General features: G+C 69.0%; 49 protein-coding genes and 1 pseudogene (2 of these 50 only partly in view). 18 read left to right on the top strand and 32 right to left on the bottom strand.

The annotated features are described in order from the left end of the window. Both AVMA1855_RS13510 and AVMA1855_RS13505 read right to left on the bottom strand, forming a co-directional pair. Positions 1-772 carry the 5' portion of a Bug family tripartite tricarboxylate transporter substrate binding protein gene (locus AVMA1855_RS13510; protein WP_284426095.1) on the bottom strand. The gene continues 254 nt to the left of window position 1, outside the view, so 772 of the gene's 1,026 nt are visible here — the first part of the coding sequence; it begins with the start codon at positions 770-772; its stop codon lies beyond the left edge, outside the window. Positions 773-832: 60 nt separating this feature from the next. Then, positions 833-2,029, bottom strand: coding sequence for a M20 family metallopeptidase (locus tag AVMA1855_RS13505; RefSeq protein WP_284426094.1), 1,197 nt, complete (start codon positions 2,027-2,029; stop codon positions 833-835). A 137-nt stretch (positions 2,030-2,166) separates the two neighbouring features. Between AVMA1855_RS13505 and AVMA1855_RS13500 the strand changes: the two genes are divergently transcribed. Further along, positions 2,167-3,072: a MurR/RpiR family transcriptional regulator gene (locus tag AVMA1855_RS13500; protein ID WP_284426093.1), complete on the top strand. Its 906-nt coding sequence runs from the start codon at positions 2,167-2,169 to the stop codon at positions 3,070-3,072. A 54-nt stretch (positions 3,073-3,126) separates the two neighbouring features. Further along, positions 3,127-5,589, top strand: a complete 2,463-nt coding sequence (locus AVMA1855_RS13495) for a UvrD-helicase domain-containing protein (RefSeq protein WP_284426092.1) — start codon at positions 3,127-3,129, stop codon at positions 5,587-5,589. Positions 5,590-5,635: 46 nt separating this feature from the next. On the opposite strand, the gene AVMA1855_RS13490 is transcribed toward AVMA1855_RS13495, so the two are convergent. From AVMA1855_RS13490 to AVMA1855_RS13430, 13 genes are all read right to left on the bottom strand, one after another. Further along, complete coding sequence (locus tag AVMA1855_RS13490) at positions 5,636-6,166, bottom strand: phage tail protein (protein WP_284426091.1); 531 nt, start codon at positions 6,164-6,166, stop codon at positions 5,636-5,638. 12 nt (positions 6,167-6,178) lie between these two features. Next, positions 6,179-7,432, bottom strand: coding sequence for an ABC transporter substrate-binding protein (locus AVMA1855_RS13485; RefSeq protein ID WP_284426090.1), 1,254 nt, complete (start codon positions 7,430-7,432; stop codon positions 6,179-6,181). A gap of 7 nt (positions 7,433-7,439) precedes the next feature. Beyond that, positions 7,440-8,489: a sulfotransferase family protein gene (locus AVMA1855_RS13480; protein WP_284426089.1), complete on the bottom strand. Its 1,050-nt coding sequence runs from the start codon at positions 8,487-8,489 to the stop codon at positions 7,440-7,442. Then, positions 8,477-9,322 carry an aspartyl/asparaginyl beta-hydroxylase domain-containing protein gene (locus tag AVMA1855_RS13475; RefSeq protein ID WP_284426088.1) on the bottom strand — a complete coding sequence of 282 codons (846 nt, stop codon included), beginning with the start codon at positions 9,320-9,322 and terminating at the stop codon, positions 8,477-8,479. The genes AVMA1855_RS13480 and AVMA1855_RS13475 overlap by 13 nt, the downstream gene beginning before the upstream one ends. Positions 9,323-9,356: 34 nt before the next feature. After that, entirely contained in the window at positions 9,357-10,262 is a 906-nt protein-coding gene (locus tag AVMA1855_RS13470) for a hypothetical protein (RefSeq protein WP_284426087.1), read from the bottom strand. A 128-nt stretch (positions 10,263-10,390) separates the two neighbouring features. Further along, complete coding sequence (locus AVMA1855_RS13465) at positions 10,391-11,593, bottom strand: DUF1513 domain-containing protein (protein ID WP_284426086.1); 1,203 nt, start codon at positions 11,591-11,593, stop codon at positions 10,391-10,393. Between the two features lie 4 nt (positions 11,594-11,597). After that, positions 11,598-12,704 carry an imelysin family protein gene (locus tag AVMA1855_RS13460; protein WP_284426085.1) on the bottom strand — a complete coding sequence of 369 codons (1,107 nt, stop codon included), beginning with the start codon at positions 12,702-12,704 and terminating at the stop codon, positions 11,598-11,600. Next, complete coding sequence (locus AVMA1855_RS13455; RefSeq protein WP_284426084.1) at positions 12,701-14,170, bottom strand: di-heme oxidoreductase family protein; 1,470 nt, start codon at positions 14,168-14,170, stop codon at positions 12,701-12,703. The genes AVMA1855_RS13460 and AVMA1855_RS13455 overlap by 4 nt, the downstream gene beginning before the upstream one ends. Before the next feature lie 7 nt (positions 14,171-14,177). After that, a complete protein-coding gene (locus AVMA1855_RS13450) occupies positions 14,178-15,377 on the bottom strand; it encodes an imelysin family protein (RefSeq protein ID WP_284426083.1) in 1,200 nt (399 codons plus the stop codon). 496 nt (positions 15,378-15,873) lie between these two features. Next, positions 15,874-17,817 (bottom strand): PhoX family protein, encoded by a 1,944-nt coding sequence (locus AVMA1855_RS13445; RefSeq protein ID WP_272564549.1) that lies wholly within the window; start codon positions 17,815-17,817, stop codon positions 15,874-15,876. Between the two features lie 324 nt (positions 17,818-18,141). Continuing rightward, the gene (locus AVMA1855_RS13440; protein WP_284426082.1) at positions 18,142-18,975 is read right to left on the bottom strand and encodes a BPSS1780 family membrane protein; all 834 of its coding nucleotides are present in this window, start codon (positions 18,973-18,975) and stop codon (positions 18,142-18,144) included. A gap of 78 nt (positions 18,976-19,053) precedes the next feature. Beyond that, positions 19,054-20,004: a homoserine kinase gene (locus AVMA1855_RS13435; protein WP_284426081.1), complete on the bottom strand. Its 951-nt coding sequence runs from the start codon at positions 20,002-20,004 to the stop codon at positions 19,054-19,056. Positions 20,005-20,138: 134 nt separating this feature from the next. Next, a complete protein-coding gene (locus tag AVMA1855_RS13430) occupies positions 20,139-20,492 on the bottom strand; it encodes a hypothetical protein (protein ID WP_284426080.1) in 354 nt (117 codons plus the stop codon). Positions 20,493-20,551: 59 nt separating this feature from the next. Between AVMA1855_RS13430 and polA the strand changes: the two genes are divergently transcribed. After that, a complete protein-coding gene (gene polA / locus AVMA1855_RS13425; protein ID WP_284426079.1) occupies positions 20,552-23,362 on the top strand; it encodes a DNA polymerase I in 2,811 nt (936 codons plus the stop codon). 43 nt (positions 23,363-23,405) lie between these two features. Here polA and AVMA1855_RS13420 read toward each other — a convergent pair whose 3' ends face one another. The 4 genes from AVMA1855_RS13420 to AVMA1855_RS13405 all read right to left on the bottom strand — a co-directional run bounded on the left by AVMA1855_RS13420 (position 23,406) and on the right by AVMA1855_RS13405 (position 25,721). Then, positions 23,406-23,765: a hypothetical protein gene (locus tag AVMA1855_RS13420; RefSeq protein ID WP_284426078.1), complete on the bottom strand. Its 360-nt coding sequence runs from the start codon at positions 23,763-23,765 to the stop codon at positions 23,406-23,408. Between the two features lie 64 nt (positions 23,766-23,829). Then, positions 23,830-24,462 (bottom strand): peptidoglycan recognition protein family protein, encoded by a 633-nt coding sequence (locus AVMA1855_RS13415; protein ID WP_284426077.1) that lies wholly within the window; start codon positions 24,460-24,462, stop codon positions 23,830-23,832. Positions 24,463-24,535: 73 nt separating this feature from the next. Further along, on the bottom strand, positions 24,536-25,192 hold the full coding sequence (locus tag AVMA1855_RS13410; RefSeq protein WP_284426076.1) for a hypothetical protein: 657 nt from the start codon (positions 25,190-25,192) through the stop codon (positions 24,536-24,538). Continuing rightward, positions 25,179-25,721, bottom strand: coding sequence for a hypothetical protein (locus tag AVMA1855_RS13405; protein WP_284426075.1), 543 nt, complete (start codon positions 25,719-25,721; stop codon positions 25,179-25,181). The genes AVMA1855_RS13410 and AVMA1855_RS13405 overlap by 14 nt, the downstream gene beginning before the upstream one ends. Before the next feature lie 264 nt (positions 25,722-25,985). Between AVMA1855_RS13405 and AVMA1855_RS13400 the strand changes: the two genes are divergently transcribed. Next, positions 25,986-26,888: a LysR substrate-binding domain-containing protein gene (locus tag AVMA1855_RS13400; RefSeq protein WP_284426074.1), complete on the top strand. Its 903-nt coding sequence runs from the start codon at positions 25,986-25,988 to the stop codon at positions 26,886-26,888. 72 nt (positions 26,889-26,960) lie between these two features. Here AVMA1855_RS13400 and AVMA1855_RS13395 read toward each other — a convergent pair whose 3' ends face one another. Further along, positions 26,961-28,184 carry a D-amino acid dehydrogenase gene (locus AVMA1855_RS13395; RefSeq protein ID WP_284426073.1) on the bottom strand — a complete coding sequence of 408 codons (1,224 nt, stop codon included), beginning with the start codon at positions 28,182-28,184 and terminating at the stop codon, positions 26,961-26,963. Positions 28,185-28,459: 275 nt separating this feature from the next. On the opposite strand from AVMA1855_RS13395, the gene AVMA1855_RS13390 reads away from it, so the two are divergent. Next, positions 28,460-29,347, top strand: coding sequence for an amino acid ABC transporter substrate-binding protein (locus tag AVMA1855_RS13390; protein WP_284426072.1), 888 nt, complete (start codon positions 28,460-28,462; stop codon positions 29,345-29,347). A gap of 34 nt (positions 29,348-29,381) precedes the next feature. After that, positions 29,382-30,182: an aspartate/glutamate racemase family protein gene (locus AVMA1855_RS13385; protein ID WP_284426071.1), complete on the top strand. Its 801-nt coding sequence runs from the start codon at positions 29,382-29,384 to the stop codon at positions 30,180-30,182. A gap of 7 nt (positions 30,183-30,189) precedes the next feature. Here AVMA1855_RS13385 and AVMA1855_RS13380 read toward each other — a convergent pair whose 3' ends face one another. Genes AVMA1855_RS13380 through AVMA1855_RS13360 form a run of 5 tightly spaced genes read right to left on the bottom strand, consistent with a single transcriptional unit; the run spans position 30,190 to position 33,037 of the window. Beyond that, entirely contained in the window at positions 30,190-30,666 is a 477-nt protein-coding gene (locus AVMA1855_RS13380) for a DUF2269 family protein (RefSeq protein ID WP_284426070.1), read from the bottom strand. Continuing rightward, positions 30,663-31,031: a DoxX-like family protein gene (locus tag AVMA1855_RS13375; protein WP_284426069.1), complete on the bottom strand. Its 369-nt coding sequence runs from the start codon at positions 31,029-31,031 to the stop codon at positions 30,663-30,665. Before AVMA1855_RS13375 ends, AVMA1855_RS13380 begins: the two co-directional genes overlap by 4 nt. After that, positions 31,028-31,930: an NAD-dependent epimerase/dehydratase family protein gene (locus tag AVMA1855_RS13370; protein WP_284426068.1), complete on the bottom strand. Its 903-nt coding sequence runs from the start codon at positions 31,928-31,930 to the stop codon at positions 31,028-31,030. The genes AVMA1855_RS13375 and AVMA1855_RS13370 overlap by 4 nt, the downstream gene beginning before the upstream one ends. 33 nt (positions 31,931-31,963) lie before the next feature. Next, positions 31,964-32,434 carry a thiol-disulfide oxidoreductase DCC family protein gene (locus AVMA1855_RS13365; RefSeq protein ID WP_284426067.1) on the bottom strand — a complete coding sequence of 157 codons (471 nt, stop codon included), beginning with the start codon at positions 32,432-32,434 and terminating at the stop codon, positions 31,964-31,966. A 54-nt stretch (positions 32,435-32,488) separates the two neighbouring features. Next, positions 32,489-33,037 (bottom strand): GbsR/MarR family transcriptional regulator, encoded by a 549-nt coding sequence (locus AVMA1855_RS13360; RefSeq protein WP_284426066.1) that lies wholly within the window; start codon positions 33,035-33,037, stop codon positions 32,489-32,491. 188 nt (positions 33,038-33,225) lie between these two features. Between AVMA1855_RS13360 and AVMA1855_RS13355 the strand changes: the two genes are divergently transcribed. Both AVMA1855_RS13355 and AVMA1855_RS13350 read left to right on the top strand, forming a co-directional pair. Next, the gene (locus AVMA1855_RS13355) at positions 33,226-34,134 is read left to right on the top strand and encodes a dienelactone hydrolase family protein (RefSeq protein WP_272564527.1); all 909 of its coding nucleotides are present in this window, start codon (positions 33,226-33,228) and stop codon (positions 34,132-34,134) included. Between the two features lie 133 nt (positions 34,135-34,267). Continuing rightward, positions 34,268-35,188 (top strand): ZIP family metal transporter, encoded by a 921-nt coding sequence (locus AVMA1855_RS13350; RefSeq protein ID WP_284426065.1) that lies wholly within the window; start codon positions 34,268-34,270, stop codon positions 35,186-35,188. Positions 35,189-35,299: 111 nt separating this feature from the next. Here AVMA1855_RS13350 and AVMA1855_RS13345 read toward each other — a convergent pair whose 3' ends face one another. Both AVMA1855_RS13345 and AVMA1855_RS13340 read right to left on the bottom strand, forming a co-directional pair. Continuing rightward, complete coding sequence (locus AVMA1855_RS13345; protein WP_272564525.1) at positions 35,300-36,046, bottom strand: LytR/AlgR family response regulator transcription factor; 747 nt, start codon at positions 36,044-36,046, stop codon at positions 35,300-35,302. Positions 36,047-36,068: 22 nt separating this feature from the next. After that, entirely contained in the window at positions 36,069-37,130 is a 1,062-nt protein-coding gene (locus tag AVMA1855_RS13340) for a sensor histidine kinase (RefSeq protein ID WP_284426064.1), read from the bottom strand. Between the two features lie 50 nt (positions 37,131-37,180). On the opposite strand from AVMA1855_RS13340, the gene argH reads away from it, so the two are divergent. From argH to AVMA1855_RS13325, 3 genes are all read left to right on the top strand, one after another. Further along, complete coding sequence (gene argH / locus AVMA1855_RS13335) at positions 37,181-38,650, top strand: argininosuccinate lyase (protein WP_284426063.1); 1,470 nt, start codon at positions 37,181-37,183, stop codon at positions 38,648-38,650. A gap of 84 nt (positions 38,651-38,734) precedes the next feature. Next, on the top strand, positions 38,735-39,700 hold the full coding sequence (locus AVMA1855_RS13330) for a Bug family tripartite tricarboxylate transporter substrate binding protein (protein ID WP_502870334.1): 966 nt from the start codon (positions 38,735-38,737) through the stop codon (positions 39,698-39,700). An 83-nt stretch (positions 39,701-39,783) separates the two neighbouring features. Further along, positions 39,784-41,259: a rhomboid family protein gene (locus AVMA1855_RS13325; RefSeq protein WP_284426061.1), complete on the top strand. Its 1,476-nt coding sequence runs from the start codon at positions 39,784-39,786 to the stop codon at positions 41,257-41,259. 118 nt (positions 41,260-41,377) lie between these two features. Here AVMA1855_RS13325 and AVMA1855_RS13320 read toward each other — a convergent pair whose 3' ends face one another. Further along, positions 41,378-42,718, bottom strand: a complete 1,341-nt coding sequence (locus AVMA1855_RS13320) for a tetratricopeptide repeat protein (RefSeq protein ID WP_284426060.1) — start codon at positions 42,716-42,718, stop codon at positions 41,378-41,380. Positions 42,719-42,831: 113 nt separating this feature from the next. On the opposite strand from AVMA1855_RS13320, the gene AVMA1855_RS13315 reads away from it, so the two are divergent. Beyond that, entirely contained in the window at positions 42,832-43,662 is an 831-nt protein-coding gene (locus tag AVMA1855_RS13315; RefSeq protein ID WP_284426059.1) for an SGNH/GDSL hydrolase family protein, read from the top strand. Positions 43,663-43,856: 194 nt separating this feature from the next. On the opposite strand, the pseudogene opgC reads toward AVMA1855_RS13315, so the two are convergent. Next, positions 43,857-44,831 (bottom strand): annotated as a pseudogene (gene opgC / locus AVMA1855_RS13310) (OpgC domain-containing protein); the annotation flags it as partial. Positions 44,832-45,074: 243 nt separating this feature from the next. Here opgC and AVMA1855_RS13305 point away from each other — a divergent pair. The 3 genes from AVMA1855_RS13305 (at position 45,075) to AVMA1855_RS13295 (ending at position 52,674) form a co-directional block, all read left to right on the top strand. Continuing rightward, positions 45,075-51,056 carry an alpha-2-macroglobulin family protein gene (locus tag AVMA1855_RS13305; RefSeq protein WP_284426058.1) on the top strand — a complete coding sequence of 1,994 codons (5,982 nt, stop codon included), beginning with the start codon at positions 45,075-45,077 and terminating at the stop codon, positions 51,054-51,056. A 30-nt stretch (positions 51,057-51,086) separates the two neighbouring features. Continuing rightward, positions 51,087-51,434, top strand: coding sequence for an STY0301 family protein (locus tag AVMA1855_RS13300; protein ID WP_487089372.1), 348 nt, complete (start codon positions 51,087-51,089; stop codon positions 51,432-51,434). Between the two features lie 256 nt (positions 51,435-51,690). Continuing rightward, the gene (locus tag AVMA1855_RS13295) at positions 51,691-52,674 is read left to right on the top strand and encodes a TRAP transporter substrate-binding protein (RefSeq protein ID WP_284426057.1); all 984 of its coding nucleotides are present in this window, start codon (positions 51,691-51,693) and stop codon (positions 52,672-52,674) included. Here the strand turns inward: AVMA1855_RS13295 and AVMA1855_RS13290 are convergent. After that, positions 52,658-53,137, bottom strand: coding sequence for a hypothetical protein (locus AVMA1855_RS13290; RefSeq protein ID WP_284426056.1), 480 nt, complete (start codon positions 53,135-53,137; stop codon positions 52,658-52,660). The two genes, AVMA1855_RS13295 and AVMA1855_RS13290, sit on opposite strands and share 17 nt — an antisense overlap. Before the next feature lie 108 nt (positions 53,138-53,245). Between AVMA1855_RS13290 and AVMA1855_RS13285 the strand changes: the two genes are divergently transcribed. After that, the gene (locus AVMA1855_RS13285; protein ID WP_284426055.1) at positions 53,246-54,139 is read left to right on the top strand and encodes a LysR substrate-binding domain-containing protein; all 894 of its coding nucleotides are present in this window, start codon (positions 53,246-53,248) and stop codon (positions 54,137-54,139) included. Between the two features lie 28 nt (positions 54,140-54,167). Here the strand turns inward: AVMA1855_RS13285 and AVMA1855_RS13280 are convergent, their stop codons facing one another. Both AVMA1855_RS13280 and AVMA1855_RS13275 read right to left on the bottom strand, forming a co-directional pair. Further along, positions 54,168-54,599: a TerB family tellurite resistance protein gene (locus AVMA1855_RS13280; protein WP_284426054.1), complete on the bottom strand. Its 432-nt coding sequence runs from the start codon at positions 54,597-54,599 to the stop codon at positions 54,168-54,170. A 57-nt stretch (positions 54,600-54,656) separates the two neighbouring features. Continuing rightward, positions 54,657-54,833, bottom strand: coding sequence for an arylamine N-acetyltransferase family protein (locus AVMA1855_RS13275; RefSeq protein ID WP_284426053.1), 177 nt, complete (start codon positions 54,831-54,833; stop codon positions 54,657-54,659). A gap of 218 nt (positions 54,834-55,051) precedes the next feature. On the opposite strand from AVMA1855_RS13275, the gene AVMA1855_RS13270 reads away from it, so the two are divergent. Next, entirely contained in the window at positions 55,052-55,393 is a 342-nt protein-coding gene (locus AVMA1855_RS13270) for an HPF/RaiA family ribosome-associated protein (protein ID WP_284426052.1), read from the top strand. Positions 55,394-55,565: 172 nt separating this feature from the next. Next, positions 55,566-55,691 carry the 5' portion of a nuclear transport factor 2 family protein gene (locus AVMA1855_RS13265; RefSeq protein WP_272564504.1) on the top strand. It continues 363 nt past the right edge of the window, so only the first 126 of its 489 coding nucleotides appear in the window; the start codon lies at positions 55,566-55,568; its stop codon lies off the right edge, out of view.

Genomic DNA, 55,691 nt, shown 5'->3' with positions numbered 1-55,691 from the left:
GTTCGGCGAAGGTGGGCACGTCGGGCAGCTGCGGCAGGCGCTGGGGCGACGCCACGGCCAGCGCGCGCAGCTTGCCGGCCTGGATGTGCGGCAGGAAGATGACCAGGTTGTCGAGCGTGAACTGAACCTCGTTGGCCAGCACGGCAGTGATGAGCGGAGAGCCGCCACGGTAGGGTACGTGCACGGCCTGCGTGCCGATGGCCAGCTGCATCATTTCGACATTGAGCTGTCCCATGCTGCCGGCGCCGGCGCTGCAGAAGTTGAGCTGGCCCGGGCGCTGCTTGGCGTAGGCCACGAACTCGGCGAAGGTCTTCATCGGCAGGCTGGGGTGCACGACGAGCACGTTGGGCTGGCGGCCCAGGATGGCGATGTTGTCGAAGTCCTTGATGGGGTCGTAGCCCAGGTTGGGTTGCACGAGCGGATTGGCCAGATGGCTGCTTTGCGACGAGACCACGAGCGTGTAGCCGTCGGCCTTGGAGCGGGCCACGAACTGCGCGCCGATCGATCCGCCCGCGCCGGGCTTGTTGTCGATGACCATGGGCACGCCCAGGATGCGGCCGAGCGGCTCGGCGTATTGCCGCGCCATCACGTCCACCGAGCCGCCGGGCGGGAAGGGCACGACGAGCGTGATCGGGCGCGCGGGGTAGGTCTCTGCCGCGCGGCTGGTCACGGCGGGCAGGCCGGCCAGGCCCAGCCCGAGGCTGGAGGCCAGGATCTGGCGGCGGGTCAGGTGGCAGGCGTCAGGCGAGGAAGGGGCGGTGCGAACAGGCATGGCAGGGGCAATGGCAAATGAAAAGACAAAGGTGAAAACAGGGCGCGGCCTGGCCCGCCGTCAGCCCAGCGCGAGCAGGGTGAGGGCCAGCGCCTGGGCCCGTGGCACGAAGGTGGTCAGGTCGCAGAACTCGCGCTCGCTGTGGGCGTATCCGCCCACCGGGCCCAGCGCGCACAGCGAGGGAATGCCCATCGACGAGGTGATGCCGCTGTCGGCGGCCCCGCCGGTGAATTCGCCCTCGACCGCAAAGCCGACCTGCGCCGCGCTGCGCTGGTAGGCGGCCAGCAGGTCGGCCGGGGTTTTGGCCATGGGCAGCGTGCCCGTCTGCTCCACGATGCGGCCACTGGTGCGGGGCAGCGATTTTTCTTCGATCACCGCGCGGATGCGGGCCAGCACGGCTTCGAGGTCGTTCTCGGCCGTGTAGCGCAGGTCCAGATGGGCCCGCGCCAGCGGCGCGACGACGTTGGAGGCCATGCCGCCCTGGATGAAGCCGACGTTGAGCGTCACGCCCGGCTCGCAGCCGTTGAGCGCGTGCAGCGCCACCGTCTTGCGCGCCAGGGCCTCGATGGCGCTGGCCCCTTGCGCGGGGTTGATGCCCGCATGCGCGGCCACGCCTTGCACCTCGAAATCGATGCGGTACGAGCCCTTGCGCTCGACCACCACGTTGCCCGTGATGCGGCCGGGCTCGGCGTTGAGCACGGCGCGCGCGCCCTGGGAGATTTCGCGGATCACCGTGCGGCAGGCGGGCGAGCCCACTTCTTCGTCGCACGAGAAGAACAGGTGCACGGGCGAGGCGTTGCCGCCGAACCGGGCCAGCGCCTCGGCCACGAAGACGTTCATGACCAGGCCGGATTTCATGTCCGCCACGCCGGGCCCGAAGGCCTTGCCGGCTTCCACCCGCCAGGGGCGCTCGGCGGCCGTGCCCAGGGGGAACACCGTGTCCATGTGGCCCATGAGCTGCAGGTGGCCTGCGGCCGCTGGATCGCTGCCCGGAATGCGGGCCAGCAGGCATTCGCCCCAGCCCGGCTGCGGCAGGGTCTGCACGGCGATGCCAGCCGCTTCCAGCCGCCCGCGCAGCAGGGCCGCGACCTGCTGCACGCCTGCCACATGGCCGCTGCCGCTGTCGGTGTCCACCACCTGCCGCAGCAGATCGAACATGGCACTTTCCTGCGAGGCCAGCCAGGCCAGCAGGGGTTGCGCAGCCGGCGGCAGGGCCTGGCCGGTGGCAGGGGAGTCGGCTTCGATGGTGGTGGTCATGGGCATCGCGAGTGAAATGAATATTTCAATAATCATATATTCATGAAACAGTCATTGCAATGTGCTCGCGGTGCTTCGCCAGGCGGGGCTGCGCTGGATTACGCTCACCCATCCCCGTCGATTTCTCCACCCCTGCCATGCTCCTGACCGAACGGCTCGTCCTCCACGCCCCCACCCTGACGGCCAGCGAACGTGCGCTGGCGGACGACCTGCAGCGCCACTATCCCGACGGATTGCTCGACTCGGCCAGCGCCATGGCCGCGCGCGCGGGCACCAGCGCCTCCACCGTGGTGCGGCTGTTCGCCAAGCTGGGCTATGCCAGCCTGGCCGAGGTGCGCCGCGAAGCCCGCAGCGAGGTGACCGTGCTGCTGCAGACGCCCGCCCAGCGCACGCGCGCCACCATCGGCAGCGACCGCACCCTGGCCGAGTGCGTGGACGATGCGCTGCTGCACGACCAGCACAACCTCACGGCCACCCGGCAGGGGCTGGATATGGGCGTGTTCGGGGCGGTGGTGCAGGCCATCAGCGGCTGCCAGGGGCGCGTCTTCGTGATGGCCGAGAAAAACAGCGTGCCGGTGTCCTCCTACCTCACCACCCACCTGAACATGTGCCGGCCGCAGGTGCTGGAACTGGGCGCTGGCGCGCCCTTCGCGGTGGACCGGCTGCTGTGGACCGAGCCGCAGGACGTGCTGCTGGTGTTCACCATCCGCCGCTATTCCAACGGCGCGCTGCTGGCCGCGCAGCATTTCCGGCAGCAGGGGTGCACCGTGGTGGCGATCACCGACAGCGCGGCGGCGCCCATCGTGGCCTGCGCTAACCACAGCCTGCTGGTGGGCACGGCCAACGCGTCCCCGTTCGACTCCTACACCGCCGCGTTCTTCCTGTGCAACGCGCTGGTGTCCGCCGTGGCGCAGCAGCGGCATGGCGAGGTGGCGCAGACCCTGCAGCGCCGCGACGCGCTGTGGAAGGACTTCGAGGCCGACGCGGTGGACGGCCTGCGCCGCATGCCCCCGCTGCCGGCCCGCCCGCGCAGTGGGGGGTAGCGCCGAGCAGCCCCACGGCGGAGGGCGGCCGGTGGAGGTTCCTACAATGGCGCCATGCTCCCACACGACCTGTTTTCCGGCGCGCCAGCGCCTTTCGGTGCTGGCGACGCCGGCCCCGCGCCCCAGTCCGATGCCGCCTCGCCCTTGCTGCAGAACCTGAACGACGAGCAACTGGCCGCGGTCACGCTGCCGGCCGGGCATGCCCTGATCCTTGCGGGCGCGGGCTCGGGCAAGACCCGGGTGCTCACCACCCGCATCGCCTGGCTGCTGCAGAACGGCTACGCCACGCCCGGCGGCATCCTGGCCGTCACCTTCACCAACAAGGCCGCCAAGGAGATGGTCCTGCGCCTGTCGGCCATGCTGCCGGTGAACGTGCGCGGCATGTGGATCGGCACCTTCCACGGGCTGTGCAACCGCTTGCTGCGGGCGCACTACAAGCTGGCCGGCCTGCCGCAGGCCTTCCAGATCCTGGACACGCAGGACCAGCTTTCGGCCGTCAAGCGGCTGTGCAAGCAGTTCAACATCGACGAGGAGCGCTTTCCCCCGAAGCAGGTGCAGTACTTCATCAGCGGCTGCAAGGAAGAGGGCCTGCGCCCGGGCGACGTGGACGCACGCGATGCCGATGCCCGCAAGAAGGTCGAGCTGTACCAGCTGTACGAAGAGCAGTGCCAGCGCGAGGGCGTGGTCGATTTCGGCGAACTGATGCTGCGCAGCTATGAACTGTTGCGCGACAACGATCCGGTGCGCGAGCATTACCAGCGGCGCTTCCAGCACATCCTGGTGGACGAATTCCAGGACACCAACAAGCTGCAGTACGCCTGGCTCAAGCAGCTTGCGGGCGACGTGGCGGACGGCCAGTTCCAGCCGCGCGGCAGCGTGATCGCCGTGGGCGACGACGACCAGAGCATCTATGCCTTTCGCGGCGCGCGCGTGGGCAACATGGCCGACTTCGTGCGCGAGTTCGATGTGCAGCGCCAGATCAAGCTGGAGCAGAACTATCGCAGCTTCAGCAACATCCTCGATTCGGCCAACGCGCTCATCAGCCACAACAGCAAGCGCCTGGGCAAGAACCTGCGCACCACGCAGGGCCCCGGCGAGCCGGTGCGCGTGTTCGAGGCCACCACCGATCTGGCCGAGGCGCAGTGGATGGTGGAGGAGATCCGCCAGCTCGTGCGCAGCGACGGCTTCGAGCGCAAGGAAGTCGCCGTGCTCTACCGCAGCAATGCGCAGAGCCGGGTGATCGAGTCGGCCCTGTTCAATGCCGCCGTGCCCTACCGGGTGTACGGCGGACTGCGGTTCTTCGAGCGGGCCGAAATCAAGCACGCGCTGGCCTACCTGCGCGTGCTGGAGAACCCGCACGACGACACCAGCTTTCTGCGCGTCGTCAATTTCCCGCCGCGCGGCATCGGCGCGCGCACGGTCGAGGTATTGCAGGACGCGGCGCGCAGCGCGGGCTGCTCGCTGCACGATGCCGTCACCGCGGTGCCGGGCAAGGCCGGCGCCAACCTGGGCAGCTTCGTCGCCCTGGTCGACGTGCTGCGCGAGCAGACGCAGGGCATGACCCTGCGCGGCATCATCGAGCAGATGCTGGAGTCCAGCGGCCTGCTGGAGCACTTTCGCACTGAAAAGGAAGGCGCCGACCGCATCGAAAACCTGCAGGAACTGGTGAACGCGGCCGAGAGCTTCGTCACCCAGGAAGGCTTCGGGCGCGATGCCATCGCGCTGCCGGTGGACGAGCACGGCACGCCGCTCACGCAAAGCCCGGCGAGCCAGGGCCTGGACCCGGCGCTGCCCACCACCGACGAGCCGCTGGCCGGCGGCGTGGCGGGCATCGTGGACACCGATACCGGCGAGACGCTCTCGCCCCTGGCCGCCTTCCTGACCCATGCGGCGCTGGAGGCGGGCGACAACCAGGCGCAAGCCGGCCAGGACGCTGTGCAGTTGATGACCGTGCACGCCTCCAAGGGCCTGGAGTTCGACGCCGTGTTCATCGGCGGCATGGAAGAGGGCCTCTTCCCCCACGAGAACGCCATGAGCGACCGCGAGGGGCTGGAGGAAGAGCGGCGCCTGATGTACGTCGCCATCACCCGCGCGCGAAAGCGCCTGTACCTGAGCCATTCGCAGACCCGGCTGCTGCATGGCCAGACGCGCTACAACATCAAGAGCCGGTTCTTCGACGAACTGCCCGAAGCCGCGTTGAAATGGATCACGCCCAAGCAGCAGGGGTTTGGCACGTTTGCTCCTAATTCAGGAGCCGGCGGTGCATATGGATCTAACGCGAGAGGCGGATTTGGATCCAGGTCGGAATCGTTCGCCAGCCCGCCGGTCCCGGTGCAGAAGGCCGCTCCGTCGCACGGGCTGCGCGTGGGGCTGGGCGTGTTCCACACCAAGTTCGGCGAGGGCAAGGTGCTGGCGCTGGAGGGCACCGGCGACGATGCGCGCGCGCAGGTGAACTTTCCCCGGCATGGCACCAAATGGCTGGCGCTGTCGGTGGCCAAGCTGACCGTGGTGGATTGATTGCGCACCATGGGGCGGGCCAGCATGCGCCGCCCCGTGGCGTGCCTCAATTTCGCGCCGGAAAGGTCCCTACGAGCGCGATGATGAAGTTGAGGGAGAGATAAGGCTGCATGTTGTCGTGCGGGACGCTGTTTCCGGCCAGCCCCGTCGCGACGCCGGCCAGGTTGCCTTCGGGGGCCTGGTTGGTGTATTGGTTGTCGCGCCGGTCGGAAGCGGCCAGGTAGCGGCCGTTGGGCGCTGCCGAGTTGCCCGCGCCGCTGTTCACCGACACGGACGTGGTGTGGTTGTGCATCGGCATGTTGTTGATGTTGAGCGTGACGATCTCCTGTCCAGCCATCTGCCCCAGCGCGTAACTGCCTCCGCCGGGCAACATTCCCATGCCCAGTGGTACGCGGCCGCGCAGATCGGGCAGCGCGAAGGTGGTCTGGCCATTGCCTCCGTAGGTGGTGCCCAGCAACGAGAACAGGGCGGCATTACCGGAAATCGCCATCAATTGGCCCCAGCAAAAAGCCCAGTTTCGGGGCGCGTAGTTGCCTGCGAACACAGAGATTTCACCGATGAATGGGTCTGCAGCCATGATGTTCTTCCATTAAGTCACGAGATAAGGGTTGGTCCAGCCGCTGCAGCCCGGGGCTCCGAGCGGCGCGCAGGGGCCGCGCGTGGCCCATGCCATTTCGGTGGCTCCCCCCGTTGCGGTTGTGCCGCCGCGAAGCCAGTGGGTGCCGTTGCGATCGCCGCTCGCCAAGCCATGGGGAGGGTCTCCGCGGGGGCCGTTTTCCGAGGGCGTTCGCAGGATGGCCAGTTGCTCAACCCCCGCGCCGTTGCTTTGCCACTGCACGAAGCGCTGCCCGGCCTCGAAGCCTAGCAGGGCCGGGCCGCTCAGCTCCGCCAACGGATCGGAGCCCGGAAGCGCGCAACGGGCGGCGATCGACCGGCAGGTGTCGGACCCGGCATTCCAGGAGGCCACGCTGGTCCAGCCTCTCGGCCGCGACCCGACGGCTTCCGCCGGCCCCCGCGAAAAGAGGGTGCCCACCACGGGGGGCTGGCTGTGCGGCTGCAATTGGCTCCACTGCCGCTGAAAGCGCAAGGCCTGCGCGCCGGAATACAGGGCCACCACGAAGTCTGCGCGGGCGGCATGCCAGGCCGAACGCAAGCCGGCGAACTCGTCGGAGCCGTCGGGCAGGCCGGAGACGTGCATTGCCGACACCGTTCCGCCTGCGGCCTCGAACGCGCGGCGAAATTCATGCGGAAAGTCGTAGCCGCTTTCCAGAAAGCCCATGCACAGCAATGCGCGTGTGCCCCAGCGCCGTGGCGCTTCCCGCCCCAGGACCGCGCAGGACTGCCACAGATCCAGCGTGTGGGCAATCAGCCAGGGCGAACGGTCGGCCAGGCGCGTGGGCAGCCGGTCGGCCCCCGTGTCGCTGGCCAGAAAAGGGATCTGGTTCGCTTCCAGGAGCGGCACCAGGTCCCGGGCCGACTGCATCGGCAGCCATCCTGCCAGCGCGTCGACCGCACCGGATCCGACGGCGGCACGCGCCTGCCGCAGCGCGGCCTGGGGACTGCGTCCGTAGGGCAGCGGCAGCCAACGCGGGTGGTGTTCCGAGGCTTCGGCGCCCACTTGCAGGCCGGCCAGGAATTCGGTGGAGAGGGTGGGGTAGCGCGACGATTCCGGCAGCAGGACGCCGACCGTCCGCCGGATGCCGTGTCGCGCCGGGGGCTGCCGGTCCGTCGGCGCTGCCAGGGCCGGCGTAGCGGCGCAGGCCACGGTCGCTGCCGTGGACACGGAGGCGCCCAGGAAGCCACGTCGGCCGAGTCGCGCAGGGGAGGGGGGCGAAAAAGTCATTGCGTGGTCAACCGGCTTCAAGGGCTTCGGAAGGGGTCCCGCCGGCGTGCATGGAGGCCTTGCCTGCCGCCGCGCGCATGGCTTCCAAAGCGCGGTAGTGGGGATCGATCCATTGCATGGCCAGTTCGTGCAGGCGAGGCGAAGCCTGGCTGTGCTTGCGCTGCGCGTCGGGTGCGAACGGGTGGTTGGGGTGCTTCGCATGGACAGCGAAGGTGAGTTCGGCCTGCTCGGTGGCCGCAGCGTCGAGCGCCATGCCGAAATGCGGCGCGACCTCGGTAAGGATGGCCGATGGAAGCTGCCGGTAGTCGAGCAGCAGCGTGCGCTCCGGCCGGAACTGCTGCACCATGGTTTCGTAGAGGGCGCCCAGGCTGCGGGCGCAATAGGCTTCGAGGCCCATCTGCAGCGCATCGTCGAACGCGATGCCGGCCAAGTTGACCCCCAGAGGCCCGCCGGGGATCAGGTAGGCCGCGCGCTGCTGCCACTGGGACACCAGCACTTCCAGCGGGTCCCGGTACAGGAAAAGCCATGGGGTGTCGGGCCAGGCTTGCGCGATCTGGTCCGCATAGCCTGTGGCCCAGCAATCGCATTTGATGACGAGGTGGCTGCGCCTTGCCCCGTGGCCCGGCCGCAGCGGCTGCGACCAGGCGCTGGCCACCGCCCTGGCCGCGGGAACCGCCAGTGCCCGATCCATGCCGGGCAGCAGGGCGTTCGCGCGCATCAGATCGTCCAGCAGCGGAGGCTCCGAGAGGGTGACGTGGCTGTCGAGCGCCGCGAAGGCCTGCGTCACGAGCGTCGAGCCGCAGCGCGACACGTGAAAGACGATGCCCGAAGGCGCCAGGCCCGGCGAAGCCTGCGCCCATTCGAGCAGATCGGACAGCGGTGTCTGCCGGCGAAACCCCTGGTGGAAGGGGTGATGCATCGCATCCTGCACCCCGTCCGAGAAGAAGGGCGCGCGCGTGACCTCGGTCGGCGCGAGCATCCAGTCCACCAGCGTCTCGCCGCCGGCCCCCGGGTAGATGCGGATGGGCGACCAGCCCTCGAAATTCAGACGACCCATTGCTGCATCCATGCCTGCCGCCCGGAGGCCATGGCGGACAGGACTTCCGCCTCGGTGAAGGCCCATCCACGGGCCTGGCCCATTTCCATGCAGGCCTGCGCGAATGCCTCCCGCGAGTGGATGCCCAGCAGGCGGTCCTGCAGCGCCGACTCGTCGAAGACCTGTTCCCGAAACCGCGCGAACCGCCACTGCGGGTCCTGTTCGGGCGGGTAGGGCCGCCCGGTGTCGCCCGCGGCGATGGCCTGGCGCAGGCGGGGCGTCGCCTCGCAATCCACCACCAGGTGCAGCCGCTCGACCGTGCCCCGGTTGCAAACCCGGTGCGGCAGGGAGAAATCGGCATACCACCACTCGCCCGTGCGCATGGGCACCCGCTGGCCACCCACATGGAAAAAGACTTCGTCATGCGTCTGCAGCGGCAGGTGCAGGCGCACCTCGCCATCCCGCAGCCCCACGCCGGCATCGGCGTGTTCCAGGATGGTGCCACCGGGCGCCAGGCGCAGCACGCGCACCGATTTGAGCGGCGCGCCTTCCGTGATGCCGGCCACCAGGGTCCGAATGGCGGGGCATTGCGCCATCGTGGCCTCATCCTGGAAGAAGTCCGCAGCGAACTCGCCCGGTGCGGCAGGCAGCGGCGAGCGGGACGTGCTGCGCAGGGCCGCCACGTGCCAGCCGCCGTTGTGCTTCGCCAGATTGAAATGCGGGCCCCAGAGGCTGTCCGGCAACGCATGGACCTCTTGCAGCGCCGCAGCCACTTCGGCCATGCCGTGCGCCAGCCGCCGCATGGGCGGGAAGTCGTTGGGCGCAAGGGGTGCCACGCTGGGCTGGGCGGTCATGGGGCGATGCGGGCCGTGGGTGAAGCCAGCGCCTTTACTGGGCGCAGATCGCGTAGACCGTGCAGCTTTGCAGGTCCGAGCGATAGGAGTTGAGGGCGCGGATCGTCCAACCGAAGGTGCCCGAGTTGCCGCCGCAATTGGCCACCGGGCGGCTCTCGCCCAGGTAGACGCCGATGTCTTCGGGCGATGTCTGGCCGGTGCTTGCGGAATGGCCGCCGCCCAGCACCTTCTCGCCCGCATTGCAGCAGGAGGTGACGGCGCAGGCCTGTGCATTCACCGGTTGCAGCGTGATCTCGCGGACGGTGACGCCCGTGCTCACCGAGCCTGCCGCGCCGGTCGGGCCCGCAGGGCCGGTGCCACCTGTGGAGCCTGTGGCGCCCGTGGCGCCTGCCGATCCCGTGGGGCCCGTGGGCCCGGCAACTCCCGCGCTGCCCGTGGGGCCGAGGGCGCCCGTCGCTCCGGTGGTGCCCGTGGGGCCTGTCACGCCGGTCGCCCCGGTGGGCCCGGCACTGCCCGTGGCCCCGGTGGCGCCGGTGGCGCCGGACGAGCCGGTGGTCCCCGTCGGGCCGGCGATGCCCGTGGGGCCGGTCGGACCCGCGATGCCGGTCGCCCCGGTGGCGCCGGCCGGGCCCGTAGCGCCCGTGGCACCTGTCGCGCCGGTGGCCCCCACCACGCCCGCACAGTTGCCGAGGGCGCCTCCGGGGCCATGGCATACCGGCGTCGCCTGCGACGGCGCCGACGCCAGTCCGGGCACCGTGACGGAGCCTGACGCCTCGTCCACGCGCAGGCGGATCTGGGTTTTGTCGGTGTTGGTCACCGTGAAGCCGCCATTGGGCGGCGGTGCAAGCACGATGTCCGCCGCCATCACTGCATGGCAGTGCAGGGCCCCAGCCACCAGGGCCGCGATCAGGTGTTTGCGTTGCGGAGGAAGAAAGGACATGGGCACCCCGTGATAACCGGCGGAGTGTAAGGAAAAGCCCTAAATTTTTGCCATTTTGTAATGACTTCGATAGTTTTTATTTTTGGTGTTCCGCGATGCAACATCTATCAAGAGGGCGTGTGCAGGGTTTACCCGGTGATGTACCAGTGGTTGTCCACACGCGCCTTGGCCAGGCCGCTGCGGTGGAGATGGGGCTGCGGTTCGGCGCCGCGGGCGTCTTCAAGGGTGTGGTCCAGCCCTGCAGCCCACAGTGCGGTGCCGTTCACGGCGAGTGCGCAGACCTCGGGCAGCGCCACCAGGCGCTGCCAGTCCCCCTGTGGGCTGAAGGTGGCGATGCCCTGGGCGCGCGGGCAACTCACGGCCCATCCCTCGGGGGTGGCGGCGATGCTGCCGCCATACCCCCGCAAACCGCCTTGCAAACCGCCCTGTGGGCCGCCGGCCCCCTGCGCGGGAACAGGCGCGGCGGCCCGCAACGCCTTGCCATCGAAAAGCGCCAGCACGGGCGCCGCCTCCCGGTCCGGCTGGCCGTCGTGCTCGGCTTGCAGGGCGATGCCCAGCACGCGGCCATCGGCGCTCCAGGCCAGGTGCCGAAGGCTCAGCCGCCGGTCGTCCAGCCGCCATTGGCCCAGCACGTCGCCGGTGCGGCCATGCAGCCGTACGACGGACGAGTCCATGGTCTCCAGCGCGCGTTTCACGCGGCCGGTCTCCGGTGCGGTGGGCACGCCGCCGTTGGCGACGATCAAGGTGGGCGCGCCATCGGCGAGCGTGTGGCGGTCCCAGATGAGTTCGTGCGCGTCGATGCCCTGCGTGGGCCATTCGCTCACCGCCTCCAGCTGCTCGGCGCTGCGCTGCACGACGAGGCTCTGGCCGGTGTCGGCATCGGTCTCTGTCGTGTAGAGCAGGCGTCCGTCCGGCGATGCGATCACGTGGCCGTTGAACGAGCGGGTGCCGTCCGTCCACTGCCAGACGGGTTCGCGCGGGGTGCCTGGCCACCAGCGCACCAGCCAGTCGCCGGGCCGGCGCGACGCCGCCACGATGCTGCCGTCCGGCAAGGGGCACAGGCCGTGGGCACGGGTGGGAATGTCCAGGGTGTGCGTTGCGCGCAGCGGTGCGTCCTGGCCGGCCCGGGCCTGCAGCACACCGATGCGGTAGCTGCCGTCTTCCTGCTGCCATGCCGCTGCCAGGCGCAGCGAGCCCGCAGCGGCGGCCGGTCCGGCCCAGGCGGCGGCCAGCGGCACGGCCAGCCCCAGGCCTGCGCCGAGCCGCAGCGCCTGCCGGCGCGACAGCGGTGCCGAGGCGGCAGGGATGCGTTCCGGTCGCTTGGTTGGCATGGCGTCAGTCCCCGTCGGCGTCCGAAAACCCGATGCTCACCTGCAGCGCCGGCGCGATCTCGGCCTCGGCCAGGCGCTTGAGCGCGGTCAGTTCCTTGGCCGCCTGCAGCACCTGCGGCCCGGTGTTCTTGCCGGGCTGCGCCAGGGCGGCAAAGGCGGTGTCGATGCGCTGCGTGGCCTGCAGCAACTGGTCGGCCAGAGGGTTCAGGCCGCGGCCGCGCAGGTAGGTTTCCAGCGGCACGAGGGCCTCGCCCGGCTTGGGCAGCGCGGCGCCCTGCGGCAGCACGGCCAGCGTGCGCAAGGCCTTCCATTCGGCGGCCCAGGCTTCGTGCGTGAGGCCGCTGGCGGCGCGGGGGTAGTCCGGCGTGCGGCTGCCCTGGGCGGCGCGCAGCGGCTTTTCCATGTGGGCCCAGCGCAGGCGTTCGATGCCGCCCACCCACTGGTTGATGAACTCGCCCATGGCCTGGGTGGAGCGCTCCTGCTCGTCCTCGGCGGCCCAGTCGGTGGTGGCGGCGCTGTCGAACGCGGCCTTGAGCGCCACCGCCTCGCGCTCCACGTCCAGCGCCGCCTCCACCGCATACCGGCAGGCCGGCGTGGCGGGCGCGGCCGGCTGCGTCCACAGCAGCCATTCGAGGGCGGGCATGCCCTTGGCGGGCGTGCCCACGCGCTCGAACGCCTTGGCACCCTGCGGCTGCGTCTTGATGGCGCGCTCGATGAGCGGGGGCCGGGTGGGTGCGAAGTCGATCTGGCGCTGCGTGCGCCGGGCGATTACCGGGCCCACGGCCACGGCGCCCAGGCTCTCCCACGCGAGCATGGTGCTGCGCCAGGCGCCGCGGGCGGCGTCCAGCGCCGCGCCGGCCTGTGCCGGGGGCGCATCGCACAGGGCCCGCAGCGCGGGCGGCAGGGCCTGCGCCGCGGTGGCGAAGTCGCCCGCGCGGGGCAGGGCCCAATGGCCGTAGAGGCTTTGCAGGGAGTGCGTGGTGTCGTAGAACGGCACGGCGTCGTGCCGCCAGTTGGTCTGCGCGGTGGCGGTGGCCGCGGCGCCGGCCAGGGCGCACAGCGCCAACGCGGCCAGGCGGGGCAGGGGGCGCTGGGCAGGGAATTTCGTCATAGCGACTCCACGAATTGCACGAGCGCATCGCGCTCGGCCTTGTTCATCTTGAGCACGTTCTGCTTGGCTTCCTCGGCCTCGCCGCCGTGCCACAGGATGGCTTCGAGCACGCCGCGCGCGCGGCCGTCGTGCAGCAGGCGGGTGTGGCCGTTCACGTCCTGGATCAGGCCCGTGCCCCACAGCGGGGGCGTCTTCCACTGCCGGCCGTTGGCCGCGAAGTCGGGCCGGTGGTCGGCCAGGGCTTCGCCCATGTCGTGCAGCAGCATGTCGGTGTAGGGCCAGATGCGCTGGCCCGAGACGGCCTTGCTGGTCAGGCGCGGGAACGGCCCTTCCTTGGTGACGTAGCTGGGGCGGTGGCAGGCGGCGCACTGGGCCTGGGCGAAGAGCGCCTGGCCGCGCTGCACCTGCACGTCGTTCACCTTTCGGCGGGCGGGCGGGGCGAGCGTGGCCTGGTAGAACACCACGTCGTCGAAGGTCTTGTCGTCGATCTCCACGCCCGGCTGGCCCTGGCGGCCCGCGCTCTTGCCGCTGGGCGCGGCCAGGCAGTCCTTTTGCGCGGGCGTGCAGGCCTCGTGCGGGAAGTGGCGCGAGGTGATGCCCATGTCGCCCACGAAAGCGCCGCCGGTCTGGTGCGCGATGGTGGCCACGTTGCCCTTCCAGCCGAAGCGGCCGATCATCATCCGGGCCGATGGCGCATCCCACACGCGGTTGGGCACGCCCTTGATGGGGCCGGGCGCCTTGGCTTGGTCGGCGGCATTGGCCAGGATGTCGGCCTCGTCGATGGCCTCCAGCAGGCCCACGCCGATGATCTGCGGCGCGATGCGCGGGCTGACCATCACGTCCGGGTGCATCGGCCCGTACCCTAAGTCGGCAAAGCCGTATTTCGGGTCGAGCAGGGTGTAGGGCGTGCCATCGGCGAACTGGCCCTGGATGGTCTGGTAGCGCAGGGTGACGCGGCCCTCGGGCTTCACGCCGGTGATGCCCGCGTTGTTGAACTGGTCGCCGTACACGGGCTCGTGCAGCGGCCCGCCGTGGCGGTCGGCACCGGGGATGGACAGGCGGATCAGCAGCGCCACCGTGGGGTCCTTGGTCTCGCCCAGGCGGTTGAAGATCTCGGGCGGCGCGCCCCGGCCGTCCTGCACGTGGCAGCCGCCGCACGAGCGCGCGATGAAGTGCGGCCCCAGGCCGTCGCGCGCCTTGGTCGAGGCGGGCGCCTCCACCCAGTTGCGGCGAAAGAACGAGTTGCCGATGACGAAGCGCGTGCGCTCGTCGTCCGGCAGGTTGGCCGCGGGGAACGAGAAGGCGTTGCGCCCGGTGGCGAACACGGTGGTGTCGCCGCCGGGCTTCTCGCCCAGCGGGTCCGGGTGGCCGCTGGCCACGAGGCCCGTGGCGGCCGCCGCCAGGCCTGCGCTGGCGGTCGCGAGGCGCCAGGTGCGGCGGCGGTGGAAGGCTTTCAGGAAACGCATCGCGGGATCAGGGTTGCACAAGGGTCAGCCGGGTGATGCCGATGGCGTTGGCGGCGGCGACCAGGTCCTTGGACTGGGCGCTCAGGCTGTCGATGGTTTTCTGGATGCGCTGGCGGCCCGGCGCGTCCTTCTCGCCGATGATCTCGCGGTCGAACGGCGCCTGGATCGCCTCGGCCGCCTTCACCGACGCGGCGATCTGCTGCGTGGTCTTTTCGGCCAGGGCCGCGTCCTTGGCGGCCACCAGGTCGCGCAGCGAGGGGCCCTGCACCTGGCTGCCGTCGGCGCGCCGGTACTGGCCCAGCCACACGTTCTGGATGCCTTGGGCATTGGTCACCGCGTCGCGGTGCGTGTTGTCGGAAAAGCAGGAGTGCTCGTCTTCCTGGTCCTGGCTGTTGAGCGCGACCTCCAGCCGCTCGCCGGCCAGTTCGCCGCGCGAGAGCGAGCCCAGGCCCACCAGCATCTTGCGCACCGATTCCTGCCCGCCCTTGGCGAACTTGGCGCGGTAGTTGTTCTTGGCCTTGGGGTCCCAGGCCTTGACGAGGAAGGTGAGGTCGTCGATCAGCAGGTCGGTGACCACGGTCAGGTACTGGCGGCGGCGGTCGGCGTTCTTGCCCTTGCCATCGACGAAGTCCTCGAAGTTGCGGTCGCCCGGGCCGGTTTCCGACAGGTCCTGGCCCCACAGGAAGAATTCGATGGCGTGCCAGCCGGTGGCGATGTTCTCCTCGCCGCCGCGCTCGTTCTGCGCGGCGAGGTTCTTCTTGGTGATGGCGAACTTGCGGTTGTTCACCAGGCCGGCGTCGGGCTTGCCTTCGACGCTGTCCACGTACGACTCGTCCATGGGCCAGGCGTTGATCTGGCCTTCGGGGCCCTTGTCGTCGTCGATCGGGCCGCCGTAGAAGCGGAACGCCTCGGTCTGGCCATAGAACTCTCGCGCGGCCAGCCAGGTCTTGCGGGCCTCGGCCAGCGTCTCCACCGAGGGTTTGGCCGTGAAGGCCTTGATGGCAGCCTGCATGGCCTTGGCTGCGTTCAGCGTGTCTTCGTAATTGGCGTGCACCAGCGTGGCGTAGTGGGCAGCCACGGCATTGGCGGTGGCGGGCTGGGAGGCCTGGACGGCGGTGCCTTGTGCCTGGGCCACGCCCACGGCGCCGAGCGGACTGGCGGCCAGCAGGGCGGCGAGGGCGGCGGTTCTGAACAAGGGGGTCGTCATGGGCATCTCCAGGTTGGGTAAAAACGGACCGGGCGGACGCTTTCCGGCCTGCCGGAGGCAGGGCGCCGGGCCGCGTGCCGCCGGGCTCGGACCCGGGGCTGCGGCCGGTGGAAGCGGCAGCGGGAACAGGCGGCAAGGTGGGGGCATCCGGCCGCCGGTCGGCAGCACGGCGCCCGGGGTGCGCCTGAGTGAGCGGGTATTATAAGAATGCGATTTATTATCATTTGAAGACAACCCTTCGCCCCGTACCGCCATGCGCGGAGCGGCCGGGAAGGGCGGGTCTCCATGGGAGGGGCTATTTGCTATTGTTTTTGTAGCTGTATGCCCTAGAAGAATATGTGCTGGAGCTGGTTTTTTCTCAAATACTCTGTGGCGGTGCGCCATGGGTGCTGCCGTGTGCCAACCCCATGAAAAAAGCGAGGCCAAGGCCTCGCTTTTGGGTGGGCACCGGCCGTGCCGCGCTGGCACGGGTCCGGGGGCGGGAGAGCGGCTGCGTTCAGCTCAGCTTCATCTGCGACGGCGTGCCCGTCAGGTAGCCCACGGCCGAGCCGAACTTGTCCTTGTAGTTGGCGCGCACCAGCGGGTCCAGCGTGTCCTTGACCTTGCTGTGGATGCTGCCCCAGTCGCCGGCGTGCTGGAAGTTGCTCATGATGTAGGTGAAGCCGTTGATCTCGTCCACCGCATGCAGGCCGGTGGATTCGCCGCCCGCGGGCACCGACATCAGGCGCGACAGCTGCTTGGTGTCCACGTTGTACGCCCACAGGAAGTTGTTGACGTGCTGGCTGCTGTCCTCGCCGATGAACAGCGTGCGCAGTTTTTCGGAGAACTTGAGGTTGTCCGGGTTGGCGATGTTGTTCGGGTTGGCGGTGTTGCCCAGGGCGTCGGCCGTGATGTCTTCGCCGGCCAGCAGGGCCTTGGTGTCCACGGGCATCCAGTCGCTGTTGATCGCGGCGCCGGTGGTGTCCTTCTGGCCGCCGCGCAGGTTCAGCGCCATCACGGCACCGGCCACGAGTTGCTTGGGCACCGAGATGCCGTTGCCCGGCACGTTGGCCGCGTTGCCCGCCACCATCGAGGTCTGGATGTTCTGCAGTGCCGAGTAGGCGATCTTGTCCTTGGCGTTGACCGTGGTGCCTTCCATCTTGGTGAAGCCCAGGCTGGCGCCCAGCAGTGCGGCGTAGCGGTGGGTTTCCAGGAAGGCGGCGGCCTTTTCCATGCCGGCGTTCAGCTTGATCCACTCGGTCTTGCCGTTGGCGACGATCTTGGTGAAGGTCGTGTCCTTGGGGTCGGCGCTGGCCACGGTCATGATGTCCGTGGGCTTGAGCTTGCCGGCCAGGGCCTCGATCTCGGCGCTGGTGGCGGAGCCCAGCTTGATCCAGGTGAGCGGCGCGGCCGTGGTGGCGGCGGGGTCGATGGAGAAGCCCGCGCCGACCTTGGCGGCGTACAGCGTGCCGGAGGACAGGTCCTTTTCCTTGTCGGCCACGAAGACGAAGTAGGCGCTGTTGGTGGCGTCGTCACCCATCAACGCGGTGCGCTGGTCGGGCATGACCTGCACCAGCTCGTGCGAGATGCGGCCCATGCAGAAGTGCTTCTTGATGCTGGCCGTGCCGTCGGCGTTCACCGTCACTTCGGGCATGTGGCCGTAGTGGTAGGGGTTGGCTGCCGTCTCGCTGCCGTACAGGTTCTTGCTGTAGGCCTTGAACTGCGCGTTGGAGGCGATGGTGAAGGCGTCCGGCTCGTACTCTTCGCTGGACAGGTGGGTGCCCCAGGGCGACAGGCTCGCGCCGCAGGTGATCCACAGGCCGTGCACCTTGGAGGTGTCCACGTTGTGGTACTTGACCAGCGACAGCTTGCCCGTGGCGGGGTCCTGGTCCAGGCTCAGCACGGCGATGGGGGAGGGCAGCTTGCCGTACATGTCGGTCTTGCCGTCCTGCGCCCAGGTTGTGTATTCGAACTGCACCACGGCGAACACGGGGTTGCCCTTCACGCCGTCCACCTTGGCATTGGCCACGGTCAGCAGCGAGGTGCCGTCCGGCGAGTCGGAGAAGAACTGGCGTTCCTTGCCGGCCACGGTGGTGTCGGTGATGGCCTTGTTGTTGATGTCCACATAGCCGCCCGCGAGGATCTTGCCGCCCTTGCCGTCGGACACCATGTCGCCCGTCACGAAGAAGGGCTGGTAGGCCAGCTGGTAGTTCTGCACCGAGTTGTCGCTGAACTTCACGCTCATCGTGGAGCCCACGGACGTGGTCGCCATGGCAGCCGGGTTGGACAGCGTGGGCGCGGCCATCGAGCTGAAGCTGGCCGATGCGAACGTGGCGCCATCGCTGCCGCCGCCGCAGGCGGTCAGGAAGGATGCGGAGGCGCTGGCGCCCAGCGGCAGCATTGGCACGCCGGCGAGGAATTGCAGGGCCTTGCGGCGGGTGGGCATCGGGGTGTGGGACATCGTTTTGTTCCGGAAAGGAGAGGGGTGCGATACGCCGCCGGCAACGGCCGTGGGGAGCGGCAGGCCGGCGAGCCAAACGCGGAAACGACGCAATGCCGCTTCCACTGCCCGGATGCTAGGAATCGCCCGTGACAGCGATTTGAAGGAATGGTGACAGCCGTGTGACGCTGGCGGCTGCATTGACCGCTGCATCGCGCCCCATGCAGGGGATCGGAGCGATCGACGGGCGGGTGCGGGCCCGTCGGCCGGACCGGACTGCGCTCGTCCGGTCGGTGGTGGCCCGGGGGCTTTGGCCCCGTGGCCTGGCCCCGAAGGGCATGCGCGTCAGAGCGGACCGGGCGGCTCGGCGGCGGCTTCGGACGGAGGCGAGACCAGGCGCCGCTCCGGTGGCTCAAAGCAGTCGCGGAACGAAAACACCACCGAGGTGAAGAACATCGCCGCCAGCATGAGCGCGGTCGCCACCATGATGCCGCCTGCCACGCCGCTGCCCAGGCCCAGGAGCGCCAGCAGCGTGACGCCGATGCTGACCACGATGCCCGCGCCCAGGAACACGCCCGTCCACACCAGGCCATAGACGGTGAAGGCGCTGAAGTTGCGCAGGCACGCCACCATGCTGAAGAACAATGCCTTCACGGGCGGCACGCCGTGCCAGTGCACCAGGCCCGGCGCATGCCAGAACAGCAGCGACAGCGGCACGTACAGCGCCAGGGCAAGCCACATGGCGGCCTGGAAATCCCCCGCCTCGGCCACCTCGCGCGTGAGCTGCTCGCCGCCCAGGTACACGCGGGCGAACTGCCCGTCGTCCACCAGGGCCGAAATCGCCATCACCGCTAGAAAGCCCACGGCGTAGAGGGCGCCCAGGATGAGCATGTCGCGCAGCCGCTGGCGCCCGGTGCGAAACGCCACCAGCAGCAGCGCTGGCGTGGGAAAGCGCCCCTGCGTGGCCTCGCCCGCGGCCACCATCATGGCCAGCGTGGCCGAGGGCAGCAGGGCCAGCGCGACGGCCGGGCCGATCAGGGGCAGCAGGGTGGCCAGCGACATCGCGGCCATGGTCATGAAGAACAGGGCCGCCAGCGCCATCGGCTGGCGCCAGAAGACGCGGATGCCGAGCCGGACCCAGTCAAGGCCGGCACGGGCGGGAACGATGTGGAGTTTCATGGGTGGATTGTGGTGGAGGGGCCCCAAGCCGTGCACGGGCCAGGGACATGCGGCCGGCGGCGGGCCGCCCGCGTCCGTTCAGGCATGCACGGGGTGTGCCAGGCGTTCGCGCAGCACGCGCTCGAAGTGCGTGGGGTCGTGCGGCGTCAGCAGCGAGGCCTCGCGCGGCAGGTAGAAATCCCACAGCCGCGAGATCCAGAAACGCAGCGCGCCAGAGCGCAGCATGGCGGGCAGCAGGGTGCGCTCGTCGGCGGTGAGCGGGCGCACGCTTTGGTAGGCGTCCAGCATCGCGCGGGCCCGCGCGTCGTGGTGCGCGCCCGTGGGCAGGTCGATGCACCAGTCGTTCAGGCACACGGCCAGATCGAACAGGAAGGTGTCCACGCCCGCGAAGTAGAAGTCGAAGAAGCCGGTCAGCTCTTCGCCGTCGAACATCACGTTGTCGCGGAACAGGTCGGCATGCACCGGCCCGCGGGGCAAAGCGGCATAGCCGGCGGAGGCCGCCACGTGGTTCTGGTAGGCCAACTCGGAGCGCAGCAGCGCGGCCTGTTCCTCGCCCACGTGGGGCAGCACGGCGGGAACGGTCTCGTTCCACCAGGCCAGCCCGCGCAGATTGGGCTGGCGGCGTTCGTAGCCGTGCCCGGCCCGATGCATGCGCGCCAGCGTGGCGCCCACGGCGGCGCAGTGCGAGGCTTCGGGCGCCAGCTGGCTCTTGCCGCGCAGCTTGCTCACCACCGCGGCCGGCTTGCCGGCCACGCTGTGCAGGATGTCGCCGTGCTTGTCGGCCCGCGGATCGGGCACGGGAATGCCGGCGTGCGCCAGATGCTTCATCAGGTGCAGGTAGAACGGCAACTGATCGGCGGTGAGCCGCTCGAACAACGTGAGCACGTACTCGCCCTGGTCGCTGGTGAGAAAGTAGTTGGTGTTCTCGATCCCGCCCTCGATCCCGCGCAGCGATACCAGCGTGCCCAGTTGCAAACGGCGCAGCAGGTCGCGCGCCTCTTTCTTGGAGACTTCGGTGAAGACGGCCATCGCTCAGCGCAAACGAAGAAAAGGAAAAGGGAGGGGAGAGGAAAAAGGCACGGAAGTGCGAACGCAGGGAAGGCAGCCGAAGCCGCCGCGCGCCGGATAGCCCGGTGGCCGCGCCGTGGCGGCCGGCCGGGGGCTCAGAACTTCATCACGTTCCACACGCGCGGTGCGGTGTTGGTCTCGGCGCCGTTGCGTGGGCGGGTGCGGGCGCCTTCGCCGGGCTGCACTTCGTATTCGGGCATGCTGCCGGTCTTGGGCTGCACTGTGATGCTCTGCGTCTGGCCGCCCACCCGCAGCTCGTTCACGCGGCTGCCTTCGTCTTCGACCTGGATGCGCTCGACGCGCTGGTTCTGGCGGCCTGCCGATTGCTCCTGATTTGGTAGCTGCTCGCGCTGATCAGTCGTGCGCTGGGCCGCGTTTTGATCGGGGGTCTGGGCCAGGGCGGGGCCGGCGATGAAGGCCAGCAGGAGGAGGGTGTGGGCAGCGCGCATGGGCGGATTGTAGAGCGCAGCACCTGGGTGACGCGCAGCGCGGGGCACAATCTGCGGCTATGAGCAAACCCAAGACCCTGGTGCTGGTGGACGGCTCCAGCTATCTGTACCGCGCCTACCATGCCATGCCCGACCTGCGGGCCGTGCCGGGCGACCCCGCCAGCCCGGCCACGGGCGCCATCCGCGGCATGGTCAACATGATGCAGGCCCTGCGCCGCGAAGTGCGCGCCGACTATGCGGCCTGCGTGTTCGACGCCTCGGGCAAGACCTTCCGCGACGACATCTACCCCGAATACAAGGCGCAGCGCGCGCCCATGCCCGACGACCTGCGCAGCCAGATCCCGGCGATCCACGAGGTCGTGCGCCTGCTGGGCTGGGCCGTGCTCGACGTGCCGGGCGTGGAGGCCGACGACGTGATCGGCACGCTCGCCGTCACCGCGGCGCGGCAGGGCGTGGAGGTGATCGTCTCCAGCGGCGACAAGGACATGAGCCAGCTGGTGAATGCGCACATCACCATCATCGACACCATGAGCGGCAAGAAGCGCGACATCGCCGGCGTGACGGCCGAGTTCGGCGTGCCACCGCACCTGATGGTGGACTACCAGACCCTGGTGGGCGACACCGTGGACAACGTGCCCGGCGTGCCCAAGGTGGGCCCGAAGACGGCCGCCAAGTGGCTCATGGAATACGGCTCGCTCGATGCGCTGATGGAGCGCGCCACCGAGATCAAGGGCGTGGCCGGCGAGAACCTGCGCAACGCGCGCGACTGGCTGCCCACCGGGCGCCAGCTGGTCACCATTCGCACCGACTGCGACCTGGAAGGGCATGTGGTCGGCCTGCCGTCGCTGGACGCGCTGACCACCGGCGCGCAGGACGCCGCGGCCCTCAAGGCCTTCTACGAACAGTACGGATTCAAGGGCCTGGCCCGGGCCATCGACATCCAGGAAACCGCCCCCGAACTGCTGGAGGAAGGGGCCGCCAAGGCGTCCAGGGGACGTGGCGCCGCCATGGACCCCACCCCCGGCCTGTTCGACGAGCCCGCCGAAGTGGCCGCGGCCAAGGTGAGCAACCTGCAGTACGACACCGTGCTCACCTGGGAGGCGTTCGATGCCTGGTTCGCGCGCCTGCAGGCGGCCGAACTGGTGGCGATCGACACGGAAACCACCTCGCTCGACGAGATGCGCGCCGAGATCGTCGGCATCAGCTGGAGCGTGGAGGCCGGCACGGCCGCCTACGTGCCGCTCATGCACGACTACCCCGACGCCCCGGCGCAACTGCCCCGCGACGAAGTGCTGGCGCGGCTCAAGCCCTGGCTGGAGGACGGCACCCGCAAGAAGCTCGGCCAGCACGTCAAATACGACCGCCACGTGCTGGCCAACCACGGCATCGAAGTGCAGGGCTACGCCCACGACACCATGCTGCAGAGCTACGTGCTCGAAGTGCACCGGCCGCACGGCCTGGGCAGCCTGGCGGAGCGGCACCTGGGCCGCAGCGGCATCCATTACGAAGACCTGTGCGGCAAGGGCGCCAAGCAGATTCCTTTCAGCCAGGTATCGATCGAACTGGCGGCCGAGTATTCGTGCGAAGACTCCGACCAGACACTGGACGTGCACCGTGTGCTGTGGCCCCAGTTGCAGGCCGACGACAAGCTGCGCGGCATCTACGAACTGGAGATGGCCAGCAGCGAGGCGCTCTACCGCATCGAGCGCAACGGCGTGCTGGTGGACGCGCCCATCCTCGCGCAGCAAAGCCATGAGCTGGGGCAGCGCATCCTGCAACTGGAGACCGAGGCCTACGAGATCGCGGGCCAGCCCTTCAACCTGGGCAGCCCCAAGCAACTGGGCGAGATCTTCTTCGACAAGCTGGGCATGCCGGTGGTCAAGAAGACCGCCACCGGCGCGCGCAGCACCGACGAAGAGGTGCTGGAAAAGCTGGCCGAGGACTACCCGCTGCCCGCCAAGCTGCTGGAGCACCGCAGCCTGTCCAAGCTCAAGGGCACCTACACCGACAAGCTGGCGCAACTGGCCCATCCCTCGACCGGCCGCGTGCACACGCACTACGCCCAGGCCGTGGCGGTGACGGGGCGCCTGTCCAGCAACGACCCCAACCTGCAGAACATTCCCATCCGCACGGCGGAAGGCCGGCGCGTGCGCGAGGCCTTCGTGGCGCCGCCCGGGCGTGTGATCGCCAGCGCCGACTACAGCCAGATTGAGCTGCGCATCATGGCCCACCTGAGCGGCGACGCCTCGCTGCTGCATGCCTTCACCGAAGGGCTGGACGTGCACCGCGCCACGGCGGCCGAGGTGTTCGGCGTCGAGGTCGGCCAGGTCAGCAGCGAGCAGCGGCGCTACGCCAAGGTCATCAACTTCGGGCTCATCTACGGCATGAGCAGCTTCGGCCTGGCCAAGAACCTGGGCATCGAGACCAAGGCCGCCGCGGCCTACATCGACCGCTATTTCCAGCGCTATCCCGGCGTGAAGCAGTACATGGACGACACCAAGGCCCTGGCCAAGACCAAGGGCTATGTGGAGACCGTGTTCGGCCGGCGCCTGTACCTGCCCGAGATCAACTCGCCCAACGGCCCGCGGCGCAGCGGCGCCGAACGCGCCGCCATCAACGCGCCGATGCAGGGCACCGCCGCCGACCTCATCAAGAAGGCCATGGTCGCCGTGCAGGACGTGCTGGACGCCGAAAAGCCGGGCGTGCTCATGATCATGCAGGTGCACGACGAACTGGTGTTCGAGCTGCCCGAGAGCGAAGTGGACTGGGTGCGCCGCGAGATCCCCCGGTTGATGGCGGGCGTGGCGGACCTGAAGGTCCCGCTGCTGGCCGAAGTCGGCGTGGGGCCGAACTGGGACAAGGCGCACTGAGGCGGGCGGGCTGGGGCCGGCCAGGGCCGGCCCGACTCCGGCTTTACTGCCCCATCAACGCAGGCAGCGCCTTTTCGCACGCGGCCTGGCAGAGAAACCGCTGCGTCTGGCCGGTGGCCTCGGCCGTCAGGTAACCCGCTCCGGCTGCGTGGATACGCCACGCGTATTTCGCCCTGCCTTTCATGAGCGTGCCGGAGAAGCTGCACGGAAGGATGATCGATTCGGCATGGAATGTCGCGGCAGAGACTTCGTGGGCGGTCGAGAAATAGGTGGCTACGTCTTTTGGCGTGAGGGACAGCGTTTCGCAGCCCAGGGTGTCGGCTGCGTTGTCCACCTGTCGCTCTATATCGATGACAGCAAGCCCAGTATTGGTTGGCCCGGGCCGGCTGATGTGGATGCCCAACGCAGCCAGAAGGGCTGCACTGGCTAAGACAAATAGGACGGAGGATATTCTTAGATCCTGCATCTCATGCGCCACTGAAAAGATATTTGAGCAACTGCGCGCCTTCTGCAGGTTGTTTTCGGGCTATGGCGCCGTGTGAGTAGACGTCCGCATTCAGCTTGAGGCCATACTCTGTCACTAAAAGTTGGGTAAGCCATTTGGTCTGATATAGCTGTGCGGAAGTCGGCGTCTCATAGACCTGATTGCCCGTTAGAAAGAGACCCACCACCTCGATCCCGATAGAGTCGCTGTTGGAGGGATAACGCAGCGGGTAGGCCTTCCGATTTTCGGAGTCCGACACATTGGTGGCCCTGCGCCCAAAACTCATGCCCCGCTCGTGCAACATTGCATTGATGGTTTTTAGATCGTCTGGTGCGCAGCTGTTTTCATTGAGACAGCGAGGTTGCAATATGCCAACATGCCAGCACGTTTTCAGCAGGCTGGCCGTTTGATAGATTTTTCCTGATTTGTCTATCAGGAAATGGGCCCCGGTCTTTTGACCTGCTTTGTATGCGTTCAGCGAACTGCTCGCTGTCGACGAATCGGTGCGATGCAAGACAATGGACGTGACCTTTTTTAACGCGTCATGCTCGATGGACGGGAAGGTTTTTACTTCAATGTTCTTGTCTGCAATCAATCCGTTTTCAAATTTCCCCAATTTCTTCCTCCCTTGATATTTGAAGCGGCCCGAATTCTAGAGGGATCGGTTTGCCCGCTTCATCACAGAAGAGTCAAGGAGGGCAATCCGGCGTCACGTCCGCTCCCAGCGGAAGGTAGTAATGCGCCTTCGGCACCCATTGCCCCTTGGCGCCGCTCTCTGCGACCTTCACGTGCATGCCTTCGCTGGACAGGCAGTGGTCCACGCGCAGGCGGGCCTTGCGGTCCGGCCATCGCAGTACCACGCGGTGGGCATGGGTGCGCGAGACCACCGCGTTCTTCGCCAGCAGCAGGCCCACGAAGCCTTCTTCGGGCGCCTTCTGGAATTTCGCATCCCGTTCATCCGCAGGGACCGCGTCTTCACCGCGGTATTGCAGGATGGAAGCGTCCTGCACTGCCGCGCCCGCTTGAACGCAGCACTCCGGCTTCTTGCCCATGGGCGGAGACAGCCGAAGGTAGTGAAGTGCCTCGCCTTCAGGCTGCGGCTGGCCCAGCACCAGCCGGGGTGCGTCGGGCCGGCGGGCGTCGAGAAGGCCCACGCGCGAGGACACGGGCGATGCCGAAGGCACGGGCTGCGCGGTGTCGGCCTGCGCGCTGGTGCCGCCCAGGAACAGCCCCGCCAGCGCCAGAAGGACCGAGGCCGTGGACCGGCTGAAAAAACGGCTGTCGGCCATCTGGCCTGCCGTACCGCTCAAGGGGCGGCGGGTGCTGCTGCGCTCAGTGGCCATCATCGGACCAGTGCGGCGGGTCGGACGTGAGCTTGTAGACCCCGTAGGTCGCGCCCAGGGCATGCAGTTGCGCAGCGGTGGTGACAGTGGTGCTGGTGCCTGTGGCATCTTTGAAGGCCTTCCCTGAATAGTTGGTGATCGTCATGTCAATGGCGCGCCCCTCGGAATGGCGCGAGGTCAGGGCGGGCGCATACACGATGCCATAGCCTGCCACCATCTGGTTGGCCGCGACCCGGGCGGCACCTGCATTGACCGCACCCGTGGCACCGCGGTGCACCCATTCGATGTCCACGCCCGCCATCGCGGGCACTGTGGCGGCGTCCGCGTTTTCGCGGGCGATGCGCCAGGCGTGATGCATGAGGTAGGCCCGCTCCGGCGGGCGCAACGTGGCGGAGATGGAGACCGAGGCGCCCCCGGCTTCCAGCGCGGCGATGAACGTGTCCGCCTTGGTGCGGAAACTGGCGATCAGATCGCTGGTGGAGGTACTGGTCGGGAACCGGGCAACCCACGCGCTGCCACTTGAATCTGCCATGCCTTGTCTCTTTCTGAACGGAGGGAGGGGTGCTGGATGCAATCCAGGGGGAATGGGCAACGCGGCGCGCCGACGGGATCGAAAGACGGCAGGCCTCCCAGAGCCACCTTGGCCGTCGGTTGTCACGCACCGCGGCGAGCCTATCCGCACCCCATGACCGTACCGCGACATTTGTTTCCAATTGCGTCCTGCGTACAGCGGATGCAGATGCTTTTTGATGCAATATGGTCAGATGCCCTTCTCTCGAAAAAGCCTGCCTTTGCCATGCGCCTGCGCCACATCGAAGTCTTCAATGCGGTGATGATCACCGGCAGCGTGAGCGCCGCCGCGCGGCTCATCAACGTCACCCAGCCGGCCGTGAGCCGCATCCTCGCGCATGCTGAACTGCAGCTGGGGTTCGCGCTGTTCCACCGCATGAAGGGGCGGCTCGTGCCCACGCGCGAGGCGCAGACCCTGTACCCGCACATCGAGCGGCTGTTCAACCAGCTCGACGACGTGCAGCGCTTGGCCAACAGCCTGCGCGGCCAGCAGCGCGAAGGCGAATTGCATGTGCTGAGCGTGCTGGCGCTGAGCCACGAGGTGATGCCGCGCGCGCTGCAGGCCTTCCGTGCGCAGCACCCGGACGTGGTGGTGCGCATCGATGCGTTGCACTCGCCGCAGATCGTCTCGGCCCTGGTGCTGCAGGAGGCCGACATCGGCTTCGTGTTCAGTGCGCTGGTGCACCCCTCGCTGGCGCAGGAGACGCTGGCGGAAGGGCGCGTGGTGTGCATCGCGCCCAAGGGCACGCTGGATGCGGACGTGGTGCAGGCCGGCGTGGTGCACCTGGCCGATCTGGCCCACACGCCGGTGATCCGCCTGGAGGCGAACGACCCGCTCGGCACGATGGTGAACCACGCCAGCCGCGAGGCCGACGTGGGCCTGCAGGCGGCCTTCACGGTGCAGACCTACCACGCGGCGCTCGCGCTCGCGCACCACGGGTTGGGCGTGGCGCTGGTGGACGTGTGCACTGCGGCGTCGGCCGACCGCACGCGGGTGGACGTGCTGGCGCTCGCGCCGCGCATCGCGGTGCCCGTCAAGGCGCTGCGCATGGTGAACCGGCCTGCATCGCTGCTGGCGGACACCATGGTGCGCTGCATGCGCGATGCGGTGGCGCAGACGCTGGCGTAGGCCGGCCTGGCAGAGAGCGACTGACAAGCCGAGCGCGGCGGCGAACGCGCGGCGGCCTTCCCCCGCCGTGACTCAGGCGGGCGCGCAGGCCTGCAGCATCTGCTCGGCCACGATGGCCGCAGTACCGAACGCCAAGGTGAAGCCCAGTGCCCCGTGCCCCGTGTTGAGCCACAGGTTGTCGGCCTCGGCGGCGCGGCCCGCGATGGGCAGGCCCGTGGGCGTGGCGGGGCGCATGCCGGTCCAGGGGTGCAGCGATGCGGCGGGCGCTTCGTGCCCCAGCACGGTGCGCACCGTGGCGCGCAGGCTGTCGATGCGTTCGGGGCGGATGCGGCGGTCGTTGCCCACCAGCTCTGCCATGCCGGCCACGCGCAGGCGCTGGCCCAGGCGGGCGAACACGACCTTGCGACCCGCGTGCGTCACGTTCATGCGGGGCGCCCAGGGTGCATCGGCTGGGGCGTCGAGGGTGATGCTGTAGCCCTTGATCGGATAGACGGGCAGGTGCACGCCCACCATCCGGGCCACCGCCACGCTGCCGCTGCCCAGCGCCAGCACGAAGCGGTCGGCCTCGATGGTGCCGGCGCTGGTGCGCACCGCCGCGATGCGTCCCTGTACCCGCTCGAACCCCTGTACCTGCGCACCCAGTTCGAAGCGCGCGCCGCGCTGGGCCAGCAGGGCATGCAGCCCATCGCACACCTTCTGGCAATCGGCCGCGCACTCGCTGGGCGTGTGGATCGCGCCGGCAATGTGGGGCGCATGGTGGGCGAGTGCGGGTTCCAGCTCCAAGCAGCGCTGGGCGGACACCGAGGACTGCTCGCTGCCCCAGGCCTGCTGCAGTTCCATCTGCCGCTCGGCCGCGGCCAGGCCATCGCGCGTGCCGTACAGCACGAGCTTGCCGGTACTGGAGAAGTCGCATTCCAGCGCCTCGCGGGCGCGCATGGCTTCGAACCCGGCGCGGCTGCGGGCCGCAAGCGCGAGCAGTTGCGCCGTGGTGCTACGCGAGGTGGCGCCGTTGCAGGCCGCCAGAAACTGCAGGGCCCAGCGCCATTGGTGCGGGTCCCGCTGCAGCCGCACCTGCAGCGGCGATTCGCGCGACAGCAGCAACTTGGGCAGTTGCGCCCACAAGCCGGGGTCGGCCAGAGGCTGCACGTAGCTGTAGCTCAGCTGTGCGCCATTGCCGCCGCTGGCGCCGCCGCCCACGGGGCCCTGGTCGATCACCGTGACGCGCATCCCCTGGCGCTGCAGCGCGTAGGCCGTGGCCAGGCCTACGATGCCCGCACCCATCACACATGCATCCATATCGCTCGATTCCCGTTGGTTGTCCGTTCTGGGCACTCTAGGGACGCGCACGGCCTTTGAACAATGCCAAAGCGCGGGGCAGGCATGCCGGGAAGTTATGCGCCGGCGCCGGGCGCGAAGATTGCATGGGGACCCTCTGGTCGATGCGGATGGCATAACTTTTCGTCATGGCCCATGCTGCCGAATGAATTGTTCAAAGCCGCACCGAGTTCCTAAAGTGCCTGGGCACCTGCACCGTTCCATTCCCCCTTTTTGTTCCCGTCAAGGAGTTCCCCATGAAGCCATTACTGTCTGCCGCCGTCCTCGCTTGCGGCGTGTGCGCTGCGGCCACCGCAGCCCACGCCGACACCCTGCAGAAGATTGCCGACTCGGGAAAGATCACGCTGGCCTACCGTGAATCGTCGGTACCCTTCAGCTACCTGGCGGGCCCGGGCGAGCCGATCGGCTTCTCGGTGGACATCTCCAACGCGGTGGTGAATGCGGTGCGCGCCAAGCTCAAGAACCCGGCGATCAAGGTGGAGCTGCAGGCCGTCACGTCGCAGAACCGCATTCCGCTCATCACCAACGGCACGGTGGACCTCGAATGCGGCTCCACCACCAACAACTCCGCGCGCGGCAAGGACGTGCAGTTCGCCGTGAACTATTTCTACACCGGCACCCGGCTGCTCACCAAGAAGACCTCGGGCGTGCAGAACTATGCCGACCTGGCCAAGAAGAAGGTCGCCAGCACCAGCGGCACGACCAATGCGCAGGTGATCCGCAAGTACAGCCGCGAGAACAACCTCGAGATGGACATCGTGCTCGGCAAGGACCACGACGATTCCATGCTGCTGGTCGATTCGGGCCGGGCCGAGGCGTTCGCCATGGACGACATTTTGCTGTTCGGCCTGAAGGGCAATGCGCGCAACCCCGCGGACTGGGTGGTGGTGGGCGATTCGCTGCAGGTCGAGCCCTATGCCTGCATGCTGCGCAAGGACGATCCGCAGTTCCAGGCGCTGGTGAACGGCGTGATCGGCGGGATGATGAAGTCCGGCGAGTTCGAGAAGCTCTACACCAAGTGGTTCATGTCGCCCGTGCCGCCCAAGGGCCAGAACCTGGGCCTGCCCATGTCCAAGGAACTGCGCGACAACCTGGTGGCGCAGAGCGACAAGCCCGCCAACTGATCGCCCCTGCGCCAGCCCTTTCCGGAGGTTGTCCATGACGCCGTCAATCCCCGCGATCCCCCCGGTGCCCCGCATGGTGGGCATCCTGGGCGGCATGGGGCCGGCCGCCGGGGCCGATTTCGTGCGGCTCTTCGTGGAGGCGTGCACGCGGCGCATGGCCGCGCTCGGCATTCCCGTGCGGGACCAGGCCTATCCGGAGCACTGGCTGGCGCAGGTGCCCATTCCCGATCGCACGGCGGCCCTGGGCGACCGCACGTCCGGCGCCCACCAGCCGGCAGAGCCGATGGCGCAGGCCACGGGCCGGCTGGTGGCGCTGGGGGTGCAGGCCGTGGCGATCGCATGCAACACGGCCCATGCGTGGCATGGGGAGCTGCAGCAGCGGTTTCCGCAATTGCAGGTGTTGCACGGCATGCGCGAAGTGGCGGCCGGGCTCGCGGCTGCGCAGGTTCCGCGCGTGGCGCTGCTGGCCACGCAAGGGTCGTACGACAGCGGGCTGTACCAGGCCGAACTGCAGCGCCACGGGGTGACCTGCGTGCTGCCGCAGCCCGGTGAGCGCGAGCAGCTCATGCAGGGCATCTACGACGGCGTGAAGGCCGGCGACTATGCACTGGCCCGTCACCGCTTCGCGGCGGTGGCACAGGCGCTGCGCGAACGCGATGGGGTGTCGACCCTCATCATGGGCTGCACCGAAATCCCGCTGGCCCTGGACGAGGCCGCGGCGGGCGCCCGCCTGGTCAACCCGTCGCAGGTGCTGGCCGAGGCACTGGCGCGCTGCGCCTATGCCGGGATCGAGCCGCGAACGCCCGCGCTTGCGGGCGCCGACGCCATCGCCTGAACGGCGATCAGCCCCACAGCGCGGGCTTGTGCACCATCAGGAAGAACACGGCCAGCATGGCCACGAAAGCCGGGTAGCCCAGCGCCTCCCACCAGCGTGCATAGCGGGTGTAGAGCGCCGGCATCGGCGTGCCTTGCGCGGCGGCGTCCCGTGCCATGGCAGCCATGCGCCACTGCAGCCACAGCACCGGCAGCCAGCACAGGCCCGCCAGGGCATACAGCGCGATCGAGGTGGCCAGCCATGGCGTGGACAGCGGCCAGCCGGCCATCATCGCCATGGCGATGCCGGTCACCGGCTGCACGATGCCGGCCGGCGTGGTGAACCACGTGTCGGCCCGCACCACCAGCCGCGACACCACGGCCTGGGCGGCCACGCTGCCGCTGCGGTTGGCGAAGAACAGGTAGAACGCCGAGCCGAAGCCGGTGCCCACCAGCAGCACGCTGGACAGGATGTGGATCCATTTGAGTGCGAGATAGGTGTTCATGTGCGTGGTGCTTTCAGCAGGACGACGAGGATGGCGGCAATGGGCAGGTTCTTGAGCAGCGGCCCCAGCGGGTCCAGCCACAGCGCGGGCAGCAGCACCGTGGCGACCACCGTCATCACGCCCATCAAGGCCAGGGCCAGGGCATCGGTGGCCCGGCCGGGGCGCAGCCACAGCGCGAGACCGATGGCCGTGTCGGCGGCGATGCCGCCCCACACCAGCGCCTGGATCCAGGCTTCGCTCTGCAGCCCGCCACGCACCAGCAAATCGCGGCCCTGGCCTTGCGATTCGATGGCACTGGCCAGAGCGGTGCCCAGCCACACCAGGACGAGGCTGGTGCGCAGCCAGCGGGTGGTTTCGGCGTTCATCGTGCGGACGGCGCCCAGGCGCTTTCGACCAGATGGCGGTAGTGCGTCGCTTCATGGCCCAGCAGGCGCCGCAGCGCGGCCGGGTCTGCCGTGTTGTCGCTGCCCAGCAAGGCGAGCGTTTCGCTGCACCAGGGCAGGGCCGGCACCTGGTCGCCCAGGCGGGCGCTCAGGTGGCTGAGCGCATCCGGCAGGCGCAGTACGCGGGCGGGCCCGTGGCCCGATTGCTGGCGCAGGCTGGCGATCAGTTCGGCCATGGGCACCGCCTCGGGCCCGCTGCATTCGATGAGTCCGGTCGTGTCCAGCGCGGGGCCCATCAGCGTGGCCACCGCATCGGCCAGATCGTGAACCGCCACGGGCTGCACGCGGGCCTGCAGCACCGGCCCGGGCAGCACCAGCACCGGCAGGCGTGCCAGGTTCATGAAGAGCGCGCTGCTGGCGCCACCCCGGCCGAACACGATGCTGGGCCGCAGCACCACGCCCGACACGGCCCCTTGTGCGGTCAGACCGAGCAGGTGGGTGTCGGCCGCGCGTTTGGTGGTGGCGTAGCGTGTGGCGCTGCCGGCAATGCCCAGCGCCGAGATCTGCACGATGCGCCGCACGCCGGCCTGGGCGCAGGCGTCGAACAAGGCCACCGGCGTGTGCTGGTGCAAGGCGTCGATGGGGCGTGCGCGGGTGTCGCGCAGCACGCCGACGGCATTCACCACCGCGTCGATGCCTGCCAGGCGCGGCAGCCATGCGGGGGGCGCCGTGTCGTGCGCGAAATCCATGGCGACCTGGCCGGGGCGGCCTGCCGCGCGGCGCGGCGAGACGCCGCCATGCACGGTGTGGCCCGCACGTTCGAGCGCGCGTTGCACCGCGCGGCCGATGAATCCGGTGGAACCGGTGAGAAGGATGTGCATGGAACTGCTCCGTGAAAGGTGTAAGGGGCGTCGTCAGAGCCGGCACTGGTCGTCGCCCGGCCCGCAGCGGCGGGCAGCAGCCCGGCGGGCGGCCGCGCCGCTGGCCTTCTCGAACAGGCCGTGCACCAGCCACTGCGGCAGGCGATAGCGGTTGCGGGCCAGCACCGGGTACACCCGGTCGGCCAGCGGCCCGATGATGGGCCAGCGGGTGGCGGCGGTCAGCCACCCCAGGCCCACGGCCTCGTAGGCCGCGCGGAACACCGCGACGCCGCGCAGCAGCCGGCCGTCGGCCTGGCGCGCATGGATCAGGGTGAGCAGGTTGTCCCGGGTGGTGCCTGCCGGCGGCCCTTCGAAGTCCGGTGCCCACACGTCGGCAAAACGCAGCAGGCCGCCGGTGTTGCGCAGCATCAGGTTGCCCATCTCGGCAGCGCACAGGCGGCAGCGCGAGTCGTAATAGAGGGTGAGGGGATAGATGGCGGGGTTGGGGGTGGCTGCGGCATTCATGTTCAATCCTTCCGAAATTTCATTCAAAACAGAAACATCAGGGCAAAAAAAGGCCTAGTTCGAGGATGCCTTGTCGGCCGCTCCGCCGCGCACGAACTTCTGCACGCTGGCCCCCAGGCGCAGCACCTTGTCGAGCGTGGCGGGGGACAGGCGCAGCATTTCGTCGGCCCACACCCCCAGCGAATCCATGAGGTGCAGCGTCTCGCGCACGCGGTCCTGGGCATCGGCGGTTTCGCTGGCGAAGTCGGGGCGGGCCACCAGTTCGCGCAGCATGCGCACGGTGGGGTCGAACTCGCGCTCCTTGCGTTCGCGCACCACGGTGCGAAACAGCTCCCACACGTCGGTGGAGGTTTCGAAATAGTCGCGCCGGTCGCCCAGCACGTGGGTGGTGCGGATGAGGTTCCAATTGAGCAGCTCCTTCAGGCTGTTGCTGGCGTTGGAACGGGCCACGCCCAGCGTCTCGCAGATTTCCTCGGCATGCAGCGGGCGGCCATGGAAGAAGAGCAGCGCGTGGATCTGGGCCACGGTGCGGTTCACGCCCCAGGCGGTTCCCATCTCTCCCCAGTGGACCACGAAGCGTTGGGCGATGTCGGTCAGTTGCATGGGGGCAGTTTAGGTTTTCTTTTATTTCTGTCAAGACAGAAATAAAAGCTGCGCCATCACTACACCTTCGCTGCCCGACCCTGGGCGAACGGCGGCAAACCCGTTCAGCCCTGCGGGTCATGCCGCCACGCGCCGCAGGCCCTAGACTCTTGCGCTGCCGATCCTTTCACCCAACCAGGAGCCAGACCATGCTGCGTGATGACCTCAAGACCGATTTCGACGCCCTCTTGCCGGGCCAGAGCACCGAGGCGGGAGCCACCCGCCGAACCGCGATGCGCGTGGCCCTGGGCGCCGGCTTCGGCGTGGGCTATGCCGCCGCAGCCATGCCCGTGATGGCGCAGACCGCGATCCAGACGCCCGCGGACGGGCTCACGGCGGGCAAGGTCAGCATCGAGGTCAACGGCTTCAAGGTGCCGGCCTACCGCGCCGCGCCCGCCGGCAAGACCGACCTGCCGGTGGTACTGGTGATCCAGGAGATCTTCGGCGTGCACGAATACATCGCCGACACCTGCCGCCGTTTCGCCAAGGCCGGCTACCTGGCCATCGCCCCCGAGCTGTATGCCCGCCAGGGCGATCCGCTCCAGTACACCGAAGCCGCCAAGCTGATGAGCGAGTTGGTCTCCAAGGTGCCCGATGCGCAGGTGCTCGCCGATCTGGACGGCACCGTGAAGTGGGCGGGCGAGAACGGTGGCGACCTGAAGAAGGTCGGCATCACCGGTTTTTGCTGGGGTGGCCGCATCACCTGGCTGTACGCCGCCCACGGCCCCGTCAAGGCGGGCGTGGCCTGGTACGGCCGGCTGGTGGGGCAGGCCAGCGAGCTCACGCCCAAGCACCCGGTGGACATTGCCCCGATCCTCAAGGCGCCGGTGCTGGGCCTGTACGGCGAAAAAGACAGCGGCATCCCCCTTGACACGATTGATAAGATGAAAGCGGCTCTCCAGACCGGCTCCGCCGCCGCCAAGGCGTCGCAGTTCGTCGTGTACCCCGACGCGCCCCATGCCTTCCATGCCGACTACCGGCCCAGCTTCCGCAAGGAAGCGGCCGAGGACGGATGGAAGCGGGCGCTGCAGTGGTTCAAGACACACGGCGTGGCCTGAGAGACCATCGCCGGCGGCGTTCCTGCCCCAGCGGTCCCGCCAAAGCCCTTCGGGGCTTTTTTTGCGCGCCGGGCGCGCCGAATCGATTCGATACAAAAGGCCGACAGGCCTTGCAGGGAAAGCACGAGAAGCCATGACTTTGGTAGCAATCATCCTGGCCACGCTGGCGGCCGGCATCGGCAGCGTGTGGGTGGCCGCCCTGTTGATGCGCGCGGGGCTGGGCGACGGCCGGCGCGGCGTGGGGCCGCAGCACCTGCTGAGCCTGGCGGCCGGCGCGCTGCTGGCCACGGCCTTCATGCACCTGCTGCCCGAGGCGTTCGAGAGCCAGGCCGGCGCGCACGACCTGTTCGCCACGCTGCTGGTGGGGCTGGTGTTCTTCTTTCTGCTCGACAAGGCCGAGCTGTGGCACCACGGGCACGAGCATGGCCACGGACACGGACACGGACACGGACACGGACACGGACACGGACACGGACACGGACACGGACACGGACACGGACACGGCCATGCGCATTCGCACGGGCATGCCCATGGCCATACGCAGGGGCACGGCCATGTTCATGACCACGCACACGCCCATGCCGAAGGCGAAGCGCGCCGCGGTGGCGGTGGCTGGGCGCTGCTCACGGGCGACAGCGTGCACTGCTTCGGCGACGGCATCCTGATCGCCTCGGCCTTCATGGCCGACCTGCGCCTGGGCGTGGTAGCGGCCCTGTCGGTGCTGGCGCACGAGGTGCCGCACCACATGGGCGACCTGGTGGTGCTGCGCCAGGCCAGCGCCAACCGCCGCATGGCGCTGCTGAAGGTGTCGCTGGCCGGCGCGGTGACCGCGCTGGGCGGGGTGGTGGGGTACTTCCTGGTCGGCGAGCTGCAGGACTGGCTGCCTTACTTCCTGGCCATCGCCTCCAGCAGCTTCATCTACGTGGCGCTGGCCGACCTGATCCCGCAGCTGCAAAAGCGCCTGAGCGCGGGCCAGACGGTGGCGCAGATCGCCTGGCTGGTGGCGGGGATGACGGTGGTCACGCTGGTGAGCGGCATGGCCCACGCGCACTGACCGGCTGTGGAGCCCCGGTGCGGTGGCGCGTCAGGGCCTGGGTTTGCTATTAAATCAATAGCGGTATGCCGGCGGTTTGATTGTGCTGGCGGCCCAAAACACCCTCGGTCTTCAGCCGGCCAGCTCTTCGCGCACGGCCGCCACCTGCCGGCGCGACACGGCCAGCAATTCGGTCAGCCCGTGCAGCCGCACGGCCCAGCCTTCGCCCTCCTCGGGGTCGTAGTGCTTTTCCAGCGCCCGCACCGCGCGGCGGGCCACCAGCGCGTTGCGGTGGATGCGCAGGAAGCGGTCGCCATGGCGCGCCTCCAGCTCGCTCAGCGAGCCGTCCAGGATGTAGCTGCGCACGGCGGTGCGCACCGTCAGGTATTTCTGCTCGGCCTTGAAGTACAGCACCTCGGCCAGCGGCACGCGCTCGGTGCGGCCCCGGTCCTGGATCAGCAGGGTCTCGCCATCGGGAATGGGCGCCGTGGGCGCGGGCGGGGCGCCCGGGTGCCGGGCGCGCAGGGCCTTGCCCAGGGCTTTTTCCAGCCGCTCGCGCCGCACGGGCTTGGTGAGGTAATCCACCGCGTCCAGCTCGAACGCGCTCACGGCGTGGTCCGCATGGGCCGTCACGAACACGATGGCCGGCGGGTAGGGCAGGGTGCGCATGGCATGGGCCAGGGCCAGACCGTCCTGCCCGGGCATGTGGATGTCCAGCAGCACGGTGTCGAAGGCGCGGCCGCCCGAGGGCTGCAGCTGCGCCAGCGCGTCGGCGGCGTTGGCGGCCTCGGCGGCGGTGTGCCGCGCGTCGCAGTCGGCCAGCAGGGTGCGCAGGCGGCTGCGGGCCAGGGCTTCGTCGTCAACGATCAGGATGTGCATGGCAGGGGCGAAGGGGGAAAGGTCAGGACCGCGCGGGCAACGAAATGCGCACCTGGTAGCGGCCATTTTGCATGCCGGCGCTGAACTCGCACTGCACGTCGTGCAGCAGCCGCAGGCGGTCGCGCACGTTGGCCAGCGCAATGCCGTGGCCGCGCGGCCTGCCGCCTTCGCGCTGCGGCGCGGCGGGCACGGTGTTGGTGATGACCACGATCACGCGGCTGCCGCGCAGCTCGGTCACGATGCGCAGCCGCCCGCCCGTGGCGCTCGGCTCCACGCCGTGCTTGACTGCGTTTTCCACCAGCGGCTGCAGCAGCAGCGGGGGCAGGCGGGCACCGTCGGCGCGGGCGTCCAGCGACCACTGCACGCGTAGCCGTTCCTCGAAGCGCACCTGCTCGATGTCCAGGTAGCGGCGCGCCAGGGTGATCTCTTCGCCCAGCGTGGCCGACTCGCCCTGGTCCACCAGCGCGTGGCGGAACAGGTCGCTCAGGTCCTCCAGCAGCGCCTCGGCCTTGGCCGGTTCGGCCCGCACCAGGGCGATGGCGCTGTTGAGCGTGTTGAACAAAAAATGCGGGCGGATGCGCGACTGCAGCTCCGACAGCCGCGCCGTGGTGGCCGCGGGCGTGCGGGCGCGGGCGCGCAGCACCAGCGCCGCCACCAGCGCCGCCGACAGCAGCGCGCCGCTGGCGGCACTGGCCAGCCAGGGCGGGTCGGCCGCCACGCCCACCAGCGCGAGCATGCCGCAGGCATACAGCCCGGACAGCGTGCCCAGCGCCACGCCCGCCGCGTATTGCAACGCCACCGGCAGGCGCTGCAGCACGGTCTTCAGGCTGCAGGCGGTGACCAGCCAGGCCAGCGTGGCGGGCAGGGCGCCGCCCGTCAGCAGCGACAGCCGGCCGAGCCATTCCAGGGGCGTGGCGGTGTTGAAGAGGGCGCCCACGCCCAGCACTGCCTCCACGAAAAGCACCGCGCGCAGGATCACCCCGACATGGCAGGCGTCGAACACCAGCACCCGCCGGCCCAGGGGCTGGCGGTGGTCTTCGGTCAGGGCCTGCGGCCGGGTCGATAAAATTTGCGTCTCTTGCATTGCGGCATCCGGGTGTTCCGGGTGTCTGAACCACCGGATTATTGCCCTCCATGTCCACCAGCCCCGCCTCCAGCCCAGCGTCCGCCCCCTCCCACAACCAGCTCGACACCAAGGCACAGGCCTGGTCGGCGCTGTTTTCCGAGCCCATGAGCGACCTGGTCAAGCGCTACACGTCGAGCGTGTTCTTCGACAAGCGCCTGTGGCAGGCCGACATCGCCGGCAGCCTCGCGCATGCCGACATGCTCTCCGCGCAGGGCATCATCTCGGCCGCCGACCACGCCTCCATCCAGCGCGGCATGGCGCAGATCAAAGAGGAGATCGAATCCGGCGCCTTCGAGTGGAAGCTCGACCTGGAAGACGTGCACCTGAACATCGAGGCGCGCCTCACGCAACTGGTGGGCGACGCCGGCAAGCGCCTGCACACCGGCCGCAGCCGCAACGACCAGGTGGCCACCGACGTGCGCCTGTGGCTGCGCGGCGAGATCGACCTGATCGCTGATCTGCTGAAAGAACTGCAGGTGTCGCTGGTCGACGTGGCCGAGCAGAACGTGGAGGTGATCCTGCCCGGCTTCACCCACCTGCAGGTGGCGCAGCCGGTGAGCTTCGGCCACCACATGCTGGCCTACGTGGAGATGTTCGCGCGCGATGCCGACCGCATGGCTGACGTGCGCCGCCGCGTCAACGTGCTGCCGCTGGGCGCCGCCGCCCTGGCGGGCACGACCTACCCGCTGGACCGCGAGCGCGTGGCGAAAACCCTGGGCATGGACGGCGTGTGCCAGAACAGCCTGGACGCCGTGAGCGACCGCGACTTCGCCATCGAGTTCACCGCCGCCGCCAGCCTGTGCATGGTGCACGTGAGCCGCCTGTCGGAAGAACTCATCATCTGGATGAGCCAGAACTTCGGTTTCATCAAGATCGCCGACCGCTTCACCACGGGCTCGTCGATCATGCCGCAGAAGAAGAACCCCGACGTGCCCGAACTGGCACGCGGCAAGACGGGCCGCGTGGTCGGCCACCTGATGGGCCTCATCACGCTGATGAAGGGCCAGCCCCTGGCCTACAACAAGGACAACCAGGAAGACAAGGAACCGCTGTTCGACACCGTGGACACGCTGAAGGACACGCTGCGCATCTTCGCCGAGATGGTCGGCGGCCAGCCGAACCCGGCCACGGGCAAGAAGGAAGGCGGCATCACCGTCAACGCGCCTGCCATGGAGCAGGCCGCACTGAAGGGCTACGCCACCGCCACCGACCTGGCCGACTACCTCGTCAAGAAGGGCCTGCCGTTCCGCGATGCGCACGAGACCGTGGCCCATGCCGTGAAGGCCGCCGTGTCGCACAACGTGGACCTGTCGGAGCTGCCCCTGGCCGTGCTGCAGGGCTTTCACCCGCAGATCGAGAAGGACGTGTTCGACGCCCTCAGCCTGCGCGGCTCGCTCAACGCCCGCAACACGCTGGGCGGCACCGCGCCGGCCCAGGTGCGCGCCCAGTTGGCCCGCCACCGCGCCCGCCTGGCCTGATTGCTGCTCACCTCACCCCGTCCGCACACTTTCACGGAGCCCACCATGCATCGTTCTTCCTCGCGCCGCCACTGGGTCTTGCGCATGGCCCGCGCCGCGGTCTGGGTGGGCGCCACGGCGGTCGCCGCCGTGGCCTCGGCCCAGACGCCGCCGGCCGGCCCGCCGATCCGCATCCTGGTGGGCTTTCCGCCGGGCGGGGGCACCGACGCGATCGCGCGGCTGCTGTCCGACAAGCTCAAGGACGAGCTGGGCGCCCCGGTGGTGGTGGACAACCGCCCCGGCGCGGGCGGGCAGATCGCCGCCCAGGCCCTCAAGGCCGCGCCGGCTGACGGGCACACCGTGTTCCTGTCGCACGACCACACCATCTCCATCCTGCCGCAGGTGGTCAAGCACCCGGGCTACGACCCCGTGCACGACTTCGTGCCGGTCGGCGGCGTGGCCACCTTCGTGAATGCCTTCGCCGTGTCCGGCGCGTCGCCGGCCAGGTCGTTCAACGACTACGTGCAGTGGGTCACCACCCAGGGCGGGGGCAAGGGCGCGGTGGGCATCCCGGCCCCGGCCTCCACGCCGGAGTTTCTGGTCAAGCTCATCGGCGAGAAGTACCGCATCGATCTGGTGGCGGCGCCATACCGCGGCAGCGCGCCCATGATCGCCGACATGCTGGGCAACCAGATTCCCGCCGGGGTGGCCTCGGTGCAGGACTTCATCGAAAACCACAAGGGCGGCAAGGTGCGCGTGCTGGCCGTGCTGGGCACCCAGCGCCAGGCCGCGCTGCCGGACGTGCCCACGTTCGATGAACTGGGGCTCAAGGGCTTCGAGGACCTGCCTTACTACGGCTTCTACGCGCCCACCGGTACGCCGGCTGCGTTTGTCACCCGCTTCTCGCAGGCGCTGGCCAAGGTGGTCGCCCAGCCCGACGTGAACCGGCAGCTCACGGCCCTGGGGCTAACGGTGGCGTCGATGACGCCCCAGCAGCTGGCGGCGCGCCAGCAGGCCTACACCCAGGCCTGGACGCGCATCATCCAGCGCAGCGGCTTCGTGCCCCAGTGAGGGTTGCGTGCTTTCCTGCCGCGGCGCCGCAGGCCCGCGCGCGGGGCCCGGCGTTGCCCGCCTTGAGGTGACGCAGGCCCGCCATGTTCTATGCCATCCCGCTGGACAACCGCCCCACCTGGCGCAACCCGCCATGGATGACGGTGCTGATCATCCTGGTCAACCTGCTGGTCTTCTGGGGCCCGCAGCGCTGGGAGGCCAAGGCCGTGGACCGGGCGGCGCAGGTCTATCTGGACAGTCCCTTGCCCGGCATCGAACTGCCGCCTTTCGTGCAGTGGCTGAAGGACTCCGGCCACCGCGATGCCGAGCAGGCGCGGCGCATGCTGGCAGCGCACCGGGAGCATGCGCTGCTGCGGTGGATGGAGCACGAAGAAGGCTTTCAAAAGCGGCTGCACGCCGGCCTGGTGGTGCGCGCGGACGACCCGCAGTACGCCGACTGGAAGGCCGCCCGCGCCCGGTATGAGGCGGCGCTGCCCGAGCCCTTCACCCGCCGCTGGGCGCAGAGCTACGAAAAGGACGCGCCCCCGCGGCCCGTGACCTGGATCACCGCCGCTTTCCTGCATGCCAGCACGGGCCACCTGCTGGGCAACATGGTGTTCTTGTTCCTCTTCGGCTTTTCGGTCGAGCTGGCCCTGGGGCGGTGGCGGTACTTGGCCTTCTACCTGCTGGGGGCCGTGGGCGGGTCGCTGATGGCCGGGTGGGCCTACGCGGGTCAAGGCAGCTACGGCCTGGGGGCGTCCGGTGCGGTGTCGGCCCTCATGGGCATGTACGCGGTGCTGTACCGGCTGCGCCGCGTGCGGTTCTTCTACCAGCTGTTCTTTTATTTCAACTACGTCACCGCGCCCGCCCTGCTGCTGTTGCCGGCGTGGATCGCCAACGAGTTGCTGCAGCACTGGCTCAGTGGCCGGGGCGTGGCCTACATGGCCCACCTGGGCGGGCTGCTGACGGGCGCCGCGCTGATGTGGGGCGCCGGGCTGTTACGGCGCAAGGCGATCGAGGCACCCCCGCCCGAGGCGCCGGCCGAGCCGGACCACGGCTTCGATGCCCATGTGGCCCAGGCCCGGCAGTCGGCCCAGGCGATGCAGTTCGAGCGGGCCCTGGTGCAGTGGCGGGCGGCGGCGCAGTTGCGCCCGCGCGATGTGCCGGTGCTGAGCGCGTGGTTCAAGACCGCCAGCCTGTGGCCGGCGGGAGAGGATTTTCACCGCGCCGCCCGCCGCATCTTCCGGCTGCCGGGGCAGGACGCCGCCACGCTGGACTTCCAGCACGCCAGCTACCGCACCTACCTGGACCACGCCCGGCCCAGCGCCCGCCTGGTGCCCGACGACATGGCGGGCCTGGCGCGCCGCTTTGTGCGCGCGGGCCAGTGGAGCGACGCCGAGAAGCTGCTCACGGCCCTGCACCGCACCGCGCCGCAGCATGCGGCGCTGGGCGAGCTGGTCGGCATGCTGGTCACGGCGCTGCTGCAGTCCGGGCGGCGCGAGCAGGCCATGGCCTGGCTGCCGCAGTTGCAGCAGCTGGCACCCGGCAGCGCGCCGCTGCGGCTGCTCGAAGGCCGGTAGGGCGGGCCGCCTGCCAAGCAACCCTGGATTTGAAGCAAAAACCCGTTCCAGCGCAATCAGTACTAGGGCGTATTGCTATTAATTAAGTAGCAAATCGATGGCGCCTGCCTGCGTCGCCTCAAGGCGTGGAGGGCGCTTCGCCGCCTGCCGCCGCCGGCTGCGGCAAATGGGCGCGCAGCAGCCATTGCACCTCCGGCACCGAAGGGCTGTCCGCATGCCGCGCCTGCAGGGTGGCGAGCACCTTCAGGGCCATGTCGGGGCGGTTCATGCCCTGCAGCAGCACGCGGGCGACCAGTTCGTAGGCCTTGGGCACCAGCGCATGCCCCTTGAAGCGCCGGTCGAACCCGCCCAGCAGCGCGATGGCCTGCTTCGCATCGCCGCCGTTCCACGCGGTGTTGGCCAGGGCCAGGGTGTGGCCCGGGTCCGAAATCACGAACTGGGCGTCGCGCTCGCGGCAGGTAAGGAACGCCTTGAGCGCCTCGGTCGTCTGGCCCGCGTTCAGCAGCAGCGGGATGAAGCGCTGGGCATGCAGCAGCAAGGTGTCGGTCTTGTCGGTCAGCGCCAGCACGCGGTGGTAGCGGCGCTGGGCGGGCAATTCATCCCCATGCATGCGCTGGTCTTCGTAGGCCGTGCCCAGGGCACCGGCCAGGTCGCCGTCGGTGATCTGCTGGGCCACCAGCGCATCGGTCGCCTCCTGCGCGATCTGCCGGGGCGTGCGCCGGTCCGGCGGGGCATCGTCGTCCAGACCGCCGCCGGGCAGCAGGTCGATGCCGAAGGCCTCGTGGTTCTGGTACATGGCGTAGCCCAGCAGGCTGCACATCACCCATCCGAAGTAGATGAACAGCCAGTTGCCCAGGGGCAGCAGGAGCCAGCCCTTGAACAGCGGCATCAGCAGCGCCAGCGCGATGGCCGCGCCCTGGCTGAGCAAAAACAGGAAAAAGCACAGCAGACCATAGGGCCAGCCGATGATCCGCACCACGCCCCAGGCGGCGGCGGGGTTCAGCGACGCGAACAGGCTGCCCGTCTGCACCAGCAGGATCATGGTGGCCGGCAGCAGGAAGCTCACGGCCAGCCAGGCGAGTTCCGCCAGGCCCGTGCTGACCCGCTGCAGCCAGCCCACCACGATGCCCTGCACGAGCAGGATGCCGAACAGCTTCCAGGGCAGGGCGGTCCACTCGTCGTCCAGCCGGTCGGGGAAATCCTCGGCGCGCTGCAGGCCGCGCGAGCCCATCGCCACCACCTTGAAGCCGTAGCGTGACGCGGCCAGCAGGATGCCGACCTCGATGAGCAGCACGGCCAGTACGTCCGGCAGGAAGAACAGCACGCCGTACAGCATGCTGCACACGGCCAGCACGGTGCTGTAGAACAGCGGCTTGCGCTGCAGGGGGAAAGCGAAGAACTGGTTGAGCCGGTGCCAGAACGGCACGGGGCCCGCTGGGGCCTGGGAAGCGGAAGACATGTCGATGGAAACCCGGCGGCCGGTGTTGGTGTAAATTTGTAAAAATTGTATGCTTGCGGAACGCAGGCCAGCACAATCGCTCACACGCCGCTGCAGTCCTTTTTGGAGTCGCCATGCATTCTCTTCGGGCTTTCCCGACGCGTTCCCTTGTGACCCTGGCCCTGGCCTGTGCGGGATTCGCCGCCCAGGCGACCCCCGCCGACTCTACCGCGCCGTCGGCTGCCGCCACATCGCCTTCGGCCTATGCGCGCTGGCAGTCCAGCATGGACGCCTTCGCCGCCGCGGACAAAGAGCGCCTCCCGCAGGCCGGCGGCGTTCTCTTCGTCGGCAGCTCGACCATTCGTTTCTGGACCGACGTGGCGGAGGACTTCCGCCAGTTGCCCGTGGTGATCAACCGCGGCTTCGGCGGCTCCACCATGGCGGACTGCAATCATTTCGTGAAAAACCTGGTGCTCCAGTACCGCCCGCGCCATGTGATGGTCTATGCCGGCGACAACGATCTGGCCGAGGGCCGCACGCCCGAGCAGATCCTGGAGAGCTTCCGGTCCTTCGTGCAGACGGTACGCACCGAACTTCCCGACACCCGCATCAGCTACATCTCCATCAAGCCCAGCCCTTCGCGCGTGGCGCTGATGCCCCAGATGCAGCAGGCCAACGCCCTGCTGGCGCAGTACGTGCGCACGGTGCCCAACAGCGACTACATCGACGTCTTCTCGGCCATGCTCGATGCCTCCGGCCAGCCGCGCGCGGAGCTGTTCGGCCCCGACCGCCTTCACATGAACGATGCCGGCTACGACCTGTGGCGCACGGTGATCGGCGCGTTCGTGGCGCCGGCCCCCGCGATGCGGGCGGGCGGCGCTTCGCCCACCGCCACGGCCGCCATGCCTGCCGCCACGGTGGCCACCGGCAACCCCGCGATGGTGCGGGTGAGCACCGGGCGCTGAGCCGCATTCAGGTCGTCCCGGCCGGCACTGGCGCCGCATGGCGGCAGTGCGCCGCTGGCCCCCGCGGCTGAGAGGCCGCCGCCGGCATCGGGTGCGGGCTGCACCGGGCGACCATCGTCGTTGGGCGGCTTGTCCACCCACAGGCTCACGCGGGCCACGGCATAGAGGGTGGCAAAACAGGCGATCAGCAGGGCGATGTCCTGCGGCCAGGGCCGCTCGTAGTCCGCCCCCATGAAGACCAGCGTGAGCAGCACCACCACCAGATGGGCGCAGAACACCGGCAGCGAGGCCGCGCCCAGGGTTTCCAGCCAGTGCTGGCGCGGCAGCTTCGCCGCCAGCATCGGCCCGAAGCGGATGGTCAGCGCCGTGAGGGCCATCAGGTCGATCAGGCGCAGCGGGCCCAGGGCCCATTTGTCGAACAGCAGGTTGAGCTGCGGGTTGGCGTCTCCGAACGGCACCTGGCCGACCACATGCCGCCACACCATGCACACCACGGCGATGGCGCCGGCCACCCACAGCGACCAGCGCGGGAACTCGAACGGCGGCGCCTCGGGGTCGTTGCGGCTCGCGCCCATCCACAGGCCCAACACCCACAGGAACTGCCAGCTCCACATCACGAAGGCGCCGGTTTCGGTGAAGGGGATCGGCATGGGCAGCACCGCCGCGAAGCCGTCATAGAACCAGCGCGACAGCCCGAACTGCGCCAGCAGCCACAGCAGCACGCTGCCGGCCATGATCGGCGCCCAGCCGCGGCGCAGCGCGAACGTCATCAGCCAGGGGCTGGCCAGCATGAACAGCACGTACAGAGGCAGGATGTCCAGCAGCGGCGGTTCGTACACCAGCAGCAGCCCGCCCACCAGGGCCTCCAGCGGGTGCAGCAGGTAGAAGGTCATCATGCCCTTTATGGCGGGCTCGTCCACGCGGATGCCGATGAAGGCGATCACCGTGAACAGGAACAGCAGCGTGGCCGCCTGGCAGCCGTAGATCTTGAGGGCACGGCGCCAGAAGGCCTGGCTCATGTCCGCCACGGTCTTGCGCCAGGCGAGCCGGCCGTAGACCATGCCGGCCATGTACGCCGAGAGCAGCACGAAGCCCTCGGCCGCCGAGACGAAGCCGAACGGCTGACCGAGCGGCTGCGTGAGCCGGGTGGGCAGGTGCGTGACGGTCATCAGGGCGAGCATCAGGCCCCGGACGGCATCGATTTCCCAGCGGCGGGTGGAGGAGGGGGGTGGCATGGGCGCGCCCGGGGTGGAATTGAAAACATTCTCACGGAGCGAGGTGGGCGGGCGGTGTAGGCCATTTACAACTGCGTCACTGCGCTGGTGGTTCGCCGCCTGCCGATGGGCTACGCTGCCGGGTTCGAAAGGGTGCCGGTCCGTTGGGCCGGGCCCGTCGCCGTTTTTGCAAAAGCCATGACAACAACAACGCATTCCTTCCGCGCCCTGGCGCTGGCCTTGGCTCTGGGCGCGGCCGCCCAGGCCCACGCCCTGTCCATCATCAGCTTCTCGCCCCAGGGCGAGGTGTCCCGCGTCCGGCAGGCCGTTGCCAAGTTCGACGGCCCGGCGGTCAATTTCGGCGACCCCAAGGCCCCGGCCCCGCTCTCCGTGAGCTGCTCCGACGCCGAAGCCGGCCAGGGCACGGGCCGCTGGACCAGCGAGCGCGAATGGGTCTACGACTTCAAGGGCGACCTGCCGCCCGGCGTGCGCTGCACGGCCCAGGTGAAGTCGGGGTTCAAATCGGCCGCCGGCGCCGAGCTGTCGGGCACGAAGAGCTATGCATTCAATACCGGCGGCCCATACGTCCAGAACATCCGCCCCGGCACCTATCAGCCCATCGACGAAGAGCAGTTCTTCATGCTGCAGCTGAACGGCCCGGCGACCCTGGCCAGCGTGCAGGCCAACGTCTGGTGCGTGGCCGACGGCGTGGGCGAGCGGGTTCCGGTGCGCCTGATCGAAGGCGCCCAGCGCGAGGGGCTGCTGGCCTCCCAGGGCCTGGACAAGACAGCCGCCAAGGAGCCGCTCAAATACGTCACCCTGGCCTGCAACCGGCGACTGACCTCTGGCGGGCGGGTGCAACTCGTCTTCGGCAAGGGCGTGGCCACGCCGAGCGGCGTCGGCAACACCATCGAAAAGCGCTACGAGTACAAGGTGCGCGAGCCGTTCGCCGCCGATTTCCGCTGCGAGCGCGAGAACGCCCAGTCGGCCTGCCTGCCGATCCGCCCGATGTTCCTGTCGTTCAACGCACCCGTGCCGCGCAAGCTGGCCGAGGCGGTGCGCCTGCGCTCGGACAAGGAAACGCTCAAGCCCCGGATCGACGGCGAGGGCGATGGCGACACCGTGGTGAACGGCGTGCGCTTCAACCCGCCCTTCACGGCGCAGACGGCTTTCACGGTGCAGTTGCCCAAGGACTTCAAGGACGCCTCGGGCCGCACGCTGCGCAATGCCGACAGCTTCCCGCTCAAGGTGGGCACGGGCGCCATGCCGCCCCTGGCCAAGTTCGCCGCTTCGCCGTTCGGTGTGGTCGAGCGCTACGCGGAGGGCCCCAAGGAGCCCGCCTTGCTGCCCGTGACCTTGCGCAACGTCGAGGCCGCGCTCAAGGTCCAGGGCCTGGAGGCCGGCAAGCCCGCCGATGGCGCGGCGCCCGCCAAGGTGAGCACCCTGCAGCCCGGCAGCGACGCCGACATCATTGCCTGGTACCGCAAGGTGCGCCGCTACGACGGCTACCTGGTGAGCCGCAAGAGCGCCCGCCGCGACGTGAAGGGCGCGCTGCCTGCTGCGCTGGAGAGCGACAGCAGCGAGTACGTGCAGTCGCGCATGGTCTCGCTGCTGTCCGGCCAGGGTGGCGTGAAGACGCTGGACCTGCCCAAGCCGGTCAACAACGACCCGCGACCCTTCGAGGTGGTGGGCATTCCGCTGCCCACGGGCTTCCATGTGGTGGAGATCGCCTCGCCGCTGCTCGGCAAGTCGCTGCTGGACGAACGCCACGGCGAAGGCCGCACCATGTACGTGCGCACTTCGGCGCTGGTGACCAACCTGGGGGTGCATTTCAAGCTCGGCCGGGAGAATTCGGCCGCCTGGGTGACCACGCTGGACAAGGGCCAGGTGGTGGCGGGCGCCAAGGTGCGCGTGTCCGACTGCAACGGCCGCGAACTGGCCACGGGCACGACCAACGCGCAGGGCGTGGCGCTGTTCGACGGCCTCTCGCCCGAGCCGCCGTCCTGCCAGGGTGACGACGGCGGCGAGCAGGCTTACTTCGTGAGCGCGCGCGCTCCGGGCGCCGATGGCGCGCAGGACATGGCCTTCACCTTGAGCGACTGGCAGCGCGGCATCGAGCCCTGGCGCTTCAACCTGCCCACCAGCATGGAGCCCCGCCCCGACGAGCGGGCCCACACCGTGTTCGACCGCACGCTGCTGCGCGCCGGCGAAACCGTCTCGATGAAGCACCTGCTGCGCACCGAGAACCGCAAGGGCTTCGGCCTGCCGGACGAGCAGCCCGACACCCTGGTCATCACCCACGTGGGCAGCGGCCAGCAATACACGCAGGACCTCACCTGGCGCAAGACCGCCACGGGCGGCTTGAGCGCCGAGAACACCTTCGCCGTGCCACCCGCCGCCAAGCTCGGCGTGTACCAGGTGCAGTTGCAGGGCGGCTCGCACAGCCGCAACAGCTTCGAGTCGGGCCAGTTCCGGGTCGAGGAGTTCCGCCTGCCCGTGCTGGAAGGCCGCATCACGCCCACCGACAAGAAGCCCCTGGTGCGCGTGCGCTCGGTGCCCACCGACGTGCAGGTGAACTACGTGGCCGGTGGCGGCGCCGCCAACCTGCCCGTGCGCGTGTCGGCGCTGGTGCGCGGAAAATCCGCCCAGTGGAGCGATTTCGACGCCTTCAGCTTCATGCCGCCCAACCAACGCGGCGCGCAGTCGCAAAGCCACAGCGACGACGAAGAAGCGGCCGCCGGCCAGGACGCCCGCGTCATCGCCGACAAGCTGGCGCTGACGCTGGACAAGAACGGGGCCGGCAAGCTGGCCATCGACAACGTGCCCCTGGCGCGCCGGCCGCAGGAGCTGGTGCTGGAGGCCACCTACGCCGACCCGAGCGGCGAGGTGCAGACGCTGCGCAGCACCCAGACCCTCTGGCCCGCGGCCGTGGTGGCCGGCATCAAGACCGAAGGCTGGGTCTCCGCCGCGCAGAAGATCCGCTTCCAGGCGCTCGCGCTGGGGCTGGACGGCAAGGTGCAGGAGGGCGTTCCGCTGCAGGTGCAGGCCATCGCCCGCATCACCACCACCAGCCGCAAGCGCATGGTGGGCGGCTTCTACAGCTACGACAACAAGACCGAGACGAAAGACCTGGGCACCGTCTGCACGGGCAAGAGCGATTCGCGCGGCCTGCTGCTGTGCGAGACCAAGCTCGAAGAAGCCGGCGAAGTGGAGCTCGTGGCTACCGCGCGCGACAAGGACGGCAACACGTCCGAGGCGGCCTCATCCGTCTGGGTCACGCGCCAGGGCGAGATCTGGTTCGGCGGCGAAGACCACGACCGCATCGACCTGCTGCCCGAAAAGAAAACCTACCAGCCCGGCGAGACCGCCAAGCTGCAGGTGCGCATGCCGTTCCGCCACGCGACGGCGCTGGTGAGCGTGGAGCGCGAAGGCATCATCGACACGCGCGTGGTGCAGCTCAACGGCCAGGACCCGACCGTGCAGGTCAAGATCGAGGAGGGCTGGGGCCCCAACGTCTACGTGAGCGTGCTCGCCCTGCGCGGCCGCCTGCGCGAGGTGCCGTGGTACAGCTTCTTCACCTGGGGCTTCAAGGCGCCGACCGAGTGGTGGAGCGCCTTCTGGTACGAGGGCAAGGAATACGTCGCGCCCACCGCCATGGTCGATCTGTCCAAGCCCGCCTACCGCCTGGGCGTGGCCGAGATCCGCGTGGGCACGCAGGCGCACCAGATCCAGGTGAAGGTGGTGGCCGACAAGGAAAGCTACCCCGTGCGCGGCAAGGCGCAGGTCACCATCACCGCCACGCTGCCCGGCGGCAAGCCCGCGGCCGGCGCCGAGGTGGCCCTGGCCGCCGTGGACCAGGCGTTGCTGGAGCTGATGCCCAACACCAGCTGGAACCTGCTCGATGCCATGCTGCAGCGCCGTTCCTGGGGCGTGCAGACCTCCACCGCGCAGATGGAAATCATCGGCCGGCGCCATTACGGCCGCAAGGCCGTGCCAGCGGGCGGCGGGGGCGGCCACAGCCAGGCGCGCGAGTTGCTCGACACGCTGCTGCTGTGGCAGCCCGCGATCCAGCTCGATGCCAACGGCCAGGCCAAGGTGACCGTGCCGCTCAACGATGCACTCACCACGTTCAAGATCGTGGCTGTCGCCGATGCCGGCACGGGCTTGTTCGGCACCGGTGCGACCCAGATCCGCGCCACGCAGGACCTGCAGATCATCAGCGGCCTGCCACCGCTGGTGCGCGAGGACGATCAGTTCCGCGCTCAGATCACCCTGCGCAACACGACCCAGGCCGCCATGAAGGTGGAGGTGGCCGCCCGCGCCACCCTGCTGCAGCTGGACACGCAGAGCGTGGACATCCCGCCCGGCGAATCCCGCGAGGTGGCCTGGACCGTGACCGCCCCCGCGCAGCTGGCGCAGACGCGCACCGAGGCCATCCTGTGGGAGATCGAAGCCCGCGACACGGCGGGCGCCAACGGCGCGCGCGACGCGCTCAAGGCCACCCAGCGCATCATCCCCGCGGTGCCGCTCACGGTGCAGCAGGCCACGCTGGTGCAGGTGGACGGCAGCTTCAACCTGGACGTGAACCCGCCGGCCGATGCGCTGCCGGGCCGCGGCGGGCTGAAGATGTCGCTGCAGCCCAAGCTGGCCGAAGGCCTGCCGGGCGTGCGCGACTGGTTCGCCAACTACCCCTTCGCCTGCCTGGAGCAAAAGACCAGCAAGGCCGTGGGCCTGCGCGACGGCACCCTCTGGCAGACCGTGGTGGCGCAATTGCCCACCTACCTGGACGCCGATGGCCTGGCCAACTACTTCCCGCCCCAGGCCGGCAGCGCCAACCGGGGCAGCGACACGCTCACCGCCTACTTGCTGTCGGCGGCGCACGAAGCCTCCAGCCTGCATCCCGAGTTCGCCCTTCCGGACGAAGCCCGTGCCGCCATGGAACGCGGGCTGACCGCGTTCGTGGAAGGGCGCATCCAGCGCGACTTCTGGAGCCCGCGCAAGGACCTGGACATGCGCAAGATCGCGGCCATCGAGGCGCTGTCGCGCTACGGCAAGGCCTCCGGCCGCATGCTGGGCAGCGTCACCATCGCGCCCAACCAGTGGCCCACGCACACGGTGATCGACTGGCTGAACATCCTCAAGCGCGTGAACGACGTGCCCCAGCGCGACCAGCGGCTGGCCGAGGCCACGCAGGTCCTGAAGGCCCGCCTGAGCTACCAGGGCACCAAGCTCATCTTCAGCACCGAGCGCGACGACTACTGGTGGTGGCTGATGCAGAACGGCGACGTCAACACCGCCCGCCTCATGCTCGCGGTGATGGACGACCCGGCCTGGAAGGACGACATGGGCCGCCTGGCCAACGGCTTCATCAGCCGCCAGCAGAACGGCGCATGGCACACCACCACCGCCAACCTGTGGGGTGGCCTGGCGCTGGAGAAATTCAGCGCCAAGTTCGAGGCCACGCCCGTCGCGGGCGTCACCCGCGCGGCCCTGGGCAGTGGCAACGCCAGCGTGGACTGGGCGAAGGTCGAGCGCGTGAAGGCGAGCGACGCCACGGGCGCGGCGCACCAGACCACCTGGTTCGGCGCACCCGCATCGCCCGGCAACTTCAAGAACAACAGCATGTTCCTGCCCTGGTCGGCCACGGGTGGCAAGGAGAACCTGGCGGTCACCCACCAGGGCACCGGCAAGCCATGGCTCACGCTGCAGTCGGTCGCGGCCATCCAGCTCAAGGCGCCGTTCGCGGCCGGCTACGCCATCAAGAAGACCATCACCCCGGTCGAGCAGGCCGTGCCCGGCAAGTACACGCGCGGCGACGTGCTGCGCGTGACGCTGGAGGTGAACGCCAGCGCCGACATGACCTGGGTGGCCCTGACCGACCCGATCCCGGGCGGCGCCACCATCCTGGGCAGCGGCCTGGGGCGCGATTCCGAGATCGCCACGCAGGGCGAGAAGCGCTCGGGCAGCGCCTGGGCGGCCTTCGAGGAGCGCAGCTTCGAGGCCTACCGCAGCTACTACGAGTACCTGCCCAAGGGCACCATCAAGGCGGAATACACCGTGCGGCTGAACAACGTGGGCGACTTCGCGCTGCCCCCGAGCCGCGTGGAAGCCATGTACGCGCCCGAGATGTTCGGCGAGACGCCCAACGCCCGGGTGAAGGTGGAAGCCGCCGCCCGCTGAGCGGGCTGTGCGCGCTGCACACGATTGCCCATGCCATGGGCCCGGCCGATCCTGGGTGTGCTGCTGTTCGCCGCAGCCAACGGCGGCATGCCGACCTCGCAGGCCGCCGGGGTCTGCCCAGCGCAACCCGGCCAGCCCTTGCGGCAGGTCGATGTGTTCGACGGCCCGGTCGAAGACCTGGCAACCCTGGTGCCCGACGTCGCGAAGGAGCGCGCGGGGCACTGGCAGCTCGGGTACGTGTATGCGGCGGGGCGCACCGTCAACGTGCGCTGCCATTACGCCGATGCGCGCACGGTGGATGTTGAATTGACCCAGAAAGTGGAACGCTGCGACTACCGCATCGACGCCCGCAAGACGCTCGATCTGCGCTGCAAGTAAACCGTTCCATGAAGCCGTTCGAGAAGCCGGCGCGGCAACGTTAAGCGCCTGGGCTATCACATCCCGCTCCCCTCGCCAACTGCCCCTTTCGAGCGGTTGTGGTTTGCCCGTCGCACCTCCCGTGCGAAGCGCTTGCTACGGCTGAGCCCCCCTCGGAGAATGCGCAGGCCATGCCGGCGCGCCCCCAGCGAAATGCGCTGCCAGGGCACGATGCCGTGCTGGCGGACAGGCATTTTTCGAACACTTGGGGGACACGATGCGCAAGATAAATTTTCCGATGCTTGCATCGGCGGCGGTGATGGCCATGGCGGCGTCGGTACCCGCGGGGGCCCAGACGCCGCTGCGGGCCTGGAACACCCACCCCGACGGCTACCCGGTCACCGAGGCGATGAAAAGCTTCATCAGCGAGGTGGAAGCCTCCACCCAGGGCCGCTACACCATCAAGCTGTTTTCCGATGCGGTGCTGGGCGATCAGGGCAAGGCGGTCACGATGATGAAGGCCGGCGAGATCGACTTGGCCGAATTCAACCTGGGCCCGCTGGCCGAGGCCGCACCCGGCCTGCAGGCGTTCAACCTGCCCTTCCTGTTCGGCGATGCCGCCCACATGTTCCGCTACCTCGACGGCGCCATGGGCGAGCGCCTGTCCGAGAAGCTGAAGGCCTCCGGCTTCGTGGTCCTGGGCTGGTACAACGGCGGCGCGCGCTCGTTCTACTGCGCTAACAAGCCGATCACCCGGCGTGAAGACCTGGCCGGCCAGCGGGTGCGCGTGCAGCAGTCGGAAACCTCCATCGAGATGGTGAAGCTGCTCGGCGCCACCCCCGTGGTCGTCCCCTACAAGGAAGTGCTCGACAGCTTTCGCAACGGCACCATCGATTGCGCCGAGGGCAACCTGGTCTCCTACGAATCGACCGGCCACTACAAGCTGGCCAAATACATGCTGCTGGACCAGCACACCATCTCGCCCGAGGCCCTGGTGGTGTCCACCAAGCTCTGGAACCGGCTGAGCGCGCAGGACCAGCAGGCTTTCCAGAAAGCGGGCAAGGCCTCCGCCGTGCTGATGCGCAACCTGTGGGAAAAGCGGGTGGTCTCGGCCCGTGCGAATGTGGCCAGGGAAGGCGTGCAGTTCGTGACTGTGTCCGACTTCTCTCCCTATGTGCGCCGCATGGCGCCGCTGTACAAGAAGTACACCGACAACCCCGACGTCCGGGGCGATCTGCTCACCATCATCTCCAACCAGTGAGCACCGCACGGCCCCGGCGCAGGGTGCCCGGGGCCGGGAGCGGGCCTGCTACTGGACGACGGTGGCGCGCGGCGTGCCGTGCACGCACGGTCCGCCGGCCCTTGAGCAGCGCGATCAGAACGTGGACCCCGAAGGCAACCGCCAGCAAGATCACGGCGCCCAGGCCCCACAAGGCCCAGGCCAGCACGGTCACGGCGCCGGCCAAGGCGGGCACGGTGTCCAGCGCCGCCTGAACCATCGGGCCGGCGGAGGCGATCATGGCCGCCAACTCCCGGGCCAGCTCGGGCGGTATCCAGCCCCTGATCCACTCCGGCAGCACCACGGCATTCATGGCAGACGTGCCCCCGGCCAGCGCGCCTGCGCTGGACACCGCCCAGACCGCCATGGCATGCATGCCCCAGCAGGCCAGCGACCAAAGGGCGAGAAGCGATAGAGAGAGAAACCAGCTGATGGCATAAAACATGGAGGTTGTCCTTTCGAATGGGCGAGCGCCCAGTATGGCCAAGGCGGCATTCGATGGACACCAGCTTTTATCGAACATAGCATTCGGTTTTTCCGATCCGGAGGCTGCATGTTGAACTACCGCCATCTCTACTATTTCTGGATGGTCGCCAAGGAAGGCGGCTTTGCCCGCGCCGCGGACCGCCTGGAGATGGCGGTGCAGACCATCAGCGCGCAGGTGCGGGATCTGGAGAAGGACCTGGGCCACCAGTTGCTCAAGCCCTCGGGCCGAGGGATGGTGCTGACCGAGGCGGGCCAGGCGGCCTATGCGCGGGCGGAAGAGATCTTCCAGCTGGGGCAGGGCATTCCCGACGAGGTGCGCGAGGCGGCCAGCGCCAAGGTCGCCCGGCTGTCGGTGGGGCTGTCGGACGGCATCTCCAAGCTGGCAGCGCATGCCCTGCTGGAGCCGGTGCTCGCCACACCGCACCTTCGCCTGGTGTGCCACGAGGGTGAGTTCGACGAGCTGCTGTCCGAGCTGGCCCTGCACCAACTGGATGTGGTGCTGGCCGGGCAGGCCGCGCCGCGCAACCCCAACCAGCGCCTGACCAGCGAGCGGATCGCGCGGTCCACGCTGCAGTGGTACGGGCCGGCCTCGCTGGTCAGGAAACACGCGCGAGACCGGTTCCCACAGTCGCTGCAGGACCTTCCCGTGCTGTTGCCCACGCCCCATTCGCCGCTGCGGTCCACGCTGGACCATTGGTTCGAAGACCTCGGTGTGCGGCCCCAGGTGGTGGGTGAGTTCGAAGACAGCGCGCTGCTCGCGGTCTTCGCGGCCCGCGGGCTCGGGGTGTTTCCCGTGAGCCAGCTGGGCGCGCAGGACGTGGGGCTGGTGCGGGGCCTGCGCCTGCTGGGCGACTGCCCCGACATCGGCGAGGAAGTGCACGCCATCTGGTCGCGCCGAGGGCAGCACCATCCGCTGGTGCGCCAGATGGTCGCGGCGGCCCACGCGGCGGCGGCGGCCTAGCCTTCGGCGGGCCCGTGCGCGGCCCTGTTCAAAGGCCGGCCGCGACCGGCGCGGCTTCGGGCGGATCGGATGCCTCGCCCATGCGCCAGTGTTTGAGCGCGGCTTCCATGATCCAGGCCTCGGCGGCCGCCACGTGGTGGTCCGCGGTCGCCGCCGTGCAGGCGAAGTGCAGCACGCGCTGCTGCAGTTCCGGTTCGGTCACCTCGGCCATCAGGGCGGCCAGGGCGGCTTCGTCGAGGTTTCCGGTCAGCAGGCGGCGCTCGCGCGCGCCCATCAAGAGGTCTTCGCACAGCGCGTGCAGCACCTGGGAGAAGTCGCCGGGCGCCAGGCCGAGTTCGCGTTCGATGTCCAGCCGCTGCAGGGCATCCGTTTCCGAACGGCTGACGTGGCCGTCCGAGATCAGCAGCAGGCCGACGATCCGGGCCGCTGCTTCGGGGCTGTTGGTGGGGTAGGTGCGCATGGGGTGTTCCTTTGTGAAGTGTTGTGGGGGCGAACAGTGTTGGGCGAGCAGGCCGCGTCAATCGCGGTAGCGGCGGTGGCGCGTCGGCTGCGCAGGGCGTGCGGCGTCGATCCGCACGGGAACGCGCACCGGTGCATGCAACGCGCCGCTGCCGTGCGACACCTGCTGCAGCCACTGCAGGGCCCGGGCGCGCAGGGAGGAGAGCAGGTGGGAGACAAGGGGCAATGGCTTCATGAGGGTTTCCTGTGGTGGTGACAGCCTTGAATGTGCGGCCGGGTGACCGATGGAAGAAGCAGGTTTTCTGAGATGGCTGCATCGGTTTGACCGAAGCCGTGCAACCTACGGTCTGGCTGCAAGGCAGCAGGTTTTTCAGAGGGTGTTGGCAGAGGAAAACTGCTGTGCCCCTGCAGGTGCGCGGGCTAAGGTGCCTGCTCCAACGAAGGAGAACGCTGATGCAGATTTTTTTCCAGTCCCGCCATCCCGAAGCGACCGCGATGCGCGATACCGTTGATCGCCGCGTGCGGTTCGTGCTCCGGCGCCTGAGTGCGCAGGTGCCGCGTGCCGATATTCAGCTGGCCGACGTGAACGGCCCCCGGGGCGGGGTGGACAAGCGCTGCCGGATCGAGCTGCGCACCGACGGCGCGGGCCCCGTGGTGGTCTCGTCGGTGGCCAGGGACTGGCGCACAGCGCTCGACGAAGCCCTGGCCCGAGCGGCCCGGCATGTGCTGCGCGTGTGGCGCCGCGCGAACGCGGCACGCAGGCCGAGCCGGCGTTTGCCTGAGACAGGGCCATGACGGCCCGCCGGAGAGCCATGGGCTATACCCCACCGCGCGCCGTTACGGTCGAGCACTGAGCAAATTTGAGGATTGAAACATTGCCTCACCACAAAGATCGACGGGCCCGCGCCGCCGGCGCGGCCGGCAGATATAAATCCGCCGTGTCCATCGATTCTGGAAGGGGAGTTTCATGAAGCAACTATTGGCCCGCTGCGTTCTTGCGGCGGCGATCGTCCTGCCGGTGGCGGCCCACGCCCAGGTGCCGGTGGTGGAGCAGCCCGACCACGAGCAACTGCTCATGAGCCATGACTGGCGG

The sequence above is a fragment of the Acidovorax sp. SUPP1855 genome (genome assembly GCF_030158955.1).
Lineage (GTDB): Bacteria > Pseudomonadota > Gammaproteobacteria > Burkholderiales > Burkholderiaceae_C > Paracidovorax.
The sequence above is the reverse complement of the archived record's forward strand: the minus strand, read 5'-3'. Positions and strand labels throughout refer to the sequence as shown.

Bases quoted from the DNA above. Each gene is read 5' to 3' on its own strand.
- AVMA1855_RS13505 (WP_284426094.1), bottom strand. From the start codon at position 2,029: ATGACCACCACCATCGAAGCCGACTCCCCTGCCACCGGCCAGGCCCTG.
- AVMA1855_RS13500 (WP_284426093.1), top strand. From the start codon at position 2,167: ATGCTCCTGACCGAACGGCTCGTCCTCCACGCCCCCACCCTGACGGCC.
- AVMA1855_RS13495 (WP_284426092.1), top strand. From the start codon at position 3,127: ATGCTCCCACACGACCTGTTTTCCGGCGCGCCAGCGCCTTTCGGTGCT.
- AVMA1855_RS13490 (WP_284426091.1), bottom strand. From the start codon at position 6,166: ATGGCTGCAGACCCATTCATCGGTGAAATCTCTGTGTTCGCAGGCAAC.
- AVMA1855_RS13485 (WP_284426090.1), bottom strand. From the start codon at position 7,432: ATGACTTTTTCGCCCCCCTCCCCTGCGCGACTCGGCCGACGTGGCTTC.
- AVMA1855_RS13480 (WP_284426089.1), bottom strand. From the start codon at position 8,489: ATGGGTCGTCTGAATTTCGAGGGCTGGTCGCCCATCCGCATCTACCCG.
- AVMA1855_RS13475 (WP_284426088.1), bottom strand. From the start codon at position 9,322: ATGACCGCCCAGCCCAGCGTGGCACCCCTTGCGCCCAACGACTTCCCG.
- AVMA1855_RS13470 (WP_284426087.1), bottom strand. From the start codon at position 10,262: ATGTCCTTTCTTCCTCCGCAACGCAAACACCTGATCGCGGCCCTGGTG.
- AVMA1855_RS13465 (WP_284426086.1), bottom strand. From the start codon at position 11,593: ATGCCAACCAAGCGACCGGAACGCATCCCTGCCGCCTCGGCACCGCTG.
- AVMA1855_RS13460 (WP_284426085.1), bottom strand. From the start codon at position 12,704: ATGACGAAATTCCCTGCCCAGCGCCCCCTGCCCCGCCTGGCCGCGTTG.
- AVMA1855_RS13455 (WP_284426084.1), bottom strand. From the start codon at position 14,170: ATGCGTTTCCTGAAAGCCTTCCACCGCCGCCGCACCTGGCGCCTCGCG.
- AVMA1855_RS13450 (WP_284426083.1), bottom strand. From the start codon at position 15,377: ATGACGACCCCCTTGTTCAGAACCGCCGCCCTCGCCGCCCTGCTGGCC.
- AVMA1855_RS13445 (WP_272564549.1), bottom strand. From the start codon at position 17,817: ATGTCCCACACCCCGATGCCCACCCGCCGCAAGGCCCTGCAATTCCTC.
- AVMA1855_RS13440 (WP_284426082.1), bottom strand. From the start codon at position 18,975: ATGAAACTCCACATCGTTCCCGCCCGTGCCGGCCTTGACTGGGTCCGG.
- AVMA1855_RS13435 (WP_284426081.1), bottom strand. From the start codon at position 20,004: ATGGCCGTCTTCACCGAAGTCTCCAAGAAAGAGGCGCGCGACCTGCTG.
- AVMA1855_RS13430 (WP_284426080.1), bottom strand. From the start codon at position 20,492: ATGCGCGCTGCCCACACCCTCCTCCTGCTGGCCTTCATCGCCGGCCCC.
- polA (WP_284426079.1), top strand. From the start codon at position 20,552: ATGAGCAAACCCAAGACCCTGGTGCTGGTGGACGGCTCCAGCTATCTG.
- AVMA1855_RS13410 (WP_284426076.1), bottom strand. From the start codon at position 25,192: ATGATGGCCACTGAGCGCAGCAGCACCCGCCGCCCCTTGAGCGGTACG.
- AVMA1855_RS13405 (WP_284426075.1), bottom strand. From the start codon at position 25,721: ATGGCAGATTCAAGTGGCAGCGCGTGGGTTGCCCGGTTCCCGACCAGT.
- AVMA1855_RS13400 (WP_284426074.1), top strand. From the start codon at position 25,986: ATGCGCCTGCGCCACATCGAAGTCTTCAATGCGGTGATGATCACCGGC.
- AVMA1855_RS13395 (WP_284426073.1), bottom strand. From the start codon at position 28,184: ATGGATGCATGTGTGATGGGTGCGGGCATCGTAGGCCTGGCCACGGCC.
- AVMA1855_RS13390 (WP_284426072.1), top strand. From the start codon at position 28,460: ATGAAGCCATTACTGTCTGCCGCCGTCCTCGCTTGCGGCGTGTGCGCT.
- AVMA1855_RS13385 (WP_284426071.1), top strand. From the start codon at position 29,382: ATGACGCCGTCAATCCCCGCGATCCCCCCGGTGCCCCGCATGGTGGGC.
- AVMA1855_RS13380 (WP_284426070.1), bottom strand. From the start codon at position 30,666: ATGAACACCTATCTCGCACTCAAATGGATCCACATCCTGTCCAGCGTG.
- AVMA1855_RS13375 (WP_284426069.1), bottom strand. From the start codon at position 31,031: ATGAACGCCGAAACCACCCGCTGGCTGCGCACCAGCCTCGTCCTGGTG.
- AVMA1855_RS13370 (WP_284426068.1), bottom strand. From the start codon at position 31,930: ATGCACATCCTTCTCACCGGTTCCACCGGATTCATCGGCCGCGCGGTG.
- AVMA1855_RS13365 (WP_284426067.1), bottom strand. From the start codon at position 32,434: ATGAATGCCGCAGCCACCCCCAACCCCGCCATCTATCCCCTCACCCTC.
- AVMA1855_RS13360 (WP_284426066.1), bottom strand. From the start codon at position 33,037: ATGCAACTGACCGACATCGCCCAACGCTTCGTGGTCCACTGGGGAGAG.
- AVMA1855_RS13355 (WP_272564527.1), top strand. From the start codon at position 33,226: ATGCTGCGTGATGACCTCAAGACCGATTTCGACGCCCTCTTGCCGGGC.
- AVMA1855_RS13350 (WP_284426065.1), top strand. From the start codon at position 34,268: ATGACTTTGGTAGCAATCATCCTGGCCACGCTGGCGGCCGGCATCGGC.
- AVMA1855_RS13345 (WP_272564525.1), bottom strand. From the start codon at position 36,046: ATGCACATCCTGATCGTTGACGACGAAGCCCTGGCCCGCAGCCGCCTG.
- AVMA1855_RS13340 (WP_284426064.1), bottom strand. From the start codon at position 37,130: ATGCAAGAGACGCAAATTTTATCGACCCGGCCGCAGGCCCTGACCGAA.
- argH (WP_284426063.1), top strand. From the start codon at position 37,181: ATGTCCACCAGCCCCGCCTCCAGCCCAGCGTCCGCCCCCTCCCACAAC.
- AVMA1855_RS13330 (WP_502870334.1), top strand. From the start codon at position 38,735: ATGGCCCGCGCCGCGGTCTGGGTGGGCGCCACGGCGGTCGCCGCCGTG.
- AVMA1855_RS13325 (WP_284426061.1), top strand. From the start codon at position 39,784: ATGTTCTATGCCATCCCGCTGGACAACCGCCCCACCTGGCGCAACCCG.
- AVMA1855_RS13320 (WP_284426060.1), bottom strand. From the start codon at position 42,718: ATGTCTTCCGCTTCCCAGGCCCCAGCGGGCCCCGTGCCGTTCTGGCAC.
- AVMA1855_RS13315 (WP_284426059.1), top strand. From the start codon at position 42,832: ATGCATTCTCTTCGGGCTTTCCCGACGCGTTCCCTTGTGACCCTGGCC.
- AVMA1855_RS13305 (WP_284426058.1), top strand. From the start codon at position 45,075: ATGACAACAACAACGCATTCCTTCCGCGCCCTGGCGCTGGCCTTGGCT.
- AVMA1855_RS13300 (WP_487089372.1), top strand. From the start codon at position 51,087: ATGCCATGGGCCCGGCCGATCCTGGGTGTGCTGCTGTTCGCCGCAGCC.
- AVMA1855_RS13295 (WP_284426057.1), top strand. From the start codon at position 51,691: ATGCGCAAGATAAATTTTCCGATGCTTGCATCGGCGGCGGTGATGGCC.
- AVMA1855_RS13290 (WP_284426056.1), bottom strand. From the start codon at position 53,137: ATGTTTTATGCCATCAGCTGGTTTCTCTCTCTATCGCTTCTCGCCCTT.
- AVMA1855_RS13285 (WP_284426055.1), top strand. From the start codon at position 53,246: ATGTTGAACTACCGCCATCTCTACTATTTCTGGATGGTCGCCAAGGAA.
- AVMA1855_RS13280 (WP_284426054.1), bottom strand. From the start codon at position 54,599: ATGCGCACCTACCCCACCAACAGCCCCGAAGCAGCGGCCCGGATCGTC.
- AVMA1855_RS13275 (WP_284426053.1), bottom strand. From the start codon at position 54,833: ATGAAGCCATTGCCCCTTGTCTCCCACCTGCTCTCCTCCCTGCGCGCC.
- AVMA1855_RS13270 (WP_284426052.1), top strand. From the start codon at position 55,052: ATGCAGATTTTTTTCCAGTCCCGCCATCCCGAAGCGACCGCGATGCGC.